This is a genomic window from Streptomyces sp. NPDC047981 (assembly GCF_040653315.1).
Taxonomy (GTDB): domain Bacteria; phylum Actinomycetota; class Actinomycetes; order Streptomycetales; family Streptomycetaceae; genus Streptomyces.
The window spans coordinates 1-56596 of record NZ_JBEZNQ010000032.1; the positions used below are offsets into that span (position 1 = coordinate 1).

The 56596-nt window shown below is 71.9% G+C and carries 52 protein-coding genes, 1 pseudogene and 1 riboswitch (1 of these 54 cut by a window edge); of the genes and pseudogenes, 30 read left to right on the forward strand and 23 right to left on the reverse strand.

Annotated elements, in window-relative coordinates; all coding sequences use genetic code 11:
• Positions 1–687: pseudogene (locus tag AB0E14_RS20255) on the forward strand (hypothetical protein); the annotation flags it as partial.
• 9 nt (positions 688–696) lie between these two features.
• On the forward strand, positions 697–1332 hold the full coding sequence (locus AB0E14_RS20260) for a spherulation-specific family 4 protein (RefSeq protein ID WP_362419513.1): 636 nt from the start codon (positions 697–699) through the stop codon (positions 1330–1332).
• A 16-nt stretch (positions 1333–1348) separates the two neighbouring features.
• Here AB0E14_RS20260 and AB0E14_RS20265 read toward each other — a convergent pair whose 3' ends face one another.
• Both AB0E14_RS20265 and AB0E14_RS20270 read right to left on the reverse strand, forming a co-directional pair.
• On the reverse strand, positions 1349–2548 hold the full coding sequence (locus AB0E14_RS20265; protein WP_362419516.1) for a septum formation family protein: 1200 nt from the start codon (positions 2546–2548) through the stop codon (positions 1349–1351).
• 83 nt (positions 2549–2631) lie between these two features.
• Complete coding sequence (locus AB0E14_RS20270; RefSeq protein WP_362419519.1) at positions 2632–3396, reverse strand: adenosylcobinamide-GDP ribazoletransferase; 765 nt, start codon at positions 3394–3396, stop codon at positions 2632–2634.
• Positions 3397–3463: 67 nt separating this feature from the next.
• Here AB0E14_RS20270 and AB0E14_RS20275 point away from each other — a divergent pair, with 67 nt between their 5' ends.
• Positions 3464–4264: a hypothetical protein gene (locus AB0E14_RS20275; protein ID WP_362419522.1), complete on the forward strand. Its 801-nt coding sequence runs from the start codon at positions 3464–3466 to the stop codon at positions 4262–4264.
• Here the strand turns inward: AB0E14_RS20275 and AB0E14_RS20280 are convergent.
• From AB0E14_RS20280 to AB0E14_RS20295, 4 genes are all read right to left on the reverse strand, one after another.
• Positions 4171–4914, reverse strand: a complete 744-nt coding sequence (locus tag AB0E14_RS20280) for a hypothetical protein (RefSeq protein ID WP_362419525.1) — start codon at positions 4912–4914, stop codon at positions 4171–4173. The two genes, AB0E14_RS20275 and AB0E14_RS20280, sit on opposite strands and share 94 nt — an antisense overlap.
• Complete coding sequence (locus AB0E14_RS20285) at positions 4911–6698, reverse strand: phosphatidylglycerol lysyltransferase domain-containing protein (RefSeq protein ID WP_362419528.1); 1788 nt, start codon at positions 6696–6698, stop codon at positions 4911–4913. Before AB0E14_RS20285 ends, AB0E14_RS20280 begins: the two co-directional genes overlap by 4 nt.
• 92 nt (positions 6699–6790) lie before the next feature.
• Positions 6791–7915, reverse strand: a complete 1125-nt coding sequence (cobT, locus tag AB0E14_RS20290; RefSeq protein WP_362419531.1) for a nicotinate-nucleotide--dimethylbenzimidazole phosphoribosyltransferase — start codon at positions 7913–7915, stop codon at positions 6791–6793.
• 63 nt (positions 7916–7978) lie between these two features.
• Complete coding sequence (locus AB0E14_RS20295; RefSeq protein ID WP_362419534.1) at positions 7979–9181, reverse strand: bifunctional adenosylcobinamide kinase/adenosylcobinamide-phosphate guanylyltransferase; 1203 nt, start codon at positions 9179–9181, stop codon at positions 7979–7981.
• A gap of 91 nt (positions 9182–9272) precedes the next feature.
• Between AB0E14_RS20295 and AB0E14_RS20300 the strand changes: the two genes are divergently transcribed.
• The gene (locus AB0E14_RS20300; RefSeq protein ID WP_362013438.1) at positions 9273–9482 is read left to right on the forward strand and encodes a hypothetical protein; all 210 of its coding nucleotides are present in this window, start codon (positions 9273–9275) and stop codon (positions 9480–9482) included.
• A gap of 59 nt (positions 9483–9541) precedes the next feature.
• On the opposite strand, the gene AB0E14_RS20305 is transcribed toward AB0E14_RS20300, so the two are convergent.
• The 3 genes from AB0E14_RS20305 to AB0E14_RS20315 all read right to left on the reverse strand — a co-directional run bounded on the left by AB0E14_RS20305 (position 9542) and on the right by AB0E14_RS20315 (position 12176).
• Positions 9542–10600, reverse strand: coding sequence for a trypsin-like peptidase domain-containing protein (locus AB0E14_RS20305; protein ID WP_362419538.1), 1059 nt, complete (start codon positions 10598–10600; stop codon positions 9542–9544).
• 158 nt (positions 10601–10758) lie between these two features.
• Positions 10759–11538: a methyltransferase domain-containing protein gene (locus tag AB0E14_RS20310; protein WP_362419541.1), complete on the reverse strand. Its 780-nt coding sequence runs from the start codon at positions 11536–11538 to the stop codon at positions 10759–10761.
• Between the two features lie 41 nt (positions 11539–11579).
• Positions 11580–12176 (reverse strand): DUF3043 domain-containing protein, encoded by a 597-nt coding sequence (locus AB0E14_RS20315; RefSeq protein WP_362419544.1) that lies wholly within the window; start codon positions 12174–12176, stop codon positions 11580–11582.
• A 269-nt stretch (positions 12177–12445) separates the two neighbouring features.
• Here AB0E14_RS20315 and AB0E14_RS20320 point away from each other — a divergent pair, with 269 nt between their 5' ends.
• From AB0E14_RS20320 to AB0E14_RS20340, 5 genes are all read left to right on the forward strand, one after another.
• Entirely contained in the window at positions 12446–13243 is a 798-nt protein-coding gene (locus AB0E14_RS20320) for a PspA/IM30 family protein (protein WP_362419547.1), read from the forward strand.
• A gap of 31 nt (positions 13244–13274) precedes the next feature.
• Positions 13275–13553 carry a hypothetical protein gene (locus AB0E14_RS20325; protein ID WP_362419550.1) on the forward strand — a complete coding sequence of 93 codons (279 nt, stop codon included), beginning with the start codon at positions 13275–13277 and terminating at the stop codon, positions 13551–13553.
• 102 nt (positions 13554–13655) lie between these two features.
• Complete coding sequence (locus AB0E14_RS20330; protein WP_362419553.1) at positions 13656–14924, forward strand: sensor histidine kinase; 1269 nt, start codon at positions 13656–13658, stop codon at positions 14922–14924.
• Positions 14921–15610, forward strand: a complete 690-nt coding sequence (locus AB0E14_RS20335) for a response regulator transcription factor (protein WP_362419556.1) — start codon at positions 14921–14923, stop codon at positions 15608–15610. Before AB0E14_RS20330 ends, AB0E14_RS20335 begins: the two co-directional genes overlap by 4 nt.
• A 148-nt stretch (positions 15611–15758) precedes the next feature.
• Positions 15759–18917 carry an efflux RND transporter permease subunit gene (locus AB0E14_RS20340; RefSeq protein WP_362419559.1) on the forward strand — a complete coding sequence of 1053 codons (3159 nt, stop codon included), beginning with the start codon at positions 15759–15761 and terminating at the stop codon, positions 18915–18917.
• A gap of 66 nt (positions 18918–18983) precedes the next feature.
• On the opposite strand, the gene nadA is transcribed toward AB0E14_RS20340, so the two are convergent.
• Positions 18984–20165 (reverse strand): quinolinate synthase NadA, encoded by a 1182-nt coding sequence (nadA, locus tag AB0E14_RS20345; protein WP_362419562.1) that lies wholly within the window; start codon positions 20163–20165, stop codon positions 18984–18986.
• Between the two features lie 325 nt (positions 20166–20490).
• Between nadA and AB0E14_RS20350 the strand changes: the two genes are divergently transcribed.
• A complete protein-coding gene (locus AB0E14_RS20350; protein ID WP_018848827.1) occupies positions 20491–20847 on the forward strand; it encodes an iron-sulfur cluster assembly accessory protein in 357 nt (118 codons plus the stop codon).
• 75 nt (positions 20848–20922) lie between these two features.
• Here the strand turns inward: AB0E14_RS20350 and AB0E14_RS20355 are convergent, their stop codons facing one another.
• Entirely contained in the window at positions 20923–22425 is a 1503-nt protein-coding gene (locus AB0E14_RS20355; protein ID WP_362419565.1) for a hypothetical protein, read from the reverse strand.
• A gap of 86 nt (positions 22426–22511) precedes the next feature.
• Positions 22512–22718 (reverse strand): hypothetical protein, encoded by a 207-nt coding sequence (locus AB0E14_RS20360; protein ID WP_362419567.1) that lies wholly within the window; start codon positions 22716–22718, stop codon positions 22512–22514.
• Between the two features lie 131 nt (positions 22719–22849).
• Here AB0E14_RS20360 and AB0E14_RS20365 point away from each other — a divergent pair, with 131 nt between their 5' ends.
• Positions 22850–23824, forward strand: coding sequence for a carbohydrate kinase family protein (locus AB0E14_RS20365; protein ID WP_362419570.1), 975 nt, complete (start codon positions 22850–22852; stop codon positions 23822–23824).
• A gap of 137 nt (positions 23825–23961) precedes the next feature.
• On the opposite strand, the gene AB0E14_RS20370 is transcribed toward AB0E14_RS20365, so the two are convergent.
• A complete protein-coding gene (locus tag AB0E14_RS20370; protein WP_362419573.1) occupies positions 23962–25347 on the reverse strand; it encodes an aminotransferase class V-fold PLP-dependent enzyme in 1386 nt (461 codons plus the stop codon).
• A 359-nt stretch (positions 25348–25706) separates the two neighbouring features.
• Here AB0E14_RS20370 and coxB point away from each other — a divergent pair, with 359 nt between their 5' ends.
• The 4 genes from coxB to AB0E14_RS20390 all read left to right on the forward strand — a co-directional run bounded on the left by coxB (position 25707) and on the right by AB0E14_RS20390 (position 30144).
• Entirely contained in the window at positions 25707–26633 is a 927-nt protein-coding gene (coxB, locus tag AB0E14_RS20375; RefSeq protein WP_362419576.1) for a cytochrome c oxidase subunit II, read from the forward strand.
• Positions 26630–28372 (forward strand): cytochrome c oxidase subunit I, encoded by a 1743-nt coding sequence (gene ctaD / locus AB0E14_RS20380; protein ID WP_362419579.1) that lies wholly within the window; start codon positions 26630–26632, stop codon positions 28370–28372. The genes coxB and ctaD overlap by 4 nt, the downstream gene beginning before the upstream one ends.
• On the forward strand, positions 28369–28767 hold the full coding sequence (locus AB0E14_RS20385; protein WP_361669642.1) for a cytochrome c oxidase subunit 4: 399 nt from the start codon (positions 28369–28371) through the stop codon (positions 28765–28767). Before ctaD ends, AB0E14_RS20385 begins: the two co-directional genes overlap by 4 nt.
• A 123-nt stretch (positions 28768–28890) precedes the next feature.
• Positions 28891–30144: an Ig-like domain-containing protein gene (locus AB0E14_RS20390; protein WP_362419583.1), complete on the forward strand. Its 1254-nt coding sequence runs from the start codon at positions 28891–28893 to the stop codon at positions 30142–30144.
• Positions 30145–30159: 15 nt separating this feature from the next.
• Here the strand turns inward: AB0E14_RS20390 and AB0E14_RS20395 are convergent, their stop codons facing one another.
• Positions 30160–30561 (reverse strand): hypothetical protein, encoded by a 402-nt coding sequence (locus tag AB0E14_RS20395; RefSeq protein ID WP_362419586.1) that lies wholly within the window; start codon positions 30559–30561, stop codon positions 30160–30162.
• A 177-nt stretch (positions 30562–30738) separates the two neighbouring features.
• Between AB0E14_RS20395 and AB0E14_RS20400 the strand changes: the two genes are divergently transcribed.
• The 6 genes from AB0E14_RS20400 (at position 30739) to AB0E14_RS20425 (ending at position 37967) form a co-directional block, all read left to right on the forward strand.
• Positions 30739–31359, forward strand: coding sequence for a heme-copper oxidase subunit III (locus AB0E14_RS20400; protein WP_352189322.1), 621 nt, complete (start codon positions 30739–30741; stop codon positions 31357–31359).
• Positions 31360–31427: 68 nt separating this feature from the next.
• Entirely contained in the window at positions 31428–32237 is an 810-nt protein-coding gene (locus AB0E14_RS20405) for a c-type cytochrome (protein ID WP_362419589.1), read from the forward strand.
• Positions 32234–33286 carry a Rieske 2Fe-2S domain-containing protein gene (locus tag AB0E14_RS20410; RefSeq protein WP_362419592.1) on the forward strand — a complete coding sequence of 351 codons (1053 nt, stop codon included), beginning with the start codon at positions 32234–32236 and terminating at the stop codon, positions 33284–33286. The genes AB0E14_RS20405 and AB0E14_RS20410 overlap by 4 nt, the downstream gene beginning before the upstream one ends.
• Positions 33283–34908 carry a cytochrome bc complex cytochrome b subunit gene (locus tag AB0E14_RS20415; protein WP_362419596.1) on the forward strand — a complete coding sequence of 542 codons (1626 nt, stop codon included), beginning with the start codon at positions 33283–33285 and terminating at the stop codon, positions 34906–34908. The genes AB0E14_RS20410 and AB0E14_RS20415 overlap by 4 nt, the downstream gene beginning before the upstream one ends.
• A gap of 157 nt (positions 34909–35065) precedes the next feature.
• Positions 35066–36130 (forward strand): anthranilate phosphoribosyltransferase, encoded by a 1065-nt coding sequence (trpD, locus tag AB0E14_RS20420; protein WP_362419599.1) that lies wholly within the window; start codon positions 35066–35068, stop codon positions 36128–36130.
• Between the two features lie 109 nt (positions 36131–36239).
• Positions 36240–36356, forward strand: a riboswitch (SAM riboswitch).
• 207 nt (positions 36357–36563) lie between these two features.
• Positions 36564–37967 (forward strand): aminotransferase class V-fold PLP-dependent enzyme, encoded by a 1404-nt coding sequence (locus AB0E14_RS20425; protein ID WP_362419602.1) that lies wholly within the window; start codon positions 36564–36566, stop codon positions 37965–37967.
• A gap of 10 nt (positions 37968–37977) precedes the next feature.
• Here the strand turns inward: AB0E14_RS20425 and AB0E14_RS20430 are convergent, their stop codons facing one another.
• The 7 genes from AB0E14_RS20430 to AB0E14_RS20460 form a co-directional block, all read right to left on the reverse strand.
• Positions 37978–39129: a glycerate kinase gene (locus tag AB0E14_RS20430; RefSeq protein ID WP_362419605.1), complete on the reverse strand. Its 1152-nt coding sequence runs from the start codon at positions 39127–39129 to the stop codon at positions 37978–37980.
• 11 nt (positions 39130–39140) lie between these two features.
• Positions 39141–40574, reverse strand: coding sequence for an SLC13 family permease (locus tag AB0E14_RS20435; protein WP_362419608.1), 1434 nt, complete (start codon positions 40572–40574; stop codon positions 39141–39143).
• 82 nt (positions 40575–40656) lie between these two features.
• The gene (locus AB0E14_RS20440; protein WP_362419611.1) at positions 40657–41319 is read right to left on the reverse strand and encodes a response regulator transcription factor; all 663 of its coding nucleotides are present in this window, start codon (positions 41317–41319) and stop codon (positions 40657–40659) included.
• Positions 41316–42758 (reverse strand): ATP-binding protein, encoded by a 1443-nt coding sequence (locus AB0E14_RS20445; RefSeq protein WP_362419614.1) that lies wholly within the window; start codon positions 42756–42758, stop codon positions 41316–41318. The genes AB0E14_RS20440 and AB0E14_RS20445 overlap by 4 nt, the downstream gene beginning before the upstream one ends.
• Positions 42733–43017, reverse strand: coding sequence for a small hydrophilic protein (locus tag AB0E14_RS20450; RefSeq protein WP_362419617.1), 285 nt, complete (start codon positions 43015–43017; stop codon positions 42733–42735). The genes AB0E14_RS20445 and AB0E14_RS20450 overlap by 26 nt, the downstream gene beginning before the upstream one ends.
• Positions 43018–43118: 101 nt before the next feature.
• Positions 43119–43400, reverse strand: coding sequence for an Lrp/AsnC ligand binding domain-containing protein (locus AB0E14_RS20455; protein WP_017238849.1), 282 nt, complete (start codon positions 43398–43400; stop codon positions 43119–43121).
• On the reverse strand, positions 43397–44149 hold the full coding sequence (locus AB0E14_RS20460) for a rhomboid family intramembrane serine protease (RefSeq protein ID WP_362419620.1): 753 nt from the start codon (positions 44147–44149) through the stop codon (positions 43397–43399). The genes AB0E14_RS20455 and AB0E14_RS20460 overlap by 4 nt, the downstream gene beginning before the upstream one ends.
• 156 nt (positions 44150–44305) lie before the next feature.
• Between AB0E14_RS20460 and AB0E14_RS20465 the strand changes: the two genes are divergently transcribed.
• The 5 genes from AB0E14_RS20465 (at position 44306) to AB0E14_RS20485 (ending at position 49711) form a co-directional block, all read left to right on the forward strand.
• Entirely contained in the window at positions 44306–44548 is a 243-nt protein-coding gene (locus AB0E14_RS20465; RefSeq protein WP_260228851.1) for a hypothetical protein, read from the forward strand.
• 34 nt (positions 44549–44582) lie between these two features.
• Entirely contained in the window at positions 44583–45947 is a 1365-nt protein-coding gene (locus tag AB0E14_RS20470) for an NYN domain-containing protein (RefSeq protein ID WP_362419623.1), read from the forward strand.
• A gap of 257 nt (positions 45948–46204) precedes the next feature.
• Positions 46205–47233, forward strand: coding sequence for an NlpC/P60 family protein (locus AB0E14_RS20475; RefSeq protein ID WP_362419626.1), 1029 nt, complete (start codon positions 46205–46207; stop codon positions 47231–47233).
• Between the two features lie 206 nt (positions 47234–47439).
• The gene (locus tag AB0E14_RS20480; protein WP_362419629.1) at positions 47440–48456 is read left to right on the forward strand and encodes an NlpC/P60 family protein; all 1017 of its coding nucleotides are present in this window, start codon (positions 47440–47442) and stop codon (positions 48454–48456) included.
• 40 nt (positions 48457–48496) lie between these two features.
• The gene (locus AB0E14_RS20485; RefSeq protein WP_362419632.1) at positions 48497–49711 is read left to right on the forward strand and encodes a hypothetical protein; all 1215 of its coding nucleotides are present in this window, start codon (positions 48497–48499) and stop codon (positions 49709–49711) included.
• On the opposite strand, the gene AB0E14_RS20490 is transcribed toward AB0E14_RS20485, so the two are convergent.
• Positions 49668–50957 carry a glycosyltransferase family 87 protein gene (locus tag AB0E14_RS20490; RefSeq protein ID WP_362419635.1) on the reverse strand — a complete coding sequence of 430 codons (1290 nt, stop codon included), beginning with the start codon at positions 50955–50957 and terminating at the stop codon, positions 49668–49670. The two genes, AB0E14_RS20485 and AB0E14_RS20490, sit on opposite strands and share 44 nt — an antisense overlap.
• A gap of 98 nt (positions 50958–51055) precedes the next feature.
• Between AB0E14_RS20490 and AB0E14_RS20495 the strand changes: the two genes are divergently transcribed.
• Complete coding sequence (locus AB0E14_RS20495; RefSeq protein ID WP_362419638.1) at positions 51056–52198, forward strand: glycosyltransferase family 4 protein; 1143 nt, start codon at positions 51056–51058, stop codon at positions 52196–52198.
• 55 nt (positions 52199–52253) lie between these two features.
• Here AB0E14_RS20495 and AB0E14_RS20500 read toward each other — a convergent pair whose 3' ends face one another.
• Entirely contained in the window at positions 52254–54050 is a 1797-nt protein-coding gene (locus tag AB0E14_RS20500; protein ID WP_362419641.1) for an AMP-dependent synthetase/ligase, read from the reverse strand.
• A gap of 252 nt (positions 54051–54302) precedes the next feature.
• Here AB0E14_RS20500 and AB0E14_RS20505 point away from each other — a divergent pair, with 252 nt between their 5' ends.
• The 3 genes from AB0E14_RS20505 to AB0E14_RS20515 form a co-directional block, all read left to right on the forward strand.
• Positions 54303–55070, forward strand: a complete 768-nt coding sequence (locus AB0E14_RS20505; protein WP_362419644.1) for a metallophosphoesterase — start codon at positions 54303–54305, stop codon at positions 55068–55070.
• A gap of 91 nt (positions 55071–55161) precedes the next feature.
• Positions 55162–55605 carry an SRPBCC family protein gene (locus AB0E14_RS20510; protein WP_362419647.1) on the forward strand — a complete coding sequence of 148 codons (444 nt, stop codon included), beginning with the start codon at positions 55162–55164 and terminating at the stop codon, positions 55603–55605.
• 63 nt (positions 55606–55668) lie between these two features.
• A protein-coding gene (locus AB0E14_RS20515) for an ArsA-related P-loop ATPase (protein ID WP_362419650.1) crosses the window boundary here: on the forward strand, positions 55669–56596 show its 5' portion. Its footprint extends 191 nt past the window's final position; 928 of the gene's 1119 nt are visible here — the first part of the coding sequence; its start codon is at positions 55669–55671; its stop codon lies off the right edge, out of view.

Here is a 56596-nt window from a genome sequence, read left to right on the forward strand (position 1 = left end):
GCCGCCGACGCACGGGCGGGATCGCGCGGCCCCGGCTCCCGCCCGTCCGGTGGCGCCGCCGACGCACGGACCGCCTCCCGCCCGACCGCCTCCCGCCCGTCCGTCTCCCGCCGGGACGGCGGTCGGCGGCGTCGCTCGGGTCCGCCGCTCGTCGCCTCTGTCCCGTACGGGCTCTTCGGGCTCGGCACCGGACTGCTCGTGCTGTACGCGGGCGGTGACGACGCCCTCGTGACGGGCGCGGGTCCCGTGCTCGCGCTCACGCTCTCCATGGGGCCCGCCGAGTGGCTGCTGCACCGCTTCCGCCGCGAGAGCCTCGCCGGCCTTCGGACGCTGACCAGCGCGAGGGAGTTCCGGCGGGCGGCGGCGGGAACCCTCGCGCACTGTCTCGGCGGCTACCTCGCCGTGCTCCTCGCGCTGGCCGCCCTCGGCTCCCTGCTCTGGCCGGGGTCGCCGGCGCCCGGCGGTCTCGGGCTCCTCGGGCTGCTCCTCGTCGGGGTGGTGCTCTGGCTCGGGCTGCTGCTCCAGGCCTTCGGCGCGGTCCGCGGCGCCGCGGTCGTGTGCACGCTCGCCGCGGCGGCGCAGACCCTCGCCCCCGCCTCCGGCGCGCTGGTCGCCGGTGCGGCGGCGGCCGCCCTGGCCGTGCTGACCTGTGCCCTGCTCGTCCGACCGACCGCCCACCGTGTCTGAGGAAGGCTCGTGACCCCCACCCTTCTCGTGCCCTTCTACGAGCACCCGGCCGACCGCCCCGAGGCCTGGGAGGCCGTGGTCGAGGCGGCGCCGTCGCTGTACGGCGTCGTCCTCAACCCGGCGAGCGGCCCGGGCACGGCGCCCGACCCCGCGTTCGCCGCCCTCGCGCAGCGGCTCCGCGCGGCGGGCGTCCGCGTGCTCGGCTACACCGACACCGCCTACGGGCGCCGCCCGCACGGCGAGGTCGTGGCCGAACTGCTGCGCCACCGGGACTGGTACGGAGCCGACGGCGCCTTCCTCGACCAGGTGCCGACCGCGCCCGAGGCGCTCGACCACGTGCGCCGCATCGGGGTCGCCGCCCGGGCGGCCGGCGCCCGCACCCTGGTCCTCAACCACGGCGCCCACCCCGACCCCGGCTACGCCGACCTCGCCGACCTGCTGGTCACCTACGAGGGCCCCTGGGACTCCTACCGAGGCCTCGACCTGCCGGTCGCCGACCACTACTGCCACCTGGTCTACGCGGCCCCCCGCGACGCCCTCCCGACCACCCGCGTCCACTGCGCGGTCCCCGGCTCGGGCGCCCACCCCTGGGGGACCCTCCCGCACGGCCTGGACCGCGCGCCCGATCCGGGCGCGAGGCTCTAGGCCGTGTCCGGACTCCCTAGGCGGCGCCCTTGCGGGTCACGACGTAGCAGGTGACGCGACCCTCGCCGGCCTCGTCCCACTCGCGCTCCGAGGACCACATGAACCAGTAGCGGCGCCGCTCCGAGGACTCGCCCGTCCAGCGCGACGGAACGGAGTCGTAGGCCTCGCGGCAGGCGGTGCGCGCCGCGGACTTCGCGGCCGAGGAGCCCGGGTAGGGGCCCTCGCCCAGCGACTTCTGCGCCCACACCCGCCCGTCGTGCGGATCACGGCAGTCGACGTCGACCACGGTCTGGCTGTCCCGCTGCCCGGTGTTGAAGTCGACACAGCCGCCGGCCTCCACCTCGGTCACCGGCCGCACGGTCTTCGCGGACAGCCGGACCTTGCCCTCGGCGGCCATGGCCGGCCGCGACGCGCCGTGCCGGCTCAGCGTGAGGTCCATGGTCAGAGAGGTCATGCCGGCGAAGACGCCGTTCTCGCCGAGCAGGCGGGACAGGTCCACCCTGCTGTGCGTGATCCGGCCCCGGGCGTCCACGGACACGGTCAGGGGATGGCCGGGCCGGCGCACCGAGGTGCTGCCCAACGGTGTGCTCAGCTCGTCGTTCAGGTCCGCGGGGAACATGTCCTGCGTGACGGCTTCCGGGAGTTCGGCCTTGTAGCTGCGACCCCCGCCGACGGCCCGCTGCTCCGTCGCCGCGGCACCGCTGATGCCCTCCAGGAGCATGCCGCCGACCGGGCTCTCGGTGCCGCGCAGATGCTCGACCGGGTCGGCTCCGTCGAACGCGGCGATGTCGGCGGCGCCGTACACGAGCCAGTACGGCGACGACTGCGCGCGGTAGCGGATCCGTTCACGGTCGATCAGGTAGCTTCCCGAGGTGTCGCCCAGGGCGCGTCCCGGCGTCCGGCCGAGGATGACGTTCTTCACCTCGTCGTCGAACTCCCGGGGAATCTTCCAGGCGATCTTCGCCTCGCCGAGCCCCTTCGCGAAGTCGATCCTGCCCTCGACCGTCTGGACGGCCCTGCCCTTGTTCTTCGACTCGAACGTCAGGGTCTGGGTGAAACTCGCGTTGCCCGCCTCCTGCGTCTGCCGCAGGGCCGCGAGGACCTGTCGTTCGAGCGGCTGGTCGAAGACCGGGTGCGCGGAAGGCGCCGCCTCGGGTCCGGCACCCCCCGCTTCGCAGGCGGTGAGCAGCAGAGAGGCGGCGAGCGCCGCGGCCATGGCCGTAAGGGAAGGGCGTCGGATCACGCCCCCATGACCGGGCGGGGCGGCGAAAGGTTGCCCGCCGCCACGTCACGAATGGATCACCCCACCGTCAGCGCCACCAGCACCGCCGTCGCCGCCGTCTCCTCGACCGCGCCGAAGACGTCGCCCGTCACCCCGCCGAAGCGGCGGACGCAGCGGCGCAGCAGCAGGGCCGCCGCGGCGAGGCCCGCGCCCGCCGCGAGGACGTGGCGGAGGGCGTCGTAGGGGGAGAACAGTGCGGCCGTCGCGGCGCAGGCCGCGAGGACGGCCGCCGTGACCAGGGCGGCGGCGCGGACCGGGACGGTGCCGGCGACCATCGCGCCCAGGCCCTCCGGGCGGGCCGCCGGGATGCCCTCGCGGGAGGCGTGGGTCAGGGCGAGGCGGGCGACGGTCGCGGCGAGGGCGGCGCCGACCGTGCCGTACGCCCAGCCCTCCTCGTACAGCCGGAACAGCGCGGCGACCTGGGCGAGCAGGACGAAGAGGAGCGTGATCACGCCGAACGGGCCGATGTCGGACTGCTTCATGATCCGCAGCGCGTCCTCGGCGGGCTTCGCGCTGCCGAGCCCGTCCGCCGTGTCCGCGAGCCCGTCCAGGTGGAGGCCGCGGGTCAGCAGCGCCGGGACGGCCGCCGTGGCGACCGCCGCGAGCAGCGGTCCGGAGCCGAGCAGCAGGAGCACCCCGCCGAGCGCGGCGGCGAACAGGCCGAGGACCAGGCCGGCGACCGGGGCCCAGAGCATGCCGGCGCGCGCCGCGTCCCGGTCCCAGCGGGTGATGCGGGCGGGGAGCACGGTGAGGGTGCCGAAGGCGAAACGCAGGCCGTCCATCCGGGCAGGGTATGGCAGCCCCGCACGCTGTAAATTGCGCATAAGCCGCACATCGGAAGCAGGTGGCATGGGTCACTGGTTCTATCGCAACTTTGTCGAGCCGGGGAAGCTCCCGCTGCTCATCGCTCTTGCCTCCTTCCTGATCACCTTCCTCGTCACCCGGACCATCGTGCGGATGATCCGGGCCGGGAAGGGGCCGTTCGGCAATGTGAAGTCCGCCGGCGGGCTGCACATCCACCATGTCGTGCCGGGCGTCGTCCTCACCGTCGTCGGTGGCTTCGGCGCGGTCGCCAGCGGCCGGGAAGGCGTCGCGGCCTGTGTCTTCGCGGCGGTCTTCGGGATCGGCGCGGGCCTGGTCCTGGACGAGTTCGCGCTGATCCTGCACCTCGACGACGTCTACTGGAGCGACCAGGGCCGCAAGAGCGTCGAGGTCGTCGTGCTGACCGCCGCCCTGGTCGTGCTGGTCCTCGGCGGCTTCTCGCCGCTGGGCGTCAACGAGCTGACCGCGGACGAGCGGCAGAACCGGGCCACCCTCGTCCTGACCCTCCTCGTCAACTTCCTCTTCGTTCTGATCACCCTCGTCAAGGGGAAGTTCCGGCTCGCCGTCATCGGGACGCTCGTGCCGTTCGTCGCGATCGTCGGCGCCGTCCGGCTCGCCCGGCCGGGCTCCTGGTGGTCCCGTCACCTCTACCGCCGGCGCCACCGCGCCCGCGCCAAGTCCCGGCTGCGCACCTACCGGCACGACCGGCGCTGGGACAAGGTGCGCAGGCGCGCTCAGGACGTGATCGGCGGCTTCCAGGAACGGGTGCCGGGGCGCACCCCGGGCTCGGGGTCCTCCCCGCCGTCGGATCCCGGCGGCGGGGGCTGACGGCGCTCGCGCCAGGCGACGACCGCGATCAGCAGGAGTACGCCGAGGATCGCCGCGAGGTGCTCCTTGCCCGCGAGGTTGGGTTTGATCAGCACCTCCACCACCATGGCGAGCACCACGAGGCCCGCGGTCCACCGGGCGCGGTAGCGCCAGCAGACGTACACCGCGAGGCCGACCACGGCCGCCGAGGGGCCGGTGTCGACCACCCGCGCGTCGGAGGCGGGCAGCCCCAGCGGGCTGTCCGGGCCGAGCGCGATGCCCACGCGGGCGTACAGCGTCCCCGCGAGCGTCGCGAGGTACGCGATGGCGAGCGTCCGCCACCGGCCCAGACAGATCTCGGCGATGCCGAAGACCAGCAGGATCTGCGCGAGCGCGCCCCACACGGGCAGGTCGAGCGCGGGGACGAAGAGGGAGAGCGGGGTGCGCAGCAGCGCGAGCCAGACCGGGTCCTCCGCCCGCACCGAGCCGATGTTCTGGACCGGCTGGTAGCCCCAGTCCTGGCTCTGCACCAGCTGGAAGAGGCCGGTGAGGCAGACGGCCGCCAGCGTCATCGGTATCGCTCGCCATCTCCTCGTGACGAGCGCCGTCCGTACGGCGGTGTACAGGGGCCCCCACTCGCGGTGGGCGAAGCCCTTCAGCGCGGACTTCACCGCCGGCCCTCCAGGTGCTTGCGGTGCAGCCTCCCCCAAGGACTTCGTCCAGGGGGTGCCCCCAGCAGTCCCGGGGCCTCCAGGAAGCCCTCGGCGCGACCGGCGGCGAGGCCGATGCGCAGCAGGTCGGCGCTCTTCTCGAAGAGCATGAAACGGGGCTCCCAGATCGGTCGGTACTTGGCGTTGGCGCGGTAGAGCGACTCGATCTGCCACCAGCGGGAGAAGAAGCTGAGCAGCGAACGCCACATCCTCAGCACCGGTCCCGCCCCGAGCTTCGAGCCACGTTCGAAGACGGACCGGAACATGGCGAAGTTGAGCGAGACCTGGGTGATCCCGATCTCCTTGGCGCGCTGCAGGAGTTCGATGACCATGAACTCCATCAGGCCGTTCTCGGCGTCCCGGTCGCGCCGCATGAGGTCCAGCGAGAGCCCCTTCGGCCCCCAGGGCACGAAGGAGAGCACCGCCCTCAGCTCACCCTCCCCATCGGTGCACTCCAGCATCACGCAGCGCCCGTCGTGCGGGTCGCCGAGCCGGCCGAGCGCCATGGAGAAGCCGCGCTCGGTGGCGCCGTCGCGCCAGTCGTCGGCCTTGCGCAGCAGCGCGTCCATCTCGTCGGCGGGGATGTCCTCGTGGCGCCGGATCCGTACCTCGTAGCCGGCCCGCTTGACCCGGTTGAAGGCCTGCCGGACGGTCCGCATGGCGCGGCCGTCGAGGGTGAACTCGTCGGTCTCCACGATCGCCTCGTCGCCCAGCTCCAGGGCGTCCAGGCCGTGCCGGGCGTAGATGGTGCCGGCCTCCTCGCTCGCGCCCATGACGGCCGGGATCCAGCCGTGCTCGCGGGCCTCGGCGAGCCACGGCTCGATCGCGCCGGGCCAGGCCTCGGGGTCGCCGATCGGGTCGCCGGAGGCGAGCGAGACCCCGCCGACGACCCGGTAGGCGACGGCGGCCTTCTCGCTCGGGGACCACACCACGCTCTTCTCGCGGCGCAGCGCGAAGTAGCCGAGCGAGTCCCGGTCGCCGTTCTTGTCGAGCAGCGCCCGCAGCTTCTCCTCGTCGGCCTCGGTGAGCGGGTCGACGGCCCGGCGGGAGCGGAACGCGGCGTACAGCACGGCGATGATCAGCAGCGTGGAGAGCACGTTGATGGTGACGTTGACCCAGCCGGGGGTGGCGATCCCGTCGAAGCGCGAGTCGTCGGCGGCCAGGGTGACCAGCCGCATCACGCCGTACCGCCAGCGCTCCAGGAAGGTGGAGGTGCCGGTGGAGGTGTTGGTGACGGTGACGAGGACGGCGGCGAGCAGCGAGGTGACCAGCAGGCCGCCGACCGCCACGACGGCGGCCAGCCAGGGGTTGGAGCGGTCGCCCTTCGCGTAGAACTCCTTGCGGCCGAGGATCAGCGCGAGGACGAACGCGGCGGTCAGGACGAGCGAGATCCAGTTCTGGGCGTGCTGCCGGATCTCGGGGAAGAACATGGCGAAGGCGAAGAGCAGCAGGAAGAGCCCGCTGAGGACCATGTTGAGGATCCACGCGGCGCGTTTGCGGCGGCGCATGGTGATCGCCAGGAAGAGCGTGAAGACGCCCGAGGCGAAGCCGGCCGTCAGCATGTACGGAGTGAAGTAGTTGTCCGTGTTGTGCCGACGGAGGTCCTGGCCGAGGGAGACCCACACGGCGCTCAGGAAGTTGATGAACGTGACGGCGCGCAGGTACCAGACGGCGAACGCGGCGCTGCGCCGCGAACGGGCGGTGCCCCTGGGCGTTCCTTCGGTGGACAAACGGACCTCTCCCATGAAAAGCGATCATATGGGGCATCGCTCGCCATGGCGGGGCGCCGGAAGCGGCCGTCCGCGCGTGGCGGCACCGCTTCCGGCGCGTGATCCGACTAGCTCTCCTCGTCCGACACGCTGTCCGGCGCGCCGACTGACGCGCCGTCCGACGCGCCGTCCTGCGCCTCGTCCGGAGTGGTCGGCTCCGGGCGCTCGGGCAGCTCCGCCGCCAGTGCGGCGGCGGCCTGGACGAGGGGAAGAGCGAGCAAAGCCCCGGTTCCCTCGCCCACAGTGACGCCGTGGTCGAGCAGCGGGTTGAGTGCCATCCGGTCCAGCGCCTTCGCCTGCGCCGGCTCACCGCTCACCTGACCCGCCAGCCACCAGTCCGGCGCCCGGAACGCCGCCCGCTGCGCCACCAGCGCGCAGGCCGCGCCCACCACACCGTCCAGGATCACCGGCATCCGGCGGACGGCGCTCTGCAGCAGGAAGCCCGTCATCGCCGCCAGGTCCGCCCCGCCGACCGCGCCGAGCAGCGCCAGCTGGTCGCCCAGGACCGGCCGGGCGCGCCGCAGCGAGTCCCTGACCGCCGCGCACTTGCGCATCCACGCCAGGTCGTCGATGCCCGCGCCGCCCCGGCCGGTCACCACCGAGGCGTCCGTCCCGCACAGCGCCGCGATCAGCGTCGCCGCCGGTGTCGTACCGCCCACGCTCAGATCGCCGAGCACCACCAGATCCGTACCGGAGTCGGCCTCCTCGTCGGCGATCGCCACCCCGAGCCGGACCGCCGCCTCGGTCTCCTCGGCGCTCATCGCGTCCTCGATGTCGATCCGGCCGCTGCCGCGCCGCACCCGGTGCCGGACCACCTCGGCGGGCAGCAGCTCCGGCTCGCAGTCGACACCGGCGTCCACCACCCGCACCGGCACCCGCGCGCTGCGCGCGAGGACCGCGAGCGGGCTCGCGCCGTCGAGCACCGCGCGGACCAGCTCGTGCGTCGTGCCGGCCGGGCGGCCCGACACCCCGAGCGAGGCCACTCCGTGGTCGCCCGCGAAGAGCACCACCTTCGGCTGCTCGACCGCCCGCACCTTGACCGAACCCTGCGCCGCCGAGAGCCACTCGCCGAGCTCGTCGAGCCGGCCGAGCGCGCCGGGCGGAACGACCAACCGCTCCCGGCGTTCCTCGGCGTCACGCCGCACCCCGCCGTCGGGGCGCTCGATCAGATCGGAGAAGTCGTCCAGGTTCAAGGCTCGTCCTCGTGACGTCGACGTCGGCTGCTGGCCAAGCTGTGGCCAATGGGTGATCGAACCCTACCCGCGCAGCACCAGCGCCTGACCCGAGACGACCAGGAGCACCTGCTCGCACTCGTCCCCGAAGGCCGCGTTCAGCCGCCCCAGCTCGTCCCGGAACCGCCGCCCGGCCGCCGTCGCGGGCACCACACCCGACCCCACCTCGTTGGTCACGGCCACCACCGTGCGGGGCGTCGCCCGCACCGCCGCCACCAGCTCCTCGACCCGCCTGCGCAGCGCCTCCTGCCCCCCGCTCGCCCACCGCTCCTCCTCCCAGGCCCCCACCCGGTCCATGGCGTCCGTCAGCCACAGCGACAGACAGTCGATCAGCAGCGCGGGCCCCCCGGTCGTCAGGAGCGGTACAAGGTCGCAGGTCTCGGCGGTACGCCAGGAGCCCGGCCGCCGGTCCCGGTGCAGGGCCACCCGCTGGGCCCACTCCGGGTCCTCCTCCCGGGTCCCGCCCGTCGCCACGTACAGCACGTCAGGGACGGTCTCCAGGCGCCGCTCGGCCTCCACCGACTTGCCCGACCGCGCACCGCCGGTCACCAGCGTGCGGCGCGGCACGTCCGGCACCGCGTGGTACTCGCCGACGTACAGCGTCGTGCCGTCCGGCACCGCCCGCGCCCCGGCCGCCGCGAGCCGCCGGTCCAGCTCCCGGCCGTTCGGCACGTCGTGGTCGAGGTGGACGGCGATCACGTCGGTGCTCGCCCCCACCGCGCCGGTGGCCCGCAGCCGCGCCAGCGCGTCAGGACGGCCCGTGACATCCATGACGACCATGTCGTACGGCGGCCGGTGGTCGTCCGGCAGACCGGCGGGGGAGCCCCCCGGCGGCAGGTACAGCAGCCGCTCGCCCTCCGCCGAGGTCACCTCGTACCCCGTGCCGGGCGAGTCCATCGGCACCGCCCGCACCCGGTGACCGCTGATCAGCGTCAACTCCCGGCCGTCCGGCACCCGCCCGGCGGTCGGAAGCCCGGCCGGCACCTCCACCGCGGGCCCGTCGTGCGGGTGCGTGAGCAGCACCTGCCGTACGCCGACCAGTGAGCGCCCGGCCCGGGCGGCGGCCAGCGCGGCCCCCGGCGTCAGGTCGAGCAGCAGCGCCTCGTCCACGAGCAGCGCGGTGGCGGCCCGCGCCTGGGGGCCGCGGGAGGTCGCGCAGACGGCGCAGGGGCATTCGGGGCGGGGGAGCCCGAGGGGGGCGCCGGTGCCGAGCAGAGTCAGTTCCACCCAATGATCCTCCCGCGACACCGCGAGGGGTGCGCGCCCGGCTACGCTGCGGGCAGGAAACCGATCATCCGGTGAGCCTCAGGAGGCGGACATGGCATGGACGTGGCGGTTCGAGAAGGCCGACGGCACGGAGACCGCTCCCTCGGTGGAACCGGAGGACTGGACGACCCAGGGCGACGCCGAGTCCTGGATCGGTGAGGTGTGGAAGGACCTCCTGGAGGGCGGCACGGAGCAGGCCTCGCTCTTCGAGGACGACACGAAGATCTACACGATGTCCCTCCGCGAGGCGGCGGAGAGCTAGAACCTCGCGAACGCGTCCGGCGACGGCCCCGAAACCGGGGCCGTCGCCGTGCCCTGCCCTTACACCTCCCCGAGCGTGACCCGCGCCTGCGCCTCCGTCCCGCCCCGCTCGTACACCACCGTCACCGCGTCCCCCGGCTTCATCCCGGCCAGCGCCTCCTGCAGCGAGGTGATCGTCGTGACCTCCGCGTCGCCGATCCGCGTGATCACGTCGCCGGGCTCGATCCCCGCCCGGCCCGCGGCCCCGTTCGCCGGGGCGTCCACGACGGCGACGCCCGCCGGTTCGTAGGCGTCGTCGAGGACCGTCCGGCCGGTGATGTTCAGCGCGGCCCGGCCCGAGTCGGTGACCTTGCCGTCCTTGATGATCTGGTCGGCCACGGTCCGCACCATCGAGACCGGGATCGCGAAACCGATGCCCGCCGCCGCGCCCCCGCCCAGGTCGGGATCGGTGGCCGCGAGCGTCGGGATGCCGATGACCTCGCCGTCCAGGTTGACCAGCGCGCCGCCGCTGTTGCCCGGGTTGATGGCCGCCGACGTCTGGACCATGTTCGCGATGGTCGCCCCCGTACCGCCGCCCTCGCGGCCCTCGCTGACCGTGCGGCCGGTCGCCGAGACGATGCCCTGGGTGACGCTGCCGGACAGACCGAGCGGGGAACCCATCGCGAGCACGATGTGCCCCATGTCGACCTCGGCCGAGTCGCCGAACCTCGCCGGCTTGAGCCCCGCCGGCACCGAGTCCAGCTTGATGACGGCGAGGTCCTGCTCGGGGTACGTCGCCACGAGGCGGGCCGGCATCGGCTCCTTGCCCGTGGCCAGCGTGACCCGGAAGGTCCGCTCCTCGCCGACGACGTGCGCGTTGGTGACGACGTGGCCGTCGCCGTCGTAGACGACGCCCGAGCCGAGCGCGGCGGTGGCGTCGATCTGGACGACCGACGGCAGGACGTCCTTGATCACGGCCCGGTAGTCGTCCTGGAGCTCGTTGGCGGCGAGCGGCGCGGCCGCCTGCGTGGAACGCTCCGCGTCAGGACCTGCGCCGGAGGAGCACCCGCCGAGCAGGGACGTGACGCAGGCACCGGCCGTCAGGAGGAGGAGCGGGCGCCGTGCGCGGGATACGTCCATGTCCGGAGTATCGGCTTCGACCGATCGCTCGGGCTCGGTGGAGAGGTCCGATCAGGGGTTCCGAGGGTCCCGCCCCGCCGAGCCCCGGTATCCCCGTTCCCCCACGGAAGCTCCCCACAGAGGTCGCCCGCAGAAGCTCCCCCCACAGAGGTTCCCCCTCAGCCGCCCCGGACCCCGCACAGGTGCAGCAGTGCCGCCACCCTGCGGTACGGCTCCGTCCGTCCCGCGCGGTCCTCTGCGGTGAGCAGACGTTCCAGCTCCTCGGCGGCCGGCAGGCCGACCTCCGCCGGCACGCCGTCGGTGAAGACCCGTACGCCGTACCAGGAGTGCAGCGGCGCCGCGATCCCGGCGAGCGTCGAGGTCAGCGCGTCGAGCCGGTCGGCCCGCACCTTCGCGCCGTTGCGATCGGTGTACGTGTCCGAGTCGAAGCCGGTCAGCGCGTCCGACCAGGCCCCGGCGAGCCCCGGCCGCATGGCCAGCGCGTCGGCGTTCCGTACCACCAGGGAGAGCAGACCGCCGGGCGCCAGCATCCGGGCGAGCCCGGCGAGCAGCGCGTCCGGCTCGTCCGCGTACATCAGGACGCCGTGGCAGAGCACGACGTCGAAGCTGCCCGGCAGGAAGTGGACGCCCGTCTCACGGCCGTCGCCCTCGATCAGCCGGACCCGCTCGCGGATCCCGGCCGGTTCGGTGGCCAGCGCCTCGCGCGCCGCCTTGAGCAGCTCGGGATCGGACTCGAGGCCGGTCACCGTGTGGCCGGCCCTGGCGAGCCGCAGGGCCTGCGTGCCCTGCCCCATGCCCGCGTCCAGGATCCGCAGCCGCTGCCCCACCGGGTAGCGCCCGGCTATCTGCTCGTCGAGCTGGCGCGCCACGAGTTCCTGGCGGACGGTCTCGCGCAGCCCGCCGTACCCGCTCGGCCACGGGGAGGAGGCGGCGGCCAACGGACCGCCGGCCGCCGTACCGGACTCGGAGCTGTCCGCGCTCAGGGCCGCTCTCCGCGCTTGACCTGCGGCTTCGGCAGCCGCAGTCGGCGCATCTGGAGCGTACGCATCAGGCCGTAGGCCACGGCTCCGCGCTTCGGCTCGTTCGGGAAGCGCTCGTTGAGCTGCTTCTTCAGCCGGAGCCAGATGCCGATCGAGTCGATGACGATCATCACGATCACACCGAGCCAGAGCAGCAGCGAGACGTTCTGCAGCACCGGGACGCGGACCATCGACAGCACGAGGATCACCACGGCCATCGGCAGGAAGAACTCCGCGATGGCGAAGCGCGAGTCGACGAAGTCGCGCACGAAGCGGCGGACCGGACCCTTGTCGCGGGCCGGCAGGTAACGCTCGTCGCCGCTCGCCAGCGCCTCGCGCTGCCGGGCCAGGTCGGAGCGGCGCGCCTCGCGCTGGCGCTTGGCGGCCTCCTTGCGGTCGGTCGGCACCGTCGCCGCGCGACGGCGCTGGGTCTGCGCCTCGCTCCGCTTCGGCGTCGGGCGGCCCTTGGGGGCCTCGGGGTCGCGGGGCTGCTTGGAGAAGTCCACGCTCACCTTGTCGGTGGCGGCCTTCTCTTCCTTGGAACGGCTACGGAACACAGAACCCAGAGTACGTGGTGGGGGGTGTGGACCCCAGTGCGGGCGGGAACGATCTGGTATCGGACCGCGTCTGTGGGGGTACGCACGGACGACACGCACGGTTTCCCCGAGGTCCACCTACTCCCTGGGCCGGAGAGAGCCCGCCCGCAGTCGTCCTTGGGGAGGAGCACATCCGCCCCCGAACAGTGCGGTAATGGAGACAGGGACCGTACTGTGGATCCTGTTGGAGAGCTGAAGCCGAGTCCGTCAGAAGGGGGCGCGCGAAGCCCATGAGCGGTGTGATGAAGCGTATGGGGATGATCTTCCGCGCGAAGGCAAACAAGGCCCTTGACCGGGCCGAGGATCCGCGCGAGACCCTCGATTACTCCTACCAGAAGCAGCTGGAGCTCCTGCAGAAGGTCCGGCGGGGCGTCGCCGACGTGGCGACCTCGCGCAAGCGGCTCGAACTGCAGCTGAACCAGCTCCAGGGCCAGTCCGCGAAGCTGGAGGACCAGGGCCGCAAGGCGCTGGCGCTCGGCCGTGAGGACCTGGCCCGTGAGGCGCTCTCCCGGCGCGCCGCCCTCCAGCAGCAGGTGAGCGACCTCGAAGTGCAGCACCAGACGCTGCAGGGCGAGGAGGAGAAGCTCACGCTGGCCGCCCAGCGGCTGCAGGCCAAGGTCGACGCCTTCCGCACCAAGAAGGAGACGATCAAGGCGACCTACACGGCGGCCCAGGCGCAGACCCGGATCGCCGAGTCCTTCTCCGGCATCTCCGAGGAGATGAGCGACGTCGGCGTGGCCATCCAGCGTGCCGAGGACAAGACGGCCCAGCTCCAGGCGCGGGCCGGCGCGATCGACGAGCTGCTCGCCTCGGGCGCGCTCGACGACCAGTCGGGCCTGGCCAAGGACGACATCCAGGCCGAACTCGACCGGCTGTCCGGCGGTACGGACGTCGAGCTTGAGCTCCAGCGGATGAAGGCGGAGCTGGCCGGAGGGCCCTCGGCCTCGAAGCAGGCCATCGAGGGCGGCAACGGCACGGCCGCGCCGCAGGACCAGCAGCAGTCCCAGCCCCGCTTCGACAAGCAGTAGCCCGAGCGACACCGAGCCCGAAGGACGCGTCATGATCGTACGGATCATGGGGGAGGGCCAGTGGGAGCTGGCCGACAGCCACTTCGTCGAGCTGAACGAGCTGGACGACGAGCTGCTCGCGGAGATGGAGTCGGGGGACGACGAGGGCTTCCGCCGGACCCTGTCCGCGCTCCTCGACGCGGTCCGCCGGATCGGCAAGACCCTCCCCGACGACGCGCTCGAACCCTCCGAGCTGATCCTTCCGGCGCCGGACGCGACCCTCGATGAGGTCCGCGCGATGCTCTCCGACGACGGCCTGATCCCGGGCTGACCCCGGGCCGAGCCGCACTCTCCGACGAACGGACCGGTGCCCCGCCCCTCCCCACCGGAGGAGCGGGGCACCGGTGCGTTCCACCCCGTACCGTTGCATGTCGTGACCACCCTCGACAGCGGCTTCCCGCGGGGCCGGCAGTGGCTGCGGGAGCACCCGCTCGCCTTCGACGCGGCGCTCGCGCTCGGCGCGCTCGTCTGCATGATCACCGCGTCCTTCGCCGACCCGCACGGCAGCCCGAACGGCCCCACCTTCGGCGACCGCAGCCCCGACATGGGCAGCGTGGGCCTCATGGTGCTCGGCGCCGCCGCCCTCGTCCTGCGGCGCCGCGACCCCCTCGCCGTCCTGGCCTTCACCGGCGCGGTCACCCTTGTCGAGCTGATCGTCGACGACCGGCCCGCGCCGGTCGTGATGAGCGCCGTGATCGCGGTCTTCACGGTCGCCGCCCGCACCGACCGGCCCACCACCTGGCGGGTCGGCCTCATCACCATGGCCGTGCTCACCGGCGCCTCGATGCTCTTCGGGCCGACACCCTGGTACGCGCAGGAGAACCTGGGCGTCTTCGCCTGGACCGGCATGGCCGCGGCCGCCGGTGACGCCGTGCGCAGCCGCCGCGCCTTCGTCGACGCCATACGGGAACGGGCCGAGCGCGCCGAGCGGACCCGCGAGGAGGAGGCCCGCCGCCGGGTCGCCGAGGAGCGGCTGCGGATCGCCCGCGACCTGCACGACGTCGTCGCCCACCACATCGCCCTGGTCAACGTCCAGGCCGGGGTCGCCGCCCATGTCATGGACAAGCGCCCCGACCAGGCCAAGGAGGCCCTCGGGCACGTCCGGGCCGCCAGCCGCTCCGCCCTCGACGAGCTGCGGGCCACCGTCGGCCTGCTCCGCCAGTCCGGCGACCCCGAGGCCCCCACCGAACCGGCGCCCGGCCTCACCGTCCTCGACCAGCTCCTCAGCACCTTCCGCAACGCGGGCCTCCCCGTCGAGCTGGCCTGGGCCGGCGCCGACACCGGCGCGCTGGGCGAACGGCAGGAGGGCGCCCCGACGGCGCCGCGGCTGCCGGCGGCCGTCGACCTCGCCGCGTACCGGATCATCCAGGAGGCGCTGACCAATGTGCGCAAGCACGCGGGCCCGGGCGCCAAGGCCGAGGTGAGCGTCGTCCGGGTCGGCCGCACGGTCGAGATCACCGTCCTCGACGACGGCGTGCCGCAGCAGACGCCGTCCGCCGACACCGGCGGCCACGGGCTGCTCGGCATGCGCGAACGGGTCACCGCCCTCGGCGGCACGCTGACCGCGGCACCCCGCTACGGTGGCGGTTTCCGGGTCCAGGCGATACTGCCCGCCACGGCCCGTACGGGGGAGGACACATGACGATCCGGGTGCTGCTCGCCGACGACCAGGCCCTGCTCCGCAGCGCCTTCAAGGTGCTGGTGAACTCCGAACCGGACATGGAGGTGGTCGCCGAGGCCGCGGACGGCGCGGAGGCCGTCGCCCTCGCCCGCTCCACCCGGGCCGACGTCGTCCTGATGGACATCCGGATGCCCGGCACGGACGGGCTCGCCGCCACCCGGATGATCACGGCCGACCCGGAGCTGACCGGCGTACGGATCGTCATGCTCACCACCTTCGAGGTGGACGAGTACGTCGTGCAGTCGCTCCGCGCCGGGGCCTCCGGCTTCCTCGGCAAGGGGGCGGAACCGGACGAACTGCTCAACGCCATCCGGATCGCCGCCGCCGGGGAGGCTCTGCTCTCGCCCGTGGCGACCAAAGGGCTGATCGCCAAGTTCCTCGCCCAGGGCGGCAGTTCGGACCCCGACGGCGACGAGACCCCGGGGTACTCGCAGCGGCTCGCCGCGCTCACCACCCGGGAGCGCGAGGTCCTGGTCCTCGTCGCGGGCGGCCACTCCAACGACGAGATCGCCGAACGCCTGGACGTCAGCCCCCTCACGGTGAAGACCCATGTGAACCGGACCATGGCGAAGCTCGGCGCCCGGGACCGCGCCCAGCTGGTGGTCACGGCCTACGAGTCGGGGCTGGTACGTCCAAGGGTGGAGTGAGGGAGTACACCGGCGTACTCCAGACGCGGTATGCGCCGCATAAGGAATTGAGCCCCGGGGGCGAGGATCCGTTGCCTCTCATGGCTGATCGTGTATGCGGGCACCCATCACCGCCCGCCTGCCGAGCACGCCACAGAAGAGAGACCCCATGTCCTGGCTGTCCAGATTCAGCCTCGCGCAACGGGCCCTGATCGGGCTGATGTCCATCGTCGCCATCGTCTTCGGGGCGATAGCCATCCCGCAGCTGAAGCAGCAACTGCTGCCCTCGATCGAGCTCCCGATGGTCTCGGTCCTCGCCCCCTACCAGGGCGCGTCTCCCGACGTGGTCGAGAAGCAGGTCGTCGAACCGCTCGAGGCCACCATCAAGGCCGTCGACGGCATCAAGGGCGTCACGTCCACCGCCTCCGAGGGCAACGCCGTCATCATGGCCACCTTCGACTACGGCGACGAGGGCACCAAGCAGCTCGTCGCCGACGTCCAGCAGGCCGTGAACCGCGCGCGCGTCGCGCTGCCCGACGGGGTCGACCCGCAGGTCGTCGCCGGTTCCACCGACGACATCCCGACGGTCGTCCTCGCGGTCACCTCCGGCAAGGACCAGCAGGCGCTCGCCGACCAGCTGGAGCGCACCGTCGTCCCGGCCCTCGAGGACATCGACGGTGTCGGCCAGGTCTCCGTCGACGGTGTCCAGGACCTCCAGGTCTCCGTCACCCCCGACGACGCCAAGCTCGCGGCGGCCGGTCTCGACGTGGGCAAGCTCGCCGAGGCCATCCGCTCCGGCGGCGGCACGGTGCCGGCCGGCTCGTTCTCCGAGGACGGCAAGAGCCGCACGGTCCAGGTCGGCGGCGGCTTCACCTCGCTGCAGCAGCTCCAGGAGCTGCGGATCAAGCCCGAGCAGGGCAAGGCGGTCCGCCTCGCCGACGTGGCCGAGGTGAAGCAGGAGGAGGCCTCCCGGGTCTCCATCACCCGTACCAACGGCAAGCCGAGCCTCGCCGTGATGGCCACCATGGACAACGACGGCAGCGCCGTCGCCATCTCCGACGCGGTCAAGGAGAAGCTGCCCGAGCTGCGCAAGGACCTCGGCGCGGGCGCGGAGCTGACCGTCGTCTCCGACCAGGGCCCCGCCGTCTCCAAGTCGATCTCCGGTCTGACCACGGAGGGCGCGCTCGGCCTCGTCATGGCCGTTCTGGTCATCCTGGTCTTCCTGACCTCGATCCGCTCCACACTGGTCACCGCGGTCTCGATCCCGCTCTCGGTCGTCCTGGCGCTGATCGTGCTGTGGACCCGCGACCTCTCGCTCAACATGCTGACCCTGGGCGCCCTCACCATCGCCATCGGCCGGGTCGTCGACGACTCGATCGTGGTCCTGGAGAACATCAAGCGGCACCTCGGCTACGGCGAGGAGCGCCAGTCGGCGATCCTCACCGCCGTCCGCGAGGTCGCGGGCGCCGTCACCTCCTCCACGCTCACCACGGTCGCGGTCTTCCTGCCGATCGGTCTGGTCGGCGGCATGGTCGGCGAGCTGTTCGGCTCGTTCAGCCTGACGGTCACCGCCGCCCTGCTCGCCTCGCTCCTGGTCTCGCTCACCGTCGTCCCGGTCCTCTCGTACTGGTTCCTGCGCGCCCCCAAGGGCACGTCGGCGGACCCGGACGAGGCCCGGCGCCGCGCGGAGGAGAAGGAGAACAAGAGCAAGCTGCAGCGCCTGTACGTGCCGGTCCTGCGGTTCGCGACCCGGCGCCGGCTCACCAGCGTGGCGATCGCGGTCGTCGTCCTGGTCGGCACCTTCGGCATGGCCCCGCTCCTGAAGACGAACTTCTTCGACCAGGGCGAGCAGGAGGTCATGAGCATCAAGCAGGAGCTGGCCCCGGGCACCAGCCTCGCGGCGGCCGACGAGGCCGCGAAGAAGGTCGAGCAGGTCATCGCCGCCACCGACGGCGTGAAGGACTACCAGGTCACCGTCGGCTCCTCGGGCTTCATGGCCGCCTTCGGCGGCGGCACGGGCGCCAACCAGGCCTCGTACCAGCTGACCCTGGAGGACTCGGCCTCGTACGAGAAGACCCGGGACGCCATCGACGCGGCGCTCGGCAAGCTCGACGGCATCGGCGACACCACGATCGCGGCCGGCGACGGCTTCGGCAGCCAGGACCTGAGCGTGGTGGTCAAGGCCTCCGACGCGGACACCCTGAAGAAGGCGTCCGAGCAGGTCAAGGCCGAGGTGGCGAAGCTCAAGGACGTCACCGACGTCCAGAGCGACCTCTCCCAGTCCGTGCCGCGGATCTCCGTCAAGGCGAACGCCAAGGCGGCGGAGCTCGGCTTCGACGACACGACGCTCGGCATGGCCGTCGCCCAGGCGGTCCGGGGCACCCCGGCCGGCAAGGCGATCCTGAACGACACCGAGCGGGACATCGTCCTGACCTCGGCCAAGCCGGCCACCACGATGGCGAGCCTGAAGGCGCTGCCGTTCGGCCCGGTCAAGCTCGGCGACATCGCCACGGTCGAGCTCGTCCCCGGCCCGGTCTCGATGACCCGGATCGACGGCTCGCGGGCCGCCACGATCAGCGCCAAGCCGACCGGTGACAACACCGGCGCGGTGAGCACCGAGCTGCAGTCGAAGATCAGCGCGCTCGACCTGCCGGAGGGCGCGACCGCCTCCATCGGCGGTGTCTCCGAGGACCAGTCCGAGGCCTTCCTCAACCTGGGCCTGGCGATGCTCGCGGCGATCGCGATCGTCTTCATGCTCCTGGTCGCGACCTTCAAGTCGCTCATCCAGCCGCTGATCCTGCTGGTGTCGATCCCGTTCGCGGCGACCGGCGCGATCGGTCTGCTCGTGGTCACGGGCACGGCGATGGGCGTGCCGGCGATGATCGGCATGCTGATGCTCATCGGCATCGTCGTGACCAACGCGATCGTCCTGATCGACCTGATCAACCAGTACCGCGCCCAGGGCCTGGGCGTCGTCGAGGCGGTCGTCGAGGGCGGCCGGCACCGACTGCGCCCGATCCTCATGACGGCCCTGGCGACGATCTTCGCGCTGCTCCCGATGGCGCTCGGCATCACCGGCGAGGGCGGCTTCATCGCGCAGCCGCTCGCGGTGGTGGTGATCGGCGGTCTGATCACCTCGACGCTGCTGACGCTGCTCCTGGTCCCGACGCTCTACGCGATGGTGGAACTCCGCAAGGAGCGCCGCGCGAAGAAGAAGGCGGCCAAGAAGGCGAAGAAGCGGGACGGCACGCTGGACAACCCCGAGCAGCCGGACGTGACCCCCGCGGACGCGACCCTGCTGGACAAGCTGGACGCGCTCGACATCTGACGCGCCGAACGCCGAAGGGCGCCCCGCACCGTGCGGGGCGCCCTTCGGCGCGTCGGGGGAGAACCGTTACGGCAGAGCGAGCATCCGCTCCAGCGCCAGCTTGGCGAAGCTCTCGGTCTCCTGGTCGACCTGGATCCGGTTGACCAGCTTGCCCTCGGCGAGCGACTCCAGCGCCCACACCAGGTGCGGCAGGTCGATCCGGTTCATCGTCGAGCAGAAGCAGACCGTCTTGTCGAGGAAGACGACCTCCTTGTCCGGGTGCGCGTTGGCGACGCGGCGGACCAGGTTCAGCTCCGTGCCGATGGCCCACTTCGAGCCGGCCGGGGCCGCCTCCAGGGTCTTGATGATGTACTCCGTCGAGCCGACGTAGTCCGCCGCCGCGACGACCTCGTGCTTGCACTCCGGGTGGACGAGCACGTTGACGCCCGGGATCCGCTCCCGCACGTCGTTGACCGAGTCCAGCGAGAAGCGCCCGTGCACCGAGCAGTGCCCGCGCCACAGGATCATCTTGGCGTTCCGCAGCTCCTCGACGGTCAGGCCGCCGTTCGGCTTGTGCGGGTTGTACAGGACGCAGTCGTCCAGCGACATGCCCATCTCACGCACGGCCGTGTTGCGGCCCAGGTGCTGGTCGGGCAGGAAGAGGACCTTCTCGCCCTGCTCGAAGGCCCAGTCCAGGGCCCGCTTGGCGTTGGACGAGGTGCAGATCGTGCCCCCGTGCTTGCCGGTGAAGGCCTTGATGTCGGCCGAGGAGTTCATGTACGAGACGGGCACGACCTGGTCGGCGACGCCGGCCTCGGTCAGCACGTCCCAGCACTCGGCGACCTGCTCGGCGGTGGCCATGTCGGCCATCGAGCAGCCGGCCGCGAGGTCGGGGAGCACGACCTTCTGGTCGTCCGTGGTGAGGATGTCGGCCGACTCGGCCATGAAGTGCACACCGCAGAAGACGATGTACTCGGCCTCCGGGCGCGCCGCGGCGTCACGGGCGAGCTTGAAGGAGTCGCCGGTCACGTCCGCGAACTGGATGACCTCGTCGCGCTGGTAGTGGTGGCCGAGGACGAAGACCTTGTCCCCGAGCTTCTCCTTGGCGGCGCGGGCACGCTCCACCAGGTCCGGGTCGGAGGGCGAGGGAAGGTCGCCCGGACACTCCACTCCGCGCTCGCTCTTGGGGTCGGCCTCGCGGCCGAGCAGCAGGAGGGCGAGCGGCGTCGGCTGTACGTCCAGGGGCTGGGCGGTGGTCACGTCACGCACCCTTTCTTTCTGCGGAAGCTCTCTGCGGGAAGTGCTTTTCGTCTAAATGACGCTATCTATCATAACCGCTTCACGTCAGTTTGACGATGTCCATAGTGTCGATGTGACGAATTCGCGGTCGACGGATCCGCGCCCGCTCGCCCCCGCCGCGGAGGCCGTTCCCGCCCGGCTCCGCGGCTGGTCGTTCCGCGTCCGCGAGCGGGTGTGCGAGCATGAAAGGGATAAAGACGCGATGCCGAGCCTCGCCCGGAATGAATCCGAGGCCCCGCCGGTTGCAACCGTCGGCAAGCAGTCTCCGTCTCCGTACAACCCGGGAGAGAAGCAGATGTCCGTATCGGACGAGAAGACCACTGTCAGCGACGGCATCCTCCTGTCTGACGCCGCCGCGGCCAAGGTCAAGGCCCTGCTCGACCAGGAAGGCCGCGACGACCTGGCGCTGCGCGTCGCCGTACAGCCCGGCGGCTGCTCCGGCCTGCGCTACCAGCTCTTCTTCGACGAGCGTTCGCTCGACGGCGACGTCGTCAAGGACTTCGACGGCGTCAAGGTCGTCACCGACCGCATGAGCGCCCCGTACCTGGGCGGCGCCTCCATCGACTTCGTCGACACCATCGAGAAGCAGGGCTTCACGATCGACAACCCGAACGCCACGGGCTCCTGCGCCTGCGGCGACTCGTTCAGCTAAGCCTGAAGCAGTACCGCGAAGGCGGCCGCCCGGACTCCGGGCGGCCGCCTTCGCGCGTCTCGTGGCCGGTACGGCTCACGTCCTCGGCACGGGCTCCCCGCTCGCCGCGTCCACGACCGTACGGCCGCCCAGCGGCTGCTCCAGGGCCACCGTCCGGGTCACCTCCACGGCGATCGCGATGCACGCCCGGTCGGGGTCGATCGGCTTCTCCGTGATCCGTACGGAGACCCGGTCGGGGCTCTCCGTCGCCGTCGCGGTGTACGTGCTGCACACCCCGCCCCAGAAGGTGACCGAGAGTTTCGTGCCGGCGCCGTCCACCCGGTACGACTGGATCTGCCGTGCGGGCGCCGTGCCCTCGCCCTGATCCGGCGTCGGCGTCGGGGTGGGCTCCGGCTTCGCCGGGGGCGCCAGGTGCTCGGGCGCCACCGCGGTCCGGACGACCGTGTGCGGCTCCGCCCCGGCCTCCGGCTCCACCTGGAAGAGCCAGGACGGTACGAGCGCCCGCTCGCCGTCCACGAACTGCGCGGCGAGCCCGAAGACCGCACCGGTGACGGTCAGCTCGCGCGGCTCGTTCCGGGGCTCACAGGGAGCCGTCGGCGCCGTCCCGGTGCCCTCGGCGGATCCGGCGGATCCGGCGGAACCGTCGGGTGCGGCGGGCGCGCCGGGTGCCTCCCCTGGCGTGTCCCCGGCCGGCGGGGCCGTCGCGCAGCCGCCGATGCCGACCGAACCCGGCACCGCCGCCCTGTTGAGCTCCTCCAGGGCCTTCCCGGCGGAGACCACCGGATACTCGGCCCCCTTGGCCGGCTCCTTCAACTGCCCGCTGCCGGAGACCAGTTCACCGCCCGGGCCGACCTGGATCCCGGTCGACCAGCCGTACGTCGGCAGCCCGCCCACGACCGGGTCGGCGTTGACCACCCGTACCGACCCCATCAACTGGCTCGCGTCGATCTTCGCGTCGTCCTGGCCCACCGCCTTCAGGACCGGAGCGGCCGCCGCCCGCGCCGTCGCCTCGCTCACCGGTCCGCCCTTCGGCGACTCCGCCTCTCCCGGCGGCGGGCAGGCCTTGCCCTTGAGACAGGTGTCGCCGACCGGGCCCCCGTCGTACCGCGCGAACGTCCAGCTGCCCGGCGCCTTCGCCGACACGTCCAGGCGCAGCCCCGAGCCGTCCTTCTCCGGCGCGATCTTCCAGACCTCGCCGTCGAGACTCGGCGTGCCCGAGATGCCCAGGGCCTTGGCCAGCCGGGTCACCTCCGCCGAGGAGACCCGGCCCTCGGGCCGGTGGACCGCGGCCGAGGAGGGCCCCGTGGGGAGGGGGCCCTTGGCCTTGTAGACGGCGCCGCCGCCGTTCGGGTCGGGCTCGCCCGGCGCGATACCGGGACCGCCGTCCCGGTTCGAGCCGTCGCCCGTGGCGTCCAGGCTCAGCGGCGGGGGTGCCACGGCGGCGCCGCCCGCCGTGGGGGTGCCGTCCGAGGTGTTCGCGAGATACACCCCGCCACCCCCGGCGAGCAGCACGCCCGCCGCGACCGACGCCACGAGGAGTGGCCGGGGCCGCGTCCGCCGGTTCTCCGTACCGCTCACCGCATCGCTCCTTCGTCCCGCGCCCGGGAGGACGCCTCCCGGAAGACATCAGTGGGACGGAACGGGCGCGCGAGCGGTTCCGTCCCTCAGGCGCCGTATTCGGAGGTGGCGGCGATCAGCCGCGCGGAGGCGGGCGGTACGACGACCCCGTGGATGGCCGCGGGGGAGACCCTGGCGGGCGCGGCGTCCGCCGGAACGACCCAGTGCGGCGCCATCCGCGCGCTGTCGCCGCGCAGCTGGGCGAGGCTGAACTCGGACTCCTGAGGCTCGCGAGGAGCGGGTTGCGTCGACATAGCCGCACCGTACGCACGCCACCGCTCTGCGGAAAAGACCTACTCTGGGGTAGTTTCCACTGTTCGGCAGCGGCGGCAAAGCCGGTAACGTGAGGTGTCAACCGCTTTCCGTCCCGCAGGAGCGCCCAGCCGTGCGTATCGCAGTCACCGGCTCCATCGCCACCGACCACCTCATGACCTTCCCCGGCCGGTTCGCAGACCAGCTCGTAGCGGACCAGCTGCACACGGTCTCCCTCTCCTTCCTCGTCGACAACCTCGACATCCGTCGGGGAGGCGTGGGCCCGAACATCTGCTTCGGCATGGGCCAGCTCGGCGGCAACCCGATCCTCGTGGGTGCGGCGGGCTACGACTTCGACGAGTACCGCGCCTGGCTCGACCGCCACGGCGTCGACACCGGCTCCGTGCGGATCTCCGAGGTCCTGCACACCGCCCGGTTCGTCTGCACCACGGACAAGGACCACAACCAGATCGGCTCCTTCTACACCGGCGCCATGAGCGAGGCCCGGCAGATCGAGCTGAAGGCCGTCGCCGACCGCGTGGGCGGCCTCGACCTCGTCCTGATCGGCGCCGACGACCCCGAGGCGATGCTGCGCCACACCGAGGAGTGCAAGACGCGGGGCATCGCCTTCGCGGCCGACTTCTCCCAGCAGATCGCGCGCATGGACGGCGACGAGATCCGCACGCTCCTGGACGGCGCCACCTACCTCTTCTCCAACGAGTACGAGAAGGGCCTGATCGAGTCCAAGACGGGCTGGAGCGACGAGGAGATCCTCGGCCGGGTCGGCCACCGGGTCACCACCCTCGGCTCGCGCGGTGTCCGGATCGAGCGGGCGGGCGAGGCGAGCATCGAGGTCGGCTGCGCCGAGGAGGAGGCCAAGGTCGACCCGACCGGCGTCGGCGACGCCTTCCGGGCCGGCTTCCTGACCGGCCTGTCGTGGGGCGTCAGCCTGGAGCGCGCGGCCCAGGTCGGCTGCATGCTCGCGACGCTGGTGATCGAGACCCTGGGCACCCAGGAGTACACGCTGCGCCGTGCCAACTTCATGGAGCGCTTCACCAAGGCCTACGGCGACGAGGCCGCGGCCGAGGTCCAGACGCACCTGAGCTGAGCGGGGCGGGGGAGCCGCCCTCGCACGTGGCAGGGCCCGGCCGCTCCGCGCCGGGCCCCGGCCGCCGCCTGCGGCCCCCGCGGGCCCCGGCCCCCGGAGCCGAGGACCCCCGCGCCCCGCCCGGAGGCGGTGCGCCCCTACGCCAGCCGCCGCACCACGTACGCCACCCCGCCCTTCGGGGACGGCTCCTCGCCCACGTACTCCTGGCCGCGCATCTCGCACCAGGCCGGGATGTCCAGGCGGGCCGCCTCGTCGTCGGAGAGGACCGTGACCGTGCCGCCCACCGGCACGTCGCCGATCACCTTCGCCAGCTCGATCACCGGGATCGGGCAGCGCCGGCCCAGCGCGTCCACCACGAGGGACCCCGAGCCGCCCGCGCCCGTCGGCGCCTCCGGCGCCCCGAGCCGCTCCCGTACCGCCGCGACCACCCTCGGCAGCACGGTCAGAAAGCGGTCCACGTCCTCCTCCGCCGTGCCCGCCGGCAGCGAGACGCGGACGTTCCCCTCGCTCAGCACCCCCATGGCGCGCAGCACATGGCTGGGCGTCAGGGTCGAGCTCGTACACGACGAACCGGACGAAACGGAGAAACCCTCCCGGTCCAGCTCGTGCAGCAGGGTCTCTCCGTCGACATAGAGACAGGAGAAGGTGACGAGATGGGGGAGCCGGGAGACCGGGTCGCCCACCACCTCCACGTCCGGCACCAGCTCCGGCACCCGCGCCCTGATCCGGTCCACCAGACCCCGCAGCCGGGCCCCCTCGGCCGCCGCCTCCGCCCGCACCGCCCGCAGCGAGGCCGCCGCGGCCACGATCGCCGGCAGGTTCTCGAAACCGGCCGCCCGCCCCGACTCCCGCTCGTCGGACGGACCTTGAGGGGCGAAACGGACACCCTTGCGGACCGCGAGCAGCCCCACACCCGCCGGACCGCCCCACTTGTGCGCGCTCGCCGCGAGCAGCGACCAGGAACCCTCCACCGGTCCCCACCCCAGCGACTGCGCCGCGTCGACCAGCAGCGGCACGCCCGCCGCCGCGCACACCTCGGCGACCTCCGCCACCGGCTGGGCCGTCCCCACCTCGTGGTTGGCGGACTGCAGACAGGCCAGCGCCGTCCCCGGCGCGCCGACCGCCGCCGCGAAGGCGGCCGCCTCCACCGCGCCGGACCGGCCCACCGGCACCTCCGTCACCGACCCGCCGGCCGCCGTGTGCGCCTCGCCCGCGTGCAGGACGGAGGAGTGCTCGACCGCCGAGACGACGAGGCCGGACCCGACACGCCGACGCCCCGCGAGCGCGCCGGCAATTCCGGTGTGCACCGCCCGGGTCCCCGAAGGAGTGAACACCAGCTCGTCGGGGCGGCAGCCCACCGCCTCGGCCGCGGCCTCCCGGGCCGCGTCGAGCAGCATCCGGGCCCGCCGCCCCTCGCGGTAGAGCCGGGCGGGGTCGGCCCAGCCCTCGTCCAGGGAGGCGAGCAGCGCCTGGCGGGCGACGGGGTGGAGCGGGGCGGAGGATGCGGCATCGAAGTAGGGCACGGCACCACGGTAGAGCGCGCACGTGTAAGCACCCGTCAGATACCGAGCCCGCACGAGCGATCGCCCCCCGCCCGGCGGGTCGCGGGGGCCCGGCGGAAGCCCGGCGTCCACCCCTTCGGGGAGTCGGACGGCGCGTTGGGCACCCTCCCCGCGCGACCCCAAATAGCGTCCAGTAGGGTTTGGTCCGCATAAACATCCAAACCCCTGCCCGCGGCCGGGGCGGCGACCGACCAGCGAGACGGACGGCCGTGGCCGACCAACGCGGGCCGAGACTCTCGGGAAGGCGCTACGTGAGTCCCAACGGCTCCGACCTCCCCCGCACCCAAGGCGCGGGTGGTACCCCCACGTCTCGGCGCCCGATGCGGCGGAAGCTGCCGCAGGTGCTGACTGCGGGCCTGATCCTGGCGACAGCCACCGGCTGCTCGTACAACTGGGAAGACTTCCCCCGCCTCGGCATGCCCACGCCGGTCACGGAAGAGGCTCCCACGATCCTCTCCCTCTGGCAGGGCTCGTGGGCGGCCGCCCTCGTCACCGGTGTGCTGGTGTGGGGCCTGATCCTGTGGTCGGTCATCTTCCACCGGCGCAGCCGCACCAAGGTCGAGGTACCTCCGCAGACGCGGTACAACATGCCCATCGAGGCGCTGTACACGGTCACTCCGCTCATCATCGTCTCGGTGCTCTTCTACTTCACCGCGCGCGACGAGTCGAAGCTCCTGTCGCTCGCCGACAAGCCGGCCCACACGATCAACGTGGTCGGCTACCAGTGGAGCTGGGGCTTCAACTACATCGAGAACGTGCCCGGGGTGGAGGGTGACGCGCAGACGGCCCCCAACCTGGACGCCATTCCGGACAAGTACCAGGACGACTTCCCGGCGAACGCCGGTGGCGTCTACGACGCCGGTATCCCCGGTGACCGGAACCCGCAGACCGGCAACCCGGGCCCGACCCTGTGGCTGCCGAAGGGCGAGAAGGTCCGGTTCGTCCTGACCTCCCGTGACGTCATCCACTCCTTCTGGGTGGTCCCCTTCCTGTTCAAGCAGGACGTCATCCCCGGTCACACCAATGTCTTCGAGGTCACGCCGACCCAGGAAGGCACCTTCCTCGGCAAGTGCGCCGAGCTGTGCGGTGTCGACCACTCCCGGATGCTCTTCAACGTCAAGGTGGTCTCCCCGGAGCGCTACCAGCAGCACCTGAAGGAGCTGGCGGAGAAGGGGCAGACCGGCTACATCCCGTCGGGCATTGAGCAGACGGACCCGGCCAGGAATGCGGAGAAGAACCAACTGTGAGCATCCTCAACGAACCCCAGGGTGCGGCCGCGGCTGAGGACTCGTACGAGAACGAGCTCCCGGTACGCCGCAAGCAGCCCGGCAATGTCGTGGTGAAGTGGCTGACGACCACCGACCACAAGACGATCGGCACGCTGTACCTCGTGACGTCGTTCGTCTTCTTCTGCATCGGCGGCCTGATGGCGCTCTTCATGCGCGCCGAGCTGGCCCGTCCGGGTACGCAGATCATGTCGAACGAGCAGTTCAACCAGGCGTTCACGATGCACGGCACGATCATGCTGCTGATGTTCGCGACGCCGCTGTTCGCCGGCTTCGCGAACTGGATCATGCCGCTGCAGATCGGCGCGCCCGACGTGGCGTTCCCGCGGCTGAACATGTTCGCGTACTGGCTGTACCTCTTCGGCTCGCTCATCGCCGTGGGTGGCTTCCTCACCCCGCAGGGCGCCGCCGACTTCGGCTGGTTCGCCTACTCCCCGCTGTCGGACGCGGTCCGCTCGCCGGGCGTCGGCGCCGACCTCTGGATCATGGGTCTGGCCTTCTCCGGCTTCGGCACGATCCTCGGCTCGGTCAACTTCATCACCACGATCATCTGCATGCGCGCTCCGGGCATGACGATGTTCCGCATGCCGATCTTCACCTGGAACGTGCTGCTGACCGGTGTCCTGGTCCTGCTCGCCTTCCCGGTCCTCGCGGCCGCGCTGTTCGCCCTGGAGGCGGACCGCAAGTTCGGTGCCCACGTCTTCGACGCGGCCAACGGCGGTGCCCTGCTCTGGCAACACCTCTTCTGGTTCTTCGGACACCCAGAGGTGTACATCATCGCCCTGCCGTTCTTCGGCATCGTCTCCGAAGTGATCCCGGTCTTCAGCCGCAAGCCGATGTTCGGTTACATCGGTCTGGTGGCCGCGACCATCGCGATCGCCGGTCTCTCCGTGACGGTGTGGGCCCACCACATGTACGTCACCGGTGGCGTGCTCCTACCGTTCTTCTCCTTCATGACGTTCCTCATCGCCGTACCGACCGGTGTGAAGTTCTTCAACTGGATCGGAACGATGTGGAAGGGCTCGTTGTCCTTCGAGACACCGATGCTCTGGACGATCGGCTTCCTGATCACCTTCACCTTCGGTGGTCTGACCGGTGTCATCCTGGCCTCGCCGCCGATGGACTTCCACGTCTCCGACTCGTACTTCGTCGTCGCGCACTTCCACTACGTCGTCTTCGGCACCGTGGTCTTCGCGATGTTCGCCGGCTTCCACTTCTGGTGGCCGAAGTTCACCGGCAAGATGCTGGACGAGCGGCTCGGCAAGATCACGTTCTGGACGCTGTTCATCGGCTTCCACGGCACGTTCCTGGTGCAGCACTGGCTCGGTGCCGAGGGCATGCCGCGTCGTTACGCGGACTACCTCGACGCCGACGGCTTCACCGCCCTGAACACCATCTCGACGATCTCCTCGTTCCTGCTGGGCATGTCGATCCTGCCGTTCTTCTACAACGTCTGGAAGACCGCCAAGTACGGCAAGAAGATCGAGGTCGACGACCCGTGGGGCTACGGCCGTTCGCTGGAGTGGGCGACCTCCTGCCCGCCGCCGCGGCACAACTTCCTCACCCTGCCGCGGATCCGTTCCGAATCCCCGGCGTTCGACCTGCACCACCCTGAGATCGCGGCGGTCGACCAGCTGGAGAACAAGCCGCACGAGGCCGAGGCTCTCACCGCCGGCAGCAGCAAGGAGGCCGGCAAGTGAAGATCCAGGGCAAGATGTTCATCTGGCTGAGCGTCTTCATCCTCGCCATGGCGATCCTCTATGGCGTGTGGTCGAAGGAGCCGGTCGGCACCACGGCGCTCTTCCTGGCCTTCGGCCTCGCCATCATGATCGGCTACTACCTGGCCTTCACGGCCCGGCGGGTCGACGCGATGGCGCAGGACGACAAGGAGGCCGACGTCGCGGACGAGGCCGGCGAGGTGGGCTTCTTCGCCCCCCACAGCTGGCAGCCGCTCTCGCTGGCCGTCGGTGGTGCGCTCGCCTTCCTCGCCGTCGCGATGGGCTGGTGGATCCTGTACTTCTCGGCTCCGCTGATCCTGGTCGGTCTGTTCGGCTGGGTGTTCGAGTTCTACCGCGGTGAGAACCAGAACCAGTAGCACCACCCGCTCCACCCCGTAACACCCCGAGGGGCCCGGTCACTTCGTCGCCACGAAGTGACCGGGCCCCTCGTTTGCCGTACTCGACGCGCTGGGTGCGAGGAATGTTCTTACGGTGATGTCATGAACGACACGCCGCGCATTCGGACTGTTCTGAGCTGCACTCTTCTGGCCGCCATCGTGACCGCGGGCGCGGGTGCCTGCGCGGGCGAGGACGGACATCCGCTCTCGGCGAAGCCCTTCGACGCGGCGGAGCAGGTGTCCTTCAGCGCCCCCACGGGCAACGAGAAGGCCGACCCGGACAAGGCGCTGGAGATCAGGGCCAAGGACTCCGACGGCCGGATCACCGACGTCACGGCCGTCGACGCGACCGGACACCACCTGGCCGGTGAGCTGACCGCCGACGGCCTCCTCTGGCGCTCCACGGGCTCCCTGACGGCCGGCGCACGCTACACCGTGAAGGTGTCCGTGGAGGACGAGGACGGCGCCCCCGGCACCCGTACGTTCACGTTCGACACCGCCCCTGCCAAGCGGGCCCTGACGGTCGAGTTCGGCCCGGAGGCGGGCACGTACGGCGTCGGTCAGCCCATCACGGCCGACCTCAGCCTCCCGGTCAAGGACAAGAAGGCCCGCGCGGTCGTCGAACGGGCGCTGAAGGTGCGCTCCACACCGGCGGTCGAGGGCTCCTGGCACTGGGTGGACGACAAGAAGCTGCACTTCCGCCCGAAGGAGTACTGGCCCACGGGCGCGTCGATCACCGTCACCGGCAACCTCGCGGGCGTCAAGGTCGGCGACAAGCTCTACGGCGGCGACTCCAAGCCGCTCAAGCTGACCATCGGCGACCGGATCGAGGCCGTCGCGGACGCCGGCTCGCACTACATGACCGTGCGGCGCAACGGAAAAGTGATCAACACCATTCCGGTGACCACCGGCAAACCGGGCTTCTCCACCCGGAACGGCATCAAGGTCGTGCTCGGCAAGGAGTACTTCGTACGGATGCGCGGTACCAGCATCGGCATCGCGGAGGGCAGCTCGGAGTCGTACGACCTGCCCGTCTACTACGCCACCCGGGTCACCTGGAGCGGCGAGTACGTCCACGCCGCGCCCTGGTCCGTGGGCTCGCAGGGCGTGGCGAACGTCAGCCACGGCTGTGTCGGCATGTCGACCGGGAACGCGGCCTGGTTCTTCGAGACCGTCCGCCCGGGCGACATCGTGAAGACCGTCAACAGCGCCGGCGACACGATGGACCCCTTCGGCAACGGCTTCGGCGACTGGAACCTCGAGTGGGACAAGTGGCGCCAGGGCAGCGCCCTGGTGGCCGACGCCAAGAGCGCCGCCCACCAGCCCGACCCGAGCCGCCTGAGCCCGTCCGTCTAGGCTCCGCCGAGGCCGTTACGCGTCGATGGAGAGGCGCTCGCGCAGCAGACCCGCCAGGGACGCCGCGAACTCGACCGGTTCCACCGGAAGAGTGACAGCGGCGTCCGCCCGGCTCCAGGTCGCCAGCCAGGCGTCCTGCGGGCGGCCGATCAGCAGCAGCACCGGCGGGCAGCGGAAGACCTCGTCCTTGATCTGCCGGCAGACGCCCATGCCGCCCGCGGGCACGGCCTCGCCGTCCAGGACGCAGGCGTCGATCCCGCCCTCCTCGAGCCGCTTGAGCACGGCCGGGAGTGTCGCGCACTCGATGAACTCGACCGGGGGAACGTCGGCCGCGGGCCTGCGCCCCGCAGCCAGCCGCACCTGTTGCCGCGTGTTGGCGTCGTCGCTGTAGACCAGGACCGTGGCGCTCGACTGCATCGTTCCTCCGTGAAGGTCATCAACCGATGCGCGGGATGCTACTCCGTCCCACACCCCGTCAACACCGGTACGACACCGGTCGGGAGGCCGCCGCGATGGGCCGTTCGGGCTGGACACACGCCCCTGACACTCCGAACGGCACCCCCCGGAGTGAGGGCGGGATAAGCGACCGACATAATGTCGGTCGTGGCGACAGTAACGACAGTAGAAACCGGGCACGCGCACCCGTCGGTCAATCGACCGAACCTCACCAGCGTCGGAACCATCATCTGGCTGAGTTCCGAGCTGATGTTCTTCGCGGCCCTCTTCGCGATGTACTTCACCCTGCGATCGGTGACCGGTCCCGAGTTCTGGACGGAAAAGGCCGACGCCTTGAACTTCCCGTTCTCGGCGACCAACACCACGATCCTGGTGCTCTCCTCCCTCACCTGCCAGCTCGGCGTCTTCGCCGCCGAGCGGGGCGATGTGAAGAAGCTCCGGACGTGGTTCATCATCACGTTCGTGATGGGTGCGATCTTCATCGGCGGCCAGGTCTTCGAGTACACCGAGCTGGTCAAGCACGAGGGTCTCTCGCTCTCGTCGGACCCGTACGGCTCGGTGTTCTACCTGACCACCGGCTTCCACGGCCTGCACGTGACGGGCGGTCTCATCGCCTTCCTGCTGGTCCTGGGCCGGACGTACGCCGCCAAGAGGTTCACTCACGAGCAGGCAACCGCCGCCATCGTCGTGTCCTACTACTGGCACTTCGTCGATGTCGTCTGGATCGGCCTCTTCGCCACGATCTACATGATCAAGTAATCGGGTCCAGGGGACCCGAGCACATCCAGCAAGCATCGACGCAGAAGATCCTGACACCGGGGTAATCCGTGAAAAAGCTCTCCGCACGACGACGCCATCCGCTGGCGGCGGTCGTCGTCCTACTCCTCGCGCTGGCGGCCACCGGGGGGCTGTACGCCGCGTTCGCGCCCGCGGGCACGGCGAAGGCCGACGAAACCGCCCAGTCCCTCGCCATCGAGGAGGGCAAGAAGCTCTACGCCGTCGGCTGCGCCAGCTGCCACGGAACCGGCGGTCAGGGCACCACTGACGGCCCGTCCCTGGTCGGCGTCGGCTCGGCGGCCGTGGACTTCCAGGTCGGCACGGGCCGTATGCCGGCCCAGCAGCCGGGCGCCCAGGTGCCGAAGAAGAAGGTCATCTACACGCAGGCTGAGATCGATCAGCTCGCGGCGTACATCGCCTCCCTCGGCGCCGGCCCGATCACGCCGACCGAGAAGCAGTACAGCCCCGACGGCGCCGACATCGCCCGTGGTGGCGACCTGTTCCGCTCCAACTGCGCCCAGTGCCACAACTTCACCGGTGAGGGCGGCGCGCTGACGCACGGCAAGTACGCCCCGAACCTCGAAGGCGTGAGCCCGAAGCACCTGTACGAGGCCATGCAGACCGGCCCGCAGAACATGCCGTCCTTCCCCGACACGACCATGCCGGAGAAGGAGAAGAAGGACATCATCGCGTACGTCCAGGCCGTGAACGGCGAGAAGGCCGACAGCCCCGGCGGGCTCAGCCTCGGCGGCCTCGGCCCCGTCAGCGAGGGTCTGTTCGCGTGGGTGTTCGGTCTGGGTGCGCTGATCGCAGTTGCCGTCTGGGTCGCGGCCCACACCGCTAAGGCCAAGAAGTCATGAGTAGCCAAGAGATTCCAGAAGAGAACCTGCCCGTTGAGCAGGACACCGCGCACGGCGCGGTGAAGGTCCTCGACGACCCGTTCGCGGACCCGGGCCTCCCGCCCCACAAGCCGCGCATCCAGGACATCGACGAGCGGGCCGCCAGGCGGTCCGAGCGTGCGGTCGCCTTCATGTTCACGCTGTCGATGCTGGCCACGGTCGGCTTCATCGCGTCGTACGTGATCTTCCCGGTGGACAAGATCGTGTACATCTGGCCGTTCGGCCGGGTGTCCGCGCTCAACTTCTCCCTGGGTCTGACCCTCGGTGCGGCGCTCTTCTTCATCGGCGCGGGCGCGGTCCACTGGGCCCGCACCCTGATGTCCGACGTGGAGATCGCCGACGAGCGTCACCCGATCCAGGCGTCCCCGGAGACCAAGGCGAAGGTCATGGCGGACTTCGCGGCCGGTGCCGCCGAGTCCGGCATGGGCCGCCGCAAGCTCATCCGCAACACGATGTTCGGCGCGCTGACGCTCGTACCGCTCTCCGGCATCGTGCTGCTGCGTGACATGGGCCCGCTGCCCGAGAAGAAGCTCCGGTCCACCCTGTGGGCCAACGGCAAGCAGCTCATCAACATGAACACGCACGAGCCGCTGCGTCCCGAGGACGTCGCCGTCGGTTCGCTGACCTTCGCGATGCCCGAGGGCCTCACGGAGCACGACCACGACTTCCAGGTCCAGATCGCCAAGGCCGCCCTGATGATCGTCCGGATCCAGCCGGAGGACATCAAGGACAAGCAGGAACTGGAGTGGTCGCACGAGGGCATCGTCGCCTTCTCGAAGATCTGCACCCACGTCGGTTGCCCGATCTCGCTGTACGAGCAGCAGACCCACCACGTGCTCTGCCCGTGCCACCAGTCCACCTTCGACCTCTCCGACGGCGCCCGCGTCATCTTCGGCCCGGCCGGTCACGCCCTTCCGCAGCTGCGGATCGGTGTGAACGACAAGGGCAACCTGGAGGCGCTCGGCGACTTCGACGAGCCCGTCGGCCCTGCCTTCTGGGAGCGCGGATGAGCACTGTGACCGATACGAAGAAGAAGGCACCCGCCGGCGAGCGGGTGGCCGACTGGGCCGACGGCCGCCTGGGGATCTACTCCCTGGCCAAGGCCAACATGCGGAAGATCTTCCCGGACCACTGGTCCTTCATGCTGGGTGAGATCTGCCTCTACAGCTTCCTGATCATCATCCTCACGGGTGTGTATCTGACGCTGTTCTTCCACCCGTCGATGAACGAGGTGGAGTACCACGGCAGCTACATCCCGCTGCAGGGTCAGCTGATGTCCGAGGCGTTCAACTCGACCATGCACATCTCCTTCGATGTGCGCGGTGGTCTGCTCATCCGGCAGATCCACCACTGGGCGGCGCTGATCTTCCTCGCCGGCATGTTCGTGCACATGATGCGCGTCTTCTTCACGGGCGCGTTCCGCAAGCCGCGTGAGATCAACTGGCTGTTCGGCTTCCTGCTGTTCTTCCTGGGCATGTTCACTGGCTTCACCGGTTACTCGCTCCCGGACGACCTGCTCTCCGGCACCGGTGTCCGCTTCATGCAGGGCGCGATCCTGTCCGTGCCGATCATCGGCACGTACCTGTCGATGTTCCTGTTCGGCGGCGAGTTCCCCGGCGGCGACTTCGTGGCCCGGTTCTACTCGGCCCACGTCCTGCTGCTGCCCGGCATCATGCTCGGCCTGGTGGTCGCCCACCTGATCCTGGTCTTCTACCACAAGCACACGCAGTTCGAGGGCCCCGGCCGGACGAACAAGAACGTCGTGGGCATGCCGCTGCTGCCGGTCTACATGGCCAAGGCCGGAGGCTTCTTCTTCCTGGTCTTCGGTGTCATCGCGGTCATCGCGGCGATCGCCTCGATCAACCCGATCTGGGCCCTCGGCCCGTACCGCCCGGACCAGGTGTCCACCGGCGCCCAGCCCGACTGGTACATGGGCTTCGCCGAGGGTCTGATCCGTGTCATGCCGGGCTGGGAGATCAACCTCTGGGGCCACACGCTCGTCCTGGGCGTGATGATCCCGCTGGCGATCTTCCCGCTGGTCCTCGCGGCCATCGCGGTTTACCCGTTCATCGAGTCCTGGATCACGGGCGACAAGCGCGAGCACCACATCGCGCAGCGCCCGCGCAACGCTCCGACGCGCACCGCCTTCGGTGTCGCCTGGATCACCGCGTACATGGTCATGCTCGTCGGTGGTGGAAACGACCTCTGGGCCACCCACTTCCACCTGTCGATCAACTCGATCACCTGGTTCGTCCGGATCTTCTTCTTCGTCGGACCGGTCATCGCGTTCGTCGTCACCAAGCGGATCTGCCTCGGCCTCCAGCGCCGGGACAAGGACAAGGTGCTGCACGGACGCGAGTCCGGCATCATCAAGCGCCTGCCGCACGGTGAGTTCGTCGAGGTCCACCAGCCGCTCAGCCAGGGAGAGCTGTACAAGCTCACGGCGCACGAGCAGAACAAGCCGGCCGAGCTCGGTCCGCTGGTCGACGAGAACGGCGTCGAGCGCAAGGTCGGTCGCATGGAGAAGCTCCGCGTCAAGCTCAGCAAGGGCTACTACGGCGAGGACCACCAGATCGCCAAGCCCACCGCCGAGGAGTACAAGGAGATCACGAGCGGCCACGGCCACCACTGATCGCCTGATCCTCACTCCCCCTGGGGCTTCGCCCCGGGGGGACCCCCAGAAGATCGCCACAGCGGGAGCCCCGTCCATTCGATGGACGGGGCTCTTTGCCGTCCCCGTTGCTCGATAGGGTGGAGTCGTCACTCTCACGTACTCATCAGGAGCTGCCATGAGCGCTGCCACCCCCGCTGGAGGACCTACGTCGGCGGGCCGCTCCTGGCCTGCCGTCCTGGACGGACTGCTGACCGGCCGCGACCAGAGCGCGGAGGACACCGCCTGGGCCATGGACCGCATCCTGCGAGGTGAGGCCACCGACGCTCAGATCGCCGGCTTCGCCGTCGCGCTGCGGGCCAAGGGCGAGACCGTCGAGGAGATCACCGGCCTCGTCCGGACCATGTACGAGCACGCCAACCTGATCGAGGTCCCCGGCCCGTCCGTGGACATCGTCGGCACCGGCGGCGACGGCGCCAAGACCGTCAACATCTCCACCATGTCCGCGATCGTGGTGGCCGGCACCGGGGCGAAGGTCGTCAAGCACGGCAACCGGGCCGCCTCCAGCGCGAGCGGCGCCTCCGACGTCCTGGAGAAGCTGGGCGTCAACCTCGAACTGACCCCCAGGAGGGTCGCCGAGGTCGCCGAGGAGGCCGGCATCACCTTCTGCTTCGCCGTGAAGTTCCACCCGGCGCTGCGCCATGTGGCCGCGGCCCGGAAGGAGCTCGGCATCCGGACCACCTTCAACTTCCTCGGTCCGCTCACCAACCCGGCCCGGGTCAAGGCCCAGGCGACCGGTGTGGCCGACGCCCGGATGGCCCCGATCATGGCCGGCGTGCTCGCCGAGCGCGGCTCCTCCGCGTTGGTCTTCCGCGGCGACGACGGCCTGGACGAGCTGACGACCACGGCCACCTCGCGGGTCTGGGTGGTACGGGACGGCCAGGTGCGCGAGGAGGCCTTCGACCCGAGGGACGTCGGCATCGAGCTGGTCCCCGTGGAGGCGCTGCGCGGCGCCGACGCCTCGTACAACGCGGACGTGGCACGCCGGCTGCTCGCGGGGGAGACCGGTCCCGTACGGGACGCGGTTCTGCTGAACTCGGCGGCGGCGCTCACGGCGCTGAACCCGGGGGAGGGCAGCCTGGTGGAGCGGCTGCGTCAGGGGATCGCGCAGGCGGCCGAGGCGATCGACTCGGGCGCCGCGCGGCAGGCGCTGGAGCGCTGGGTGGCGGCCAGCAACGCGTAACGCGGAGAAGCGTGGCGAAGGGGTCCGGGACCGTCCGGGCCCCTTTTCGCGTCCCGGATCCCGGACACGGGTTGCGCCGGAGCGATCACCTGGCATAGCTTCTTGGCCAGGTCATGAGTGACAGCTACGAAGCCCCGGCTTGCTGTCCGGCAACCCTCCGTCCGTGGCGGGGTGCCCCGGGTGAAGACCAGGCCGTAGGCAGCGAGGTCTACGGCAAGCGCGGACCCCTGCACACTGCGACATGTGTGCGGCCCTGGGGTCCTGGTCCTCAAGGGAGCAGTCTCGTGAGCAAGCGAATGCGTTAGGGCCTTCGGCCCCTTCTTCCCACCCTCCGCACGCCCTGTCGTGTGTCGAGGCAACACCCGTACGAGGCACCCCCGTCGTGCTGCCCTGCGGGCCCTTCGCTGCCCAAGTCCTGCCAGGAGATACCGCCATGTCCGCGTACCCGAACGCCGCCGTCGCCACCACCGCCGCCACCACCGACTCAGAGGCCGCCGACCCCTGCTGTGCCGCCCCGCTCCCGGTGCTCGGGCGGGACGTCACCGTGCCGCTCGTGACCGGCGGCGAGGTCACGTACGCCGCGCTCGACTACGCCGCCAGCGCGCCGGCCCTCCAGCGGGTGTGGGACGACGTCGCCGCGTACGCCCCCTACTACGGCAGCGTCCACCGGGGCGCCGGGTACCTCTCGCAGCTCTCCACCGACCTGTTCGAGAACAGCCGGGTCACCGTCGCCGAGTTCCTCGACTGCCGCCCCGGCGACCAGGTCGTCTTCACCCGCTCCACCACCGACTCGCTCAACCTGCTCGCCGCGGTCCTCCCCGCCGGCTGCGAGGTCTTCGTCTTCGAGACCGAGCACCACGCCTCGCTCCTGCCGTGGCAGGACGCGCGGGTGACGTACCTCAACGCGCCGCGCACGCCCGCCCAGGCCGTGGAGACCCTGGAGCGCGCCCTCGCCGACCGCGACCCCTACGGCCCCGCCCTCGTCTGCGTGACCGGCGCGTCGAACGTCACAGGGGAGCTGTGGCCGGTCAGGGAGCTGGCCGCCGCCGCGCACGCGCACGGCGCCCGGATCGTCCTCGACGCCGCCCAGCTCGCGCCCCACCACCCCGTCTCCGTACAGGAGTTGGACGTGGACTGGGTCGCGTTCTCCGGGCACAAGCTGTACGCGCCCTTCGGCTCCGGAGTCCTCGCGGGCCGCGCCGACTGGCTCCAGGACGCCGAGCCCTACCTCGCCGGTGGCGGCGCCTCGAAGAAGGTCGCCCGGCGCGCCGACGGCGGAGTGGACGTCGAGTGGCACACCACGGCCGCCCGCCACGAGGCCGGTTCGCCGAACGTCATCGGTGTCTACTCCATCGCCTCCGCCTGCAAGGCGCTCACCGAAGCCGGATTCGACCAGCTCGTCGCCCGCGAGCAGCACCTGATCGACACCGTACGGGCGGGCCTCGCCGAGGTCCCCGAGGTGAAGGTGCTCTCGCTCTTCGGCGACGAGGCGCCGCGCGTGGGTGTCATCTCCTTCGTCGTCGAGGGCTGGAACAGCTCGCACTTCGCCGCCGCGCTCTCCGCCGAGTACGGCATCGGCGTCCGCGACGGCCTCTTCTGTGCCCACCCGCTGGTCCGCACCCTGCTCGGCAGCGACCCGCAGACCCAGGGCGAGTGCGGCGCGCCCGAGGCGGCGCCCGGCGAGAAGTCCCTCAACGCCATCCGGGTCAGCTTCGGCGCCGGTACGCCCGACGAGCACGTGGAGCGTTTCGTCCGGGCCGTGAAGGAGCTGGTCAGGGACGGCGCGCAGTGGAAGTACCGCACCGAGGACGGCCGTTGCGTCCCGGACCGCGGCTGACGCCTCGCCTTCACGCCGCGAGTCGGGTGCCCACCAGGACCATCCGCAGGGCGCGCTCGGCCGCGTCGGCGAGGAACTCCGCGCCCCGGTCGAGCGCCTCGGGCAGGGCCACCGGGGCGGGCAGGATCGAGCCGTAGGCGTCCACCCCCACCGCCCGGACGTGGTGGGCGCCCTGGCCGAGGGTGCCCGCGAGCGCGAGCACGGGGACGCCGTGGGCCTTGGCCCTGCGGGCCACCTCGGCCGGGATCTTGCCCCGCACGGTCTGCCCGTCGAGGGCTCCCTCGGCCGTGATGACCAGGTCGGCGCGGGCCAGTCGGGCATCCAGGTCGATCCGGTCGAGCAGCACCTCGAACCGCGGCAGCAGCCGGCCGCCGAGCGCGGCGAGCCCAGCGCCCAGGCCGCCCGAGGCGCCCGTGCCGGGAGCCGTCCGCAGCTCGACCGGGCCCGGCAGGTCGCGGCCCAGGACGGCGGCCCACCGCTCCAGGGCCGCCGACAACTCCTCGACCTGCTCCGGGCTCGCGCCCTTCTGCGGGCCGAAGACTCGCGCCACGCCCCGCTCGCCGCACAGCACGTTGTACGGATTGCAGGCCACGAGGAGCTCGGTCCGGGCGAGCCGGGGGTCGAGGCCCGTACCGTCGATCCGGTCGAGCCGGTTCAACGCGCTTCCCCCCAGGGGGAGTTCGACCCCCTCGGCGTCCAGGAGCCGGGCGCCGAGGGCCTGGAGCGCACCCGCCCCGCCGTCCGAGGTGCCGGAGTCGCCGCAGCCGATCAGGACGCGGCGCGCCCCGGCGTCAAGGGCGGCCCGGATCAGCTCGCCGACCCCGAAGGTCGTCGTGCCGCCCGGGTCGCGCCGGCCGGGCGGCACCAGCGAGAGGCCCGCGACGGCCGCCATCTCGACCACCGCGGAGGAGTGGTCGAGGAGCGCGAAGTGGGTCCGGACGGGTGCGCCCAGCGGGCCGGTCGCGACCCGGGGCACCAGCGTGCCCCCGGTCGCGGCCGCGAGCGCCCGCGCCGTGCCCTCACCGCCGTCGACCAGCGGGATCAGATCGAGGACGGCGTCCGGACAGGCCCTGCGCACCCCCTCGGCGATGGCCTCGGCGGCCTGAGGGGCGGAGAGGGACTCCTTGAATCCGCTGGGGGCGACGGCGATACGGAAGGTCATGGCCGGGACTGTCATGGCTGGGACTCCAGAAGGACGGGCACGCCGAACAGCGGCCAGACGAAGAGGGCGAAGCACAGCACCAGCGCGGCGCTGAGCGGGGCGAGCACGGCGGAGAGCCGCAGCAGATGACGCGGGGTGAAGCCGGGTACGCCGTCCGGTGGTTCGGCGAAGAGCGCGACCGGCTTCGCCGAGGACGGCAGGGTGTGGCAGAAGCCGGCGGCGGCCGTCGAGGCCAGCGCGGCGGCCACCGGATTGACCCCGGCGGCGACCGCCGCCGCGATGACGAGCGGCACGAGGACGGAGGAGCGGGCGGAGCGCGACTGGAGCACCAGGTGCGCGGCGGTGCCGATCACCACGACGGCGGCGAGGAACGCCCAGGCGGGCAGCCCGTCCACCGGAAGGCCACCGACCAGCCAGCCCGCCGCGCCGGAGTCGACGAGCGCCACGCCCATCGCCGTGGTCGCCGCCATGAACAGGAGCATCGGCCAGGGCACCGACCCGAGCCCCTCCTTGAGCCGTACCGTCCCCAGCGCGGGCGAGGAGGCCACCACCGCGCCGATCAGCGCGACGACCGCGGGCGACACCCCGTGCAGCGGCTCCGAGCACCAGAGCGCGACCACCGTGCCGAGCAGCAGCAGACAGCGGGTCTCCGCCGTGGTCAGCGGACCCGACACGGGGGTGGGGGAGTGCTCCTGGAGCCGGGCGACCGTGATCCGTACCGGCTCGCGCCGGTCCGCCCGGCCCGTCGTCGTCAGCAGGACGGTCTCCGCCGCCAGATGGGAGGAGACCACCGCGAGCGGCAGGCCGAGGACCAGCCACTCCACGAAGCCGATCGGCTCACCGGTCCGGTCCAGGAGCAGGCTCACCGTGATGAGGTGCGCGCCCGCGCCGATCAGCGTGGCCACCGCCGACAGCAGGACGACCGTGGGGAAGAGCAGCGCCAGCATCACCACGAGGCGGCGCCGCTCGGCGAGCACCTGGGCCAGCGCCAGGAAGACGGGCAGCGCGAGCGCCGCGCGGCCCGAGGTGGCGGGGACCGCGAACGCGGTCACCACCAGGGCGGCGGTGGTCAGATGGACCAGCTGCCGTACGGTTCTGGCGCCGCTGACCAGGAAGGCGGCCGCCCGCCCGGCGAGCCCGGTCCTCGTCACGGCTGCGGCAAGGACGAACGCGCAGATCAGCAGCCAGATCGTCGCGTCGCCGAGGGTGCCGAACAGGGTGTCCGCGCTGATCACCCCGGTCGCGGTCAGCGCGAGCCCCGCGCCGAGGGCGACATAGGTGTCCTCGACGGGGGCGGCGATCCAGGCACAGGTCGCGAGGGCGAAGACGGCCAGGGTGAGCCGGGCCTCGCCGCCGAGCCCCGGGGCGGTGCCGGGGACGGCGAGCACGGCGCAGAGGCTCAGGGCCAGGCAGAGCCAGACCGCCTGGCGGAGGGAGAGGTTCACGCGAACCACTCTCCGGGCCGGAGGTGAGCCGGCCATGAGCCCGTCATGAAGGAAGGTTCACGCGGACGGCGGGGGCATCCCGCTACGGCATGCGGTACCCCATGCCCCGTACGGTCTCCAGGCGTTCCGCCCCGAGCTTCTTGCGCAGCGCCCGGACGTACACGTCCACGATGTTCGAGCCCGGGTCGAAGTCGTAGCCCCAGACGTGGGAGAGGATCTGCTCCCGCGAGAGCACCTGGCCCGGGTGGCGCAGGAAGAGTTCGAGGAGCACGAACTCACGGGCGGTCAGATCCACCGTCCGCTCCCCGGCCCTGGCCCGCCGGGTGCGCAGGTCGAGACTCAGGTCCTCGCCGCCGCGCAGCACGGTGACCTCGGGGGTGCGGGCGGCGGTGCGCAGCCGCAGCCGGATCCGGGCCAGCAGCTCCTCGAAGCGGAACGGCTTGGTCATCCAGTCGTCCGCGCCGCCCTCCAGGCCGGCCACCGTGTCCCGTACGGAGTCACGGGCCGTCAACACGATGACCGGCAGCGTCACCCGGGCCTCGCGCAGTTCCCGCAGCACGGTGAAGCCGTCCCGGCCGGGCAGTCCTATGTCCAGGAGCATCAGGTCGAAGCCGCCCGAGACGGCCCGGGCGAGGGCGGTGTCGCCGTCGGCGGCGACCGTGGTGGTGAAGCCGTTGGCACGCAGCCCCTTCTCCACGAAGGAGGCGATCCGGTCCTCGTCCTCGGCGATCAGAATGCGGTTCACGGCGACTCCTGGAGGGTGAGGACGAGGACGAACGTGGCCCCGCCGCCCTCGGTCGGGCGCAGTTCGACGCGCCCGCCCCGATGGCCCTCGGCGATGGCCTTGACGATGGAGAGCCCGAGCCCGGCGCCGCCGGTCCTGGCGCCCCGGCGGGCGGTGCCGCGCCGGAACCGTTCGAAGATGATGTCGGCGTCCCGCTCCGGTACGCCCGGCCCGCGGTCGGCGACGGACAGCTCGATCCGGTCCTCGACCGCCCGCGAGCCGATCGTTATCCGCCCGCCGGCGACGGTGTGCTGGACCGCGTTCTGCGCGAGCTGCACCATGGCCTGGGTGATCCGCTGGGGGTCGAGGACGGCCGGCCGGTCGGCGACCCCGTCCAGGACCCAGTCGCGGTCGCCCAGCGCCCGCGCCTTCACGAAGACGTCCGCGGTCAGCTCGGCGAGCTGGACGGTCTCGGTGCGTACGAAGTCGGGGCGTTCGGCCTTGGCGAGGAGGAGCAGGTCCTCCACGATCCGGCTCATCCGGTCCAGCTCGTCGGTCACAAGACGGACGGTCTCGCGCTGTTCGGCCGGGTCCTCGCCCATCAGCTCCAGATGGCCGCGCACGATGGTGATGGGCGTGCGCAGTTCGTGCCCGGCGTCGTCGACGAACTGGCGCTGCCCGGCGAACGCCTGTTCAAGCCGGTCCAGCATCGCGTTGAAGGTCTCGGCGAGCGCGGCGATGTCGTCCCGGCCCTGGACGGGGATCCGCTGGGTCAGATCGCGCTCGGTCAGCTCGGCGGCGGTCGCGCGTACCACTCGTACGGGTGCAAGGATGCGGCCCGCGACCGCCCAGCCGATCCCGATCGTCATCAGCAGCGCAAGCCCCGATATGGCGAGCAGCGCGCGGAACGCCTCGTCGGCGACGGCCCGCTCGCGGTCCGCGTGGAAGGCGACCACGAAGGCCGCCCCGCGCGCGGCCCCGCTCCTGATGGGCACCTTCGCCCAGCGGACCTCGCCGCGCGGGCGGTCGAGCCGCCCCGAGGAGTCGCCGGAGACGGCGATGGCGTCGAGCGAGGGGCGGTCGCGGTGCAGGGCGAGGGAGGCGGGCAGGTCACGGGACTGCCGGATCACCCGGAGCCCCTGGCCGGGCGGGCCGACCAGGCCGAGGAGTTCCTCGTCCGGGTCGGAGTACTGGCGCTGGAGGAAGACCCGCAGCAGCGCGTCCGGGTCGGTGAACGGGCCGCCCGTCGCGGGGTCGACGCCCTGCGCCACGAAGTTGGCGAACTCGCCGGTCTCCTGGGTCAGGAGCTGGTTGATGCGGTGGTCCACGTCCCGCAGCAGGATGGAGCGGGTGGTCACGGCGACGGCGGCCAGGGCCACGGCCATCACGAGCAGCAGCCAGAGCAGGATGCGGACGCGGGCGGACACCCGGTGGTCAGCCCTCGTCACGGAGGTCGTCATCGTCGTCGCCGGTGGCCGAGGGCCCGGGCACGACCGCGTCGGACGGCGGCGGGGTCGAGGACGCCGTCCCGCCTGACGGAGGCATGGACGTCGGCGGTGCGGGCGTCGGTGCCGGCGCGCTCGGCGCGGTACTCAGTTCCACGGCCGGCGGCACCCGGGGCGCCTCGGGCTCGTCGGTCAGGGCGTAGCTCGTCGCCGCTATCCCGAGCGGGATGGCGACGACGGCCGCGAGCGTGGCCAAGCGATGGGTGAAGGACATGGGATCAGGCTCGCGCGCGCGGGCGCCGGCGAGGATGAGGCCCCGATGAGGATTCCTTCATCTTCGCCGCGGGACCTCGCCGCGGGACGTCGCCCCCGGAGTCAGGACTCCAGGCCGATGGCGAAGGCCGCCTCCAGGTCGTGCTGCGAGTACGTACGGAACGCGACGTGCGTGTCCGTCGCCTCGACGCCCGGGATCTTGCTGATCCGGCCGGGGATGACGTCCGCCAGGTCGTCGTGCCGGGGCACACGGACCATGGCGATCAGGTCGTACGTACCGGTCACCGAGAAGACCTCGCTGACGCTGTCGAGCGCGGCGATCGACTCCGCGATCTCGGGGATGCGGTCCACGCTGGTCTTGATGAGCACGATCGCGGTGATCACGGCTGGCTTTCTCCCTCGGTCGCCGCGGCTGGGGTCCTCACTGTATCCCCACCCCGGTAGCGGCCCCAGGCGTAGAGGAAGCCGACGGCGAAGCCCACCACATGGGCCAGGTACGCCACGCCCGGGCCCGCGCCCGCCGCGCGGGCCGCCAGCCACTGCAGCACGAACCAGAAGACCAGCACGATCCAGGCGGGGAAGCGCAGCGGAAGGAAGAGCAGGAAGGGGAAGAGGCTGGTCACCCGGGAGCGGGGGAAGAGGAAGAGGAACGCGCCGAGCACCCCCGAGATCGCCCCCGAGGCCCCCACCAGCGTCTGCTCGCTGTCCGCGTACGCCGCCGCGTAGCCGAGCAGGGCCAGATAGCCGCAGCCCAGGTAGAAGACACCGAAGGCGAGCGGGCCCATCCGGTCCTCGGTCATCGCGCCGAAGACGTAGAGGAAGAGCATGTTCCCCAGCAGGTGCAGCCAGCTGCCGTGGACGAAGAGGGCGGTCAGCGGGGTGAGCAGGGTGCGCGGCGGCCCGCCGCCCATCAGTTCGGCCGGTACGACGCCCCAGCGGTGGAAGTACGCGCTCTGCGCCGCGAGGACCGCGTCCCCGGTCCCGTACGCGGGATTGAGGCCCGAGACCGGGCTGATCAGGAACACCAGGCAGCAGGCGCCGATCAGGGCGTACGTCACCGTGGGCCCGGTCCGGAAACCCCGCCAGGTGCCGACGGCCGTCCGCCGCCAGTCGATCCGCCGCCAATCGATCATGGACAGATCATGGCGTAACGGTGCCGAACTGGACAGAGTGCCTCGCCGCGACACGGGGTACGCGCAAGGCCGTAGGGTTACGCGTTGTACCTCAGCGGTTCGACGGCGCACCGCGGCACCCGCACTCGCATGACGCACATGAAAGAGGACGGCACGATGACGACGGTTCCCCTGCCGACCGCCGAGACCCGCTGGCGCTGCACTCTCTGCGGCAATCTCACCAGGTTCGATGTGACCCGCTCCTCGAAGGTCGTCGAGTACGTCCATCTGGATCTCGCGGGAGAGCCGAAGGTCGAGGAGCGCGAGGTGGTCAGTGAGACCATCGAGTCGGTCCGCTGCCGCTGGTGCAACGCGGTGGACCAGATCGAACTGGTGGACAGGCCCGGCACGGCTTCCTGACGGAGCGGTGCGAATGACAATGGGGTGACGGATCGTGGAGCAGCCCGCGCACGGTGGAGAACCGGCCGGCGCGGCAGGTGACGCTGCCGAGGCGCTCGACCGCCCGCTGCCGGACGGCGTGCGGCGCAGGGTCGTCGCGCTGGTCTCGGACGCCTTCGGCGGGCTGACGGTCGCCGAACTTCCGGCACCCCTGCGGCAGTACGCCCGCTTCACCGCCAGCCGGCGGGCCAAGTTCGCCGGCAACGCGATGGCCGCCGCCCTGGAGAGCGATCCGCTCTTCCGGCAGCGGATCGGCGAGCGCTTCAAGGAGGCGCAGCCCGAGCTGGCCGGGGCCGTCGAGACCGGCGCCCCGCCGGCCGCCGCCGACCCCGTCGACGTCGCCGCGGCCGCTTATGTGCTGCGCCCGGTCGGCTGGGTCAAGCTGGTCGCCGCCGCCGGTGAGGAGGCCCAGCGGGCCGACGCCGAGCGGGCCGACGAGGCGGGCCGGCGCGAGCTGGAGCGGCTGCGCGAGGAGGTCGCCACCGCGAAGGACCGCGGCCGCGTGGAGACGGAGCAGCTGCGCCACGATCTGGAGGCGGCCCGCAAGGAAGCCGAATCGCTTCATCGCAAGCTGCGCAGCGCCCAGAGCGATGTGAAGCGCGGCGAGGCGGCCCTGCGCAGGACCCAGGCCGAGATCGACACGATCAGGGCCGACGCGGCGGCGCAGGTCTCGGCCGCCGAGAGCGAGACCCGCCGGCTCAAGGCCCGGCTCGGTGAGGTCGAGGCGGCCCTCGAAGCCAGCCGCCGCGCCGCGCGCGAGGGGCGCTCCGTCGAGGACATGCGGCTGCGGCTGCTGCTCGACACCGTGCTCGACGCCGCCCAGGGGCTCCGGCGCGAACTGGCCCTGCCGCCCGTCTCCGTGCACCCCGCCGACACCGTCGACGCGGTGGAGCCCGGCCGGATGTCGCCGAAGGACATCGCGGCCCGCGCGCTCTCCGAGACCGACCCGGCCCTGCTCGACCAGCTCCTGGCGCTCCCGCAGACGCATCTGGTCGTGGACGGCTACAACGTCACCAAGACCGGCTACCCGACCATGCCGCTGGAGAAGCAGCGGCTGCGGCTGCTCGGCGGGCTCTCCGCCCTCGCGGCCCGCTCGGGCGCCGAGGTCACCTGTGTCTTCGACGGGGCCGAGCTGGCCGCCCCGGTCCTCCTCGCGCCGCCGCGCGGGGTGCGGGTGCTGTTCTCCAAGCCGGGTGTCACGGCCGACGAGTTGATCCGCCAGCTGGTGCGCGCCGAGCCGCCGGGCCGTCCGGTCGTGGTCGTCTCCACCGACCGCGAGGTCGCCGACGGGGTCGCCAAGGCCGGTGCGCGGCCCGTCGCGTCCGCCTTGTTGCTCAAGCGGCTTTCGCGCATGTCGTGAGGGATCGCAAGTCCTGGGCGTAATGCCCGGATTCTGGAGGGCGCAGGGTCAAGTGCCGCTTACCGCCCGTGTGGTGCGTGTAAATAATGTGCCCTGTGAGCGAGATTTTGCCCATGAGGATTTGAACTGATCACAAGATGGTCACTAGGGTCGGGCCTCGAACCTTCGCGCGGTTGATCATCCATCCGGGATGTCAGGCGGAGGGACCGCCTGACGCAGTTCGGTTGGGCGGCTCGAGGAAGAAGGAGCTCGCCTTCGTGGCGTCCCACCGTCGACCCAAGCAGCCGAGCCGCACCCGTGTGACCGTGCTCGGCGTCACCGCCGCCGCTGCCGTTGCGCTCACCGCCCAGACCGGTGCCCAGGCGGCTCCCAAGCCGAAGATCGACGAGGTCAAGTCGAAGGTCGACAAGCTCAACCACGAGGCCGAAGAGGCCACGGAGCAGTACAACCTGGCCGAAGAGCGGCGCGGCAAGCTCCAGGGCGAGATCAGCACCCTGCAGGACAAGGTCGCCCGCGGCCAGCAGGAGCTCAACACCCTGCGCAACAGCATCGGTTCGGTCGCCTCCGCGCAGTACCGCTCCGGTGGCATCGACCCGGCGCTCCAGCTCTTCCTCTCCTCCGACCCGGACACCTACCTCGACAAGGCGTCCGCGATCGACCAGCTCGGCGCCAAGCAGGCCGACGTGCTCCAGTCGATCCAGGCCAAGCAGCGCACCCTCGCGCAGCAGCGCGCCGAGGCGACGACGAAGCTTGCCGACCTCGAGGACGTCCGCAAGACCCTGGGCGAGAAGAAGAAGGCCTACCAGGGCAAGCTGGCCGAGGCCCGCAAGCTGCTCAACACCCTCACCGCCGCCGAGCGCGCCAAGATCCAGCAGGACGAGCAGCGCGCCAGCCGCGCCGCCGGCGAGCGGGTCAACCTCGGCAACGAGGTGCCGGCCTCCCAGCGCGGCGCGGCCGCGCTCAGCGCCGCCGCCACCCAGCTCGGCAAGCCGTACGTGTCCGGCGCCGAGGGCCCCAACTCGTACGACTGCTCCGGTCTGACCCAGTGGGCCTACCGCCAGGCCGGCGTGACGCTCACCCGCACGACCTACACCCAGCAGAACGACGGCGTGAAGATCGGCCGCAGCCAGCTCAAGCCGGGCGACCTGGTCTTCTTCAACGGCCTTTCGCACGTGGGTCTGTACGCGGGCAACGGCACGATCCTGCACGCCCCGAAGCCGGGCGCCGTGGTCCGCTACGAGTCGATGAGCTACATGGGCACCTTCCAGTTCGGTGTCCGCATCTGACACGTACGACCCTCGCGACTCCACGCCCAATCGGGTGGTTCGTCGCATCCTTCGCTGACGTGACGCCCCGCCGGTGACCTTGTGGTCTCCGGCGGGGCGTCACTTTGCGTGCCCGAGAGCTTCGTTGGACGGGGAGTGATCACCGGCTACTGTCTGCCGCGCCGGTCCGGGCAACCTCCGGGCCACCAGCGAACGGAGCGCGATACGTGGCGTCCCACCGACGACCCGCCAGGGTCACCGTCCTGACCGCCGCCGCGGCCACCGCGGCGACGGCCTTCGGCGCCGTCCCCGCGAGCGCCGACCCGAGCGGCACCCCGGAGACGACGCGCGCCACGGTCGACCGGCTCTTCGAGGAGGCCGAACGGGCCACCGAGGGCTACAACAAGGCCGACGAGCGCGCGGACGGGCTGCGCAGGACGGTCGCCCAGGCCCGGGACAGCGTGGCGCGCGGCCAGGAGCGGGTCAACCGCATGCGGGACGCGCTCGGTTCGGTCGCCGGGGCCCAGTACCGCTCCGGCGGCATCGACCCGGCCCTCGCCCTGCTGCTCTCCTCCGACCCCGACTCCTACCTCGAACGCGCCTCCGTCCTCGACCGGGTGGCCGCCCGGCAGGGCCTCGCGCTCGGCCGGCTCCAGCAGGAGCAGCGCCGGCTGCACCAGCAGCGGACCGAGGCCACCCGGCTCCTCGCCGAGCTGGAGCTCAGCCGCACCCAGGTCGCCCAGCACAAGCGAGCCGTCGAGCGGAAGCTCGCCGAGGCCCGCCGGCTGCTCCAGTCGCTGACGGCCGAGGAGCGCGCCGACTTCGAGGGCCGCGCCTCCCGCTCGGGCCGCGAGGGACTGGAGGAGCTGCCGCCGATGGCCGACCTCGGCCCGGCCTCCTCACGGGCCGCCGCCGCCGTGATCGCCGCCCGCGGCGCCATCGGCAAGCCGTACGTGTGGGGCGCGACCGGCCCGTCCGGCTTCGACTGCTCGGGCCTGATGGTCTGGTCGTACCGGCAGGCCGGGATCAGCCTGCCGCGGACCTCGCAGGCGCAGCGCCACGCCGGCCGCCAGGTGCCGCTCTCCCAGGCGCAGCCCGGCGACCTCGTGACGTACCGCAGCGACGCCAGCCACGTCGGGATCTACGCGGGCAACGGACAGGTCATCCACGCCCCCTATCCCGGCGCCCGGGTGCGCTACGACCCCGTGGGGATGATGTCCCACGTGACGGTGACGCGGGTCTGACCGGACACCTGTCCGCCCGGCTGCCCGTACGATCGGGAGCGTGGCAGGTCAGGGGCGTGGTGCGAGGCGGACGGCGGCGGCCTGTCTGCTGACGGCGCTGCTCGGCCTCGCCGGGTGCGCGGCCCCCGGGCCGGTCGACCCCGCGCCCCAGGAGATCCGCACGCTCCTCGACCGGCACGCGCGGGCGCTGCTCACCCGCGACGAGGCGGCCTACGCCGTGGCCCTCGACCCCGCCCACGCGCCCGCCGCCCTCGCTGAGTTCGAGCGGCTCGCCGAGGTGCCCCTCGCCTCCTGGGGCTACCGCCTGAAGGACGTCGACCGCTCCGGGCAGGACCGGGCCACCGCCCGCGCCGAGCTGAGCTACCGGATCGACGGCTACGACTCGGGGCCCGTCACCACCGAACGCGTCCTGGACCTGACCGAGCGGGACGGCCGCTGGTACGTGACCGCCGACCGGCCCGCAGAGGGCGCCACGCAGCAGCTCTGGCAGCAGGGCGAGGTGGAGACCGTACGGGGCAGGCACAGTCTCGTCCTCGGGGTCGGGCAGTCGGAGGAGCGCCTCAAGGCCGTCGCGGCGTACGCCGACCGGGCCGTGCCCGCGGTCTCTGCGGCCTGGCCCGGGCAGTGGGCGCGCCGGGTGGTGGTCCTCGTCCCGGCCACCCTCGACGGCATGGGAGGCCTGCTCGGAGCCCCGGCCTCCTCGTACCGGGGGATGGCGGCCGTCACCACCGGGGAGGTCGGGGGCGGCCCGGACGCGCCCGCGGACCGGGTGATCGTCAACCCCGAGGCGTACGGCGTGCTGGGGGAGTTCGGGCAGCAGGTGGTCCTCACCCACGAGACGACCCACGTGGCCACCCGCGCCGCGACCTCCGCGGCCACCCCGGTCTGGCTCTCGGAGGGCCTCGCCGACTGGGTGGCGTACCGCGACACGGGCCGCACGGCCGCGCAGGCCGCCCCCGAGCTGCGCCGGGCGGTCCGCGCGGGCGACCTGCCGGCCGCGCTGCCCGACGACAAGGCCTTCGCCTTCGGCGGCGACGCCGACGCCCTGGCCCGCGCGTACGAGGGCGGCTGGCTCGCGTGCGCGATGATCGCGGAGCGCTGGGGCGAGCCGGAACTGCGGGACTTCTACCGCGCGGTGGGCGCCCATCCGCAGCGCGAGGGCGCGGTGGAGAAGGCGCTCGCCGAGGTCCTCGACACCACCCCGGAGGAGTTCACCGACGACTGGCGGGCGTACCTGCGGCAGCGGCTGGGGTAGCCGCCCGCAGCGGTTCCCGCTGGGCCGGGATCGACAGCGGGGTGAGGCGCGGCTCGGTCACCGTCTGCCGCCACAGGACGCGGCAGGCCGAGACCGACGCGGCGACCAGTAGACCGTTCCGTACGAGCAGCAGCGTGACCCCCAGCGGGTCGCTGTCGGTGACGTGCGAGAACCAGATCGGGAACTCCAGCTGGGTCACCGCCGTCGCCCACAGCACCAGCAGCGCGGGCCGGCGCATCCGGCTCGCCCGGTACGCCGTGCACACGGCGGCGAGCCCCACCAGCCAGATCATGTACTGGGGGCTTATCACCCGGCTCGTCGTGGTGAAGAGCAGCACCGCGACGAAGGCCGCGTCCGCCGTCGTCGACGAGGTGAACGCCCGGGCCCTGATCCGCCACACCAGGAGCCAGCCGAAGGCGGCGAAGGTCAGGGCCATGGCCGCGGTCGAGACGGAGGAGACGTACGGCCCGAGGAACTCGATCGAGCCGTAGTTCATCCGCACCTCGCCGTCCCACCCGACGTACCGGGCCAGATGGAAGACGAGCGCGCCGAGCGACTCGACCTCCGTGCCCCGGTCCCGCTGGAAGTTCAGGAACGCCAGCGCCCCGGGCGCCGCGAGGACGCACAGCAGCAGCAGTCCCGCCGCCGAGCCCGCCGCCGCGGGCCAGGAGCGGAGCGTCGCACGGCCGCGCGGGGTGCCCGCGAGCAGCAGCGCGGGCCAGACCTTCAGCATCGCCCCCAGGCCCGCGAGGGCCCCGAGCACGGCCGGCCGCCGCGCCGCGGCGAGCAGCGCGGCCACCGCGACGGCGGTCACCATCAGGTCGTACCGGGCGTACGCGGTCGGGCCGAGCAGCGGCACGCCCGCGATCCAGACCCACGCACCGCGCGGGCTGCGGCCGCGCCGCCGTCCCGTGTACCGCAGCAGTCCGTAGACGAGCGCGTCGCAGAGGAAGGCGAGCACGAAGAAGGCGGCGGCGTAGTCCAGGAACGGCAGCAGCGCTGGGGAGAGGATCGCCACGGCCGCGAGCGGCGGGTACTGCCAGGTCACGTCGTCCAGCGGGTACGTGCCGGTCCGCAGCACCTCGAACCAGCCGCGGTAGATCTGGTCGATGTCGCTGGTGACGTCGGGTCCCGGGACCCTGAGGACCTTGAAGACGCAGAGCAGCAGGACGATCCGGGTGACCGCCCAGACCAGATCGGGGTTCCTTCTCGCGCGCTCGGCAGCCGTACCCAGTACGCCCGTCATTCCTGACTCGTCCAATCCGTCGGTCGGTCTGTTCGGTCCGCGCGGGCGGAGGGGTGGTGTTGCCGGGCGGGGGGTGCCGTCACGTACATTCGGCGACGATGCACAAGACCCTGATCGTAACCAACGACTTCCCGCCCCGGCCCGGGGGAATCCAGGCCTTCCTGCACAACATGGCGCTGCGCCTGGATCCCGAGCGGGTCGTGGTCTACGCCTCCACCTGGAAGCGCAGCCGTGAGGGGATCGAGGCGACCGCCGCGTTCGACGCCGAGCAGCCTTTCACGGTCGTGCGGGACCGCACCACCATGCTGCTGCCCACGCCCCGGGTCACCGCCCGGGCCACCGCGCTGCTGCGCGAGCACGGCTGCGAGTCGGTCTGGTTCGGGGCGGCCGCGCCCCTCGGTCTCATGGGCCCCGCCCTGCGCCGGGCGGGCGCGCGCCGGCTCGTCGCGACGACGCACGGCCACGAGGCGGGCTGGGCCCAGCTGCCCGGCGCGCGGCAGCTCCTCCGCCGGATCGGCGAGGGCACGGACACGCTCACCTACCTCGGCGAGTACACGCGCTCGCGGATCGCCGGGGCGCTGACCCCGGCCGCCGCGGGGCGGATGGTCCAGCTCCCGCCGGGCGTCGACGAGAAGACCTTCCACCCGGGCTCGGGCGGTGACGCGGTACGGGAACGGCTCGGGCTCACCGACCGCCCGGTCGTCGTGTGCGTCTCGCGGCTCGTCCCGCGCAAGGGCCAGGACACGCTGATCAGGGCCCTGCCGGAGATCCTGCGCCGGGTGCCGGACACGGTCCTGCTGATCGTCGGGGGCGGGCCGTACGAGAAGGACCTGCACCGGCTCGCCACCGAGACCGGTGTGGCCGATTCCGTACGTTTCACGGGCGCGGTGCCGTGGGCGGAGCTCCCGGCCCACTACGGCGCCGGTGACGTCTTCGCGATGCCCTGCCGCACCCGCAGGGGCGGCCTGGACGTCGAGGGCCTCGGCATCGTCTACCTGGAGGCCTCGGCCACCGGGCTCCCGGTCGTCGCGGGCGACTCGGGCGGCGCGCCCGACGCGGTCCTGGACGGCGAGACCGGCTGGGTCGTCCGCGGCGACGCCCCCGAGGAGTCGGCGGAGCGCGTCGCGACCCTCCTCCTCGACCCGGAACTGCGCCGCCGCATGGGCACCCGCGGCCGCGAGTGGGTCGAGGACCGCTGGCGCTGGGACCTCCTGGCGGAGCGCCTGAAGGAACTGCTGTAGAGACGTGAGGGCCCCCGGCGCACTGCGCCGGGGGCCCTCACGTCCGGGTTCCGCGCTACGCGCGGTAGATCGCCTCGATCTCGTCCGCGAAGTCCTTCGCCACCACGTTCCGCTTCAGCTTCAGCGACGGCGTGATGTGGCCCGCCTCCTCCGTGAACTGCGCGGGCAGGACGCGGAACTTCCGCACGGACTCGGCCTTCGACACCGCCGAGTTGCCGTCGTCCACCGCCCGCTGGACCTCCGCGATCAGGTCCGCGTCGTCGCGCAGCGAGGCCGCCGTCGAGCCGGCCGGCTTGCCGTGCTCCGAGGCCCAGCGGCCCAGGAACTCCTCGTCCAGCGTGACAAGGGCGCCGACGAACGGCCGACCGTCGCCGACCACCATGCACTCGGCGACCAGCGCATGCGCCCGGATCCGGTCCTCGATGACCGCCGGGGCGACGTTCTTGCCGCCCGCCGTCACCAGGATCTCCTTCTTGCGGCCGGTGATCGCGAGGTAGCCGTCCTCGTCGAGGGTGCCGATGTCCCCGGTGTGGAACCAGCCGTCGGCGAGCGCTTCGGCCGTCGCCGACTCGTTCTTCCAGTAGCCCGAGAAGATGTGCTCGCCGTGCAGCAGCACCTCGCCGTCGTCGGCGATCCGCACCACCGAGCCCGGCAGCGGCTGACCGACCGTGCCGATCTTCTGCCGGTCCCACGGGTTGAACGCGGTCGCCGCGCACGACTCCGTCAGGCCGTAGCCCTCCAGGACCGTGAAGCCGATCCCGCGGAAGAAGTGGCCGAGCCGCTCACCCAGCGGCGCGCCGCCCGAGATCGCGTACTCGCCGCGCCCGCCGAGCACCGCCCGCAGCTTGGAGAAGACCAGCTTGTCGAAGATCTTGTGCTTCAGCCGCAGGCCGAACGACGGGCCCTGCGGCGAGTCGATCGCCCGGCTGTACGCGATCGCCGTGTGCGCGGCCTTGTCGAAGATCTTGCCCTTGCCGTCCGCCTGGGCCTTGGCCCGCGCCGAGTTGTAGACCTTCTCGAAGACGCGCGGCACGCCCAGGATCAGCGTCGGCCGGAAGGAGGCCAGCTCGTCGGTCAGGTTCTTGATGTCCGGGACGCAGCCCAGCTTGATCGGCGCCATGACGGACGCGACCTCGACGAGCCGCCCGAAGACGTGCGCGGCCGGCAGGAAGAGCAGCACCGAGCACTCGCCGGTGCGGAAGAGCGGCTTCAGGCGCTCCACGACGTTCCCGCACTCCGCGAAGAAGGCGCGGTGCGTCAGCACACAGCCCTTGGGGCGGCCGGTGGTGCCCGAGGTGTAGACGATCGTCGCCGGGTCGTCCGCGTTCGCGGCGGACATCCTCTGGTCGAGGAGCTCGTCGGAGATCTCCGCGCCCTCGGCCGTGAGCTGCGCGACCGCGTCCGCCTCGATCTGCCGGACGCCCTTCAGGGCCGGCAGCCCCGCCCGCACCGACTCCACCGACTCCGCGTGGGCCGCGGACTCGACCAGGGCGAGCGTGGCGCCCGAGTCGCCGAGGATCCACTGGATCTGCTCCGGCGAGCTGGTCTCGTACACCGGCACGGTCACCGCGCCCGCGCTCCAGATCGCGAAGTCGAGGAGCACCCACTCGTACCGCGTCCTGGACAGCAGGGCGACCCGGTCGCCCGGCTCCACGCCCGCCGCGATCAGTCCCTTCGCGGCCCCTCTGACCTCGGCGAGGAACTGCGCTGCGGTGACGTCCGTCCAGACGCCCGCGACCTTGCGTCCCATCACGGCGACATCGGGGTGCTGAGTGGCGTTGCGGCGGATGAGATCCGTCAGATTGCCGTCCGAGGGGACCTCGTACAGGGCCGGAAGGCTGAACTCGCGCAAGACTGCTGCTCCTCATCGGGCGCCGGCGCCACGGCTCTGTGTGATGCACCGGTGCGGTCCAAGATCGCAGGTGCTCAGTGGGGTGAGCACAACTGGACTGCCCGGACGTTACCCATCAGTACTGGGTTCCCGATAGGGGGTCCTGGTCAGATGTTCCGTGCGTCACACAGCTGTGGCGGTGCTTCGCGCACAGTAGTCCACAGCTTTGGGGACTCGGAAGTAACCGCAGGTCCGACGCCCTACGCTGACGGCATGAGGATCAACGTGGTGAGCGACGTGCACGGGAACAGCGGGGCCCTCGCCAAGGCGGGGCAGGGGGCCGACGCCCTGGTCTGCCTGGGTGACCTGGTGCTCTTCCTCGACTACGCCGACCACAGCCGGGGCATCTTCCCCGACCTCTTCGGTGTGGAGAACGCCGACCTCATCGTCGAACTGCGCACCGCCCGCCGCTTCGACGAGGCCCGTGACCTCGGGCGGCGCCTCTGGTCCGAGCTCGCCGTCGACCGCGACACCGCGATCGAGGGGGCGGTGCGCCGCCAGTACGAAGAGCTCTTCGCCGCCTTCCCCACGCCGACGTACGCGACCTACGGCAATGTCGACATCCCCGGGCTCTGGCCCGAGTACGCCCGCCCGGGGACCACGGTCCTGGACGGCGAGCGGGTCGAGATAGGCGGCCTGGTCTTCGGCTTCGTGGGCGGCGGACTGCGCACCCCGATGCGCACCCCGTACGAGATCTCCGACGAGGAGTACGCGGCGAAGGTCGAGGCGCTCGGCGAGGTCGACGTGCTGTGCAGCCACATCCCCCCGGACGTCCCGGAACTCACGTACGACACGGTCGCCCGCCGCTTCGAGCGCGGCAGCCGGGCCCTGCTCGACGCGATCCGGCGGACCCGGCCCCGGTACGCCCTCTTCGGCCACGTCCACCAGCCGCTGGCCCGGCGCATGCGGGTCGCGGCCACCGAGTGCGTGAACGTCGGCCACTTCGCGGCGACGGGCCGGCCGTGGACGCTGGAGTGGTGACGGGGCGCCGGTGAGGGCGCGATAGCCTTCGAGTCGGCACGTTCGTGCCGTCCTGACTTCCGCCGGACCGCACAGTGGAGGAGCCACCACGATGGCCGAACACACCAGCTCGAGCATCACCATCGAGGCGGCGCCGGCCGACGTCATGAGCGTCATCGCCGACTTCGCGCGCTACCCCGAGTGGACGGGCGAGGTGAAGGAGGCCGAGGTCCTGGAGAAGGACGAGGCCGGCCGCGCGGAGAAGGTCCGCCTGCTGCTCGACGCGGGCGCGATCAAGGACGACCACACGCTGGCGTACACCTGGACCGGCGACAACGAGGTCTCCTGGACGCTGGTCAAGTCCCAGATGCTCCGCGCCCTCGACGGCTCCTACCAGCTCGCCCCCGCGGGCGACGGCACGCGTACCGAGGTGACGTACCAGCTCACCGTCGACGTCAAGATCCCGATGCTCGGCATGATCAAGCGCAAGGCGGAGAAGGTCATCATCGACCGCGCCCTCGCGGGCCTGAAGAAGCGCGTGGAGTCGGGCGAGTAGGTCGGGCACCCGGGGACGGCGACCGTCCGTCCCCTCCCGGCCCTACCGGTAACGTTCCGCCGTATGGGGATCCTGCTAGTCACCGGGGCCGGCGGAGCCGGGCGGACGACCGTGGCCGCCGCCACCGCGCTCGCCGAGGCCCGAGCCGGGCGACGCGTCCTGCTCGTCTCGGCGGACGCCGAGCACGGCCTCGGGGTGGACGTCCTGCGCCCCACCCCCGGCGCCGACTTCCGCCGGGAGTTCCTCGCCCTGCAGGAACGCTCCGCCACCGCCCTCGACCTGCTCGGCGCCGCCCCCTTCGAGGACGCCGAACTCACCGAACTCCCCGGCAGCGCCCCCTTCGCCCTGCTCCGCGCCCTGCGCGACGCCGCCGCCCGGCCCGACCTCGACCTCGTCGTGGTCGACCTGCCACCCCTGCACGACGCCCTCGCCCTGCTCGCCCTGCCCGAGCAGCTGCGCCGCTATCTCCGCCGCCTCCTGCCGCCCGAACGGCAGGCCGCCCGCGCCCTGCGCCCCATGCTGGCCCAGCTCGCCGGTGTCCCCATGCCCGCGCAGTGGCTCTACGAGACGACCGCCCGCTGGGAGGCCGAGCTCGCCGCCGTCCAGGCCGTGGTCGACGCCCCCACCACCGCCGTACGCCTCGTCGTCGAGCCGGGCCCCGCCGCGACCGAGACCCTGCGCACCGCCCGCCTCGGCCTCGCCCTGCACGGGCTCGCCCTCGACACCGTCGTCGCCAACAAGCTGCTCCCCGCCGAGTCCCAGGACCCCTGGTTCGCCGCCCTGACCGCCCAGCAGCACGAGCACCTGGACCGGCTCCGCACCGGACACGACGGAGCCGTGCACGTCCTCCCGCACCTGGGCCGGGACCCGCGCGGCGCCGAGGACCTCGCCCTGCTCGCGGTCGACACGAAACCCGCGCCCGCGCCCGCCTGGACGGTCGAGGACCGCAGGGCCGAGGACGGCATCCTCGTCTGGCACGTCCCGCTGCCGG

Excerpts from the sequence above, each read along its gene's own strand:
- AB0E14_RS20265 (WP_362419516.1), bottom strand. The coding sequence starts at position 2,548 with ATGGCCGCGGCGCTCGCCGCCTCTCTGCTGCTCACCGCCTGCGAAGCG.
- AB0E14_RS20270 (WP_362419519.1), bottom strand. The coding sequence starts at position 3,396 with ATGGACGGCCTGCGTTTCGCCTTCGGCACCCTCACCGTGCTCCCCGCC.
- AB0E14_RS20275 (WP_362419522.1), top strand. The coding sequence starts at position 3,464 with ATGGGTCACTGGTTCTATCGCAACTTTGTCGAGCCGGGGAAGCTCCCG.
- AB0E14_RS20285 (WP_362419528.1), bottom strand. The coding sequence starts at position 6,698 with ATGGGAGAGGTCCGTTTGTCCACCGAAGGAACGCCCAGGGGCACCGCC.
- AB0E14_RS20300 (WP_362013438.1), top strand. The coding sequence starts at position 9,273 with ATGGCATGGACGTGGCGGTTCGAGAAGGCCGACGGCACGGAGACCGCT.
- AB0E14_RS20305 (WP_362419538.1), bottom strand. The coding sequence starts at position 10,600 with ATGGACGTATCCCGCGCACGGCGCCCGCTCCTCCTCCTGACGGCCGGT.
- AB0E14_RS20320 (WP_362419547.1), top strand. The coding sequence starts at position 12,446 with ATGAGCGGTGTGATGAAGCGTATGGGGATGATCTTCCGCGCGAAGGCA.
- AB0E14_RS20325 (WP_362419550.1), top strand. The coding sequence starts at position 13,275 with ATGATCGTACGGATCATGGGGGAGGGCCAGTGGGAGCTGGCCGACAGC.
- AB0E14_RS20335 (WP_362419556.1), top strand. The coding sequence starts at position 14,921 with ATGACGATCCGGGTGCTGCTCGCCGACGACCAGGCCCTGCTCCGCAGC.
- AB0E14_RS20340 (WP_362419559.1), top strand. The coding sequence starts at position 15,759 with ATGTCCTGGCTGTCCAGATTCAGCCTCGCGCAACGGGCCCTGATCGGG.
- AB0E14_RS20350 (WP_018848827.1), top strand. The coding sequence starts at position 20,491 with ATGTCCGTATCGGACGAGAAGACCACTGTCAGCGACGGCATCCTCCTG.
- AB0E14_RS20360 (WP_362419567.1), bottom strand. The coding sequence starts at position 22,718 with ATGTCGACGCAACCCGCTCCTCGCGAGCCTCAGGAGTCCGAGTTCAGC.
- coxB (WP_362419576.1), top strand. The coding sequence starts at position 25,707 with ATGCGGCGGAAGCTGCCGCAGGTGCTGACTGCGGGCCTGATCCTGGCG.
- AB0E14_RS20390 (WP_362419583.1), top strand. The coding sequence starts at position 28,891 with ATGAACGACACGCCGCGCATTCGGACTGTTCTGAGCTGCACTCTTCTG.
- AB0E14_RS20395 (WP_362419586.1), bottom strand. The coding sequence starts at position 30,561 with ATGCAGTCGAGCGCCACGGTCCTGGTCTACAGCGACGACGCCAACACG.
- AB0E14_RS20400 (WP_352189322.1), top strand. The coding sequence starts at position 30,739 with ATGTCGGTCGTGGCGACAGTAACGACAGTAGAAACCGGGCACGCGCAC.
- AB0E14_RS20410 (WP_362419592.1), top strand. The coding sequence starts at position 32,234 with ATGAGTAGCCAAGAGATTCCAGAAGAGAACCTGCCCGTTGAGCAGGAC.
- AB0E14_RS20415 (WP_362419596.1), top strand. The coding sequence starts at position 33,283 with ATGAGCACTGTGACCGATACGAAGAAGAAGGCACCCGCCGGCGAGCGG.
- trpD (WP_362419599.1), top strand. The coding sequence starts at position 35,066 with ATGAGCGCTGCCACCCCCGCTGGAGGACCTACGTCGGCGGGCCGCTCC.
- AB0E14_RS20425 (WP_362419602.1), top strand. The coding sequence starts at position 36,564 with ATGTCCGCGTACCCGAACGCCGCCGTCGCCACCACCGCCGCCACCACC.
- AB0E14_RS20430 (WP_362419605.1), bottom strand. The coding sequence starts at position 39,129 with ATGACCTTCCGTATCGCCGTCGCCCCCAGCGGATTCAAGGAGTCCCTC.
- AB0E14_RS20445 (WP_362419614.1), bottom strand. The coding sequence starts at position 42,758 with ATGACGACCTCCGTGACGAGGGCTGACCACCGGGTGTCCGCCCGCGTC.
- AB0E14_RS20450 (WP_362419617.1), bottom strand. The coding sequence starts at position 43,017 with ATGTCCTTCACCCATCGCTTGGCCACGCTCGCGGCCGTCGTCGCCATC.
- AB0E14_RS20460 (WP_362419620.1), bottom strand. The coding sequence starts at position 44,149 with ATGATCGATTGGCGGCGGATCGACTGGCGGCGGACGGCCGTCGGCACC.
- AB0E14_RS20465 (WP_260228851.1), top strand. The coding sequence starts at position 44,306 with ATGACGACGGTTCCCCTGCCGACCGCCGAGACCCGCTGGCGCTGCACT.
- AB0E14_RS20490 (WP_362419635.1), bottom strand. The coding sequence starts at position 50,957 with ATGACGGGCGTACTGGGTACGGCTGCCGAGCGCGCGAGAAGGAACCCC.
- AB0E14_RS20495 (WP_362419638.1), top strand. The coding sequence starts at position 51,056 with ATGCACAAGACCCTGATCGTAACCAACGACTTCCCGCCCCGGCCCGGG.
- AB0E14_RS20505 (WP_362419644.1), top strand. The coding sequence starts at position 54,303 with ATGAGGATCAACGTGGTGAGCGACGTGCACGGGAACAGCGGGGCCCTC.
- AB0E14_RS20510 (WP_362419647.1), top strand. The coding sequence starts at position 55,162 with ATGGCCGAACACACCAGCTCGAGCATCACCATCGAGGCGGCGCCGGCC.